Raw genomic sequence first — 56,564 nt, 5'->3', positions numbered from 1 at the left:
CGGTGACGTGGCCGCGGTGACTCGCGTGTGCCTGAAGCTGGCGATGCGGATGCTCGACGGCGGCGAGGACATCGCCTCGGAAATCGGGCGGGTCGAGGCGGCCGCCGCGCAGTGGGCGCGCGAGGGCATCCCGATCGATACCATCCAGCACGCGATACACGAGGGTTTCAAGCTGGGTTTCGATCTCGTCCTGGCGAAGGCGACGACCAGCGATCAGGAGAGCCTGGTGAATGTCGCGCGCAGGCTGATGGACATCCTGGACACCATCAGCTCGACCGTGTCGGTCGCCTACGTGCGAGAGCTGAAATCGGTGGTCGGCGAGCACCACACCGCGGTGCACACGCTCACCTCGGCGCTGCTCGGCGGCAACAGCACCTCCACCATGGCGCGTGAGTGCGGTATCCCGATCGCAGACGCGTATCACGTTCTTGCGGTACACATTCCGCCGCACCCGGACGAATCGAATCCCCAGCTGGACCCGAAGGTGGTGGCGCGGCGCAAGTTACGTCGCGTGCAGGCCGAGCTGGCCACCCGGTGCGGGGAGCGTGCGCTGTCGCTGTTGAGCATCGACGGCGGAACGATCCTGTTGCCCGTCGCCGACTTCGACGACACCGCACTGGAACTCCTGGTGAAGTGGCTGACCGACGCGGCGCAGGCGCCGGTCAGAGCGACCGTGGTGGAGGCGGGAGTGCGGCGCATTCCGGAGGCCGCCGACGAGGCGCACGAGCTGCTGGACATGGTGCAGCGGTTGCCGTTCGACTCCGGGCTGTACCGGTTCAACGACATGGCGCTGGAGTATCAGCTGACCCGGCCCGGTCCGGCGCGCGACTTCCTGGCGTCGCTGCTGGATCCGTTGGAGGAGTACCCCGAGTTCCTCGAGACACTTCGGACATACATCGGCACCAACTTGAACCGCCAGCGCACTGCACGGTTGATGAACGTGCACACCAACACCGTCGACTACCGCCTGAAACGGATCGGTCAACTCATCGACTTCGACCCGACCCAGGCATCCGGGCTGTGGTACCTGCGCTCGGCGATGGTGGCCCGCAGCCACCGTGACGCCGACACCATCCTGCGACGGGCCGCGCGGTAGGGAGCGTCACGCGTCGATGTTCAGGCCATGCAGCGTTCCGTTCCAGGCGAACGGTGGCCGGTATCGGTTGCCGACATGGAGCCCGCAGTCGTAGCCCACCGACAGAACCGTGGGCTCGTGCGGGCTCGCGAGCGGGAGCCGGTGGTTGCCGCGACCGCCTCCGACCACCGTGCCGTCCACTATCGCGCCGACGTGCAAGCGCTCGCCCGCGGGGCGCAGGACACAGCCGACGCGGTGTCGCCCCGGGGGCAGTGTCCGGTCGGCTCGCACGTACAGGGTTCCGGCGGCGGTGGTGACGGCGACTCGAAGCGTCGAATCGCTGACATAGACGGCCAAGCCGCCGCCCCGATTGCCCAGCGCGAACAGCAGTCCGCCGGGGTCGTCTTCCGGAGCCTCGATGTCGGCGGTAATGCTGCCGCCGCCGAACAGCGTGGGCAGTGTCTTCTCGACGACGTGTTCTCCGCCGGAGGAGAACACGATCGCGTCGGTGAATCCTGAGACCGTGAACGATCTTCGCGCGAGTGCACCGGATACCAGCGGTACTTCCCGGCCGAAACTCGCGGTATCCCAGCGGTACTCGATATCCTGTGTCACTCTGGCCGGAGTCTCCGACAGTGCGTGGACCAGCGTGTCGTCCACCGTTGTTGCCGAGGTAGCGATATCGACCTTCGCTGCGCGCCTTTGCGAACCGGGCACGTCGAATCCTCGGAACGCGTTTCTCACCTGCACACCCTTGACGATAGGGTGCAACCACCCGCGCCGATCGAGGAAATCCGCCATTCGTGGGACCCACATGAACACGCCGAGAGCCATTGTCTCCGAAAACATGTGTCCCAAAACAGAAATCCCCCCAGCGGCACCGTGCCCCACCCCACCCCGGTTCTTCGCAGAGGCTGTACACGCTTCGCAGCGCCTAGAGACTCTGCGAGGCGAACGAAAGATCTGCGAAGCCGCGCGTTGGGAAGTGGGGTGGGGTGAGCTGTCGGCATGCGCAGCTAATCTGCCGACATGGTCAGATCGGAAGTGGCACTGCGCCGCCTGATACGCAATACGGGCAAGCTGGTTCAGGCGTATGGGTTTCACGGGGCCGATCCGATCTGGGTGCGAATCGAGCCGGGTGGTGTGGCGTCCGTGGGGCGCACCAGGACATTTCGCACATGGACCGAGGGACAGCAGGTGCTGAGGTTCGGCCTGTGGTCGAGCGCCACTCCGACCGCCTGGTGGGAGTTCTGCAACTGGCGCAACGCGCGATCGAGCCTGCCGCCCACGCCGCTCGAGCAGGCCATCGGGCCCGGTCTGATCGCCGACGACGGCATGTCGGACGACCCGGCCGCCTTGTGGTCGATCCGGATCGACCCGGCGCAACCGGGGCAGCAGGCGCTGCAGGCGGACGTCGACGCCATCCGGGCGGAGCTGCCCCGGCGTGTGCACACGTGCGCGCGCCGGGCGCTACGGCTGGTGGAATCGGGACGCTACCTCGATGAGTTGCTGGCGGATTCGGACCCGCGGATCGGGACCTGGGAGGCGATCGCCGTCCTGCTCGCCGACCGCGGGCCGGGAGCGCAACTCGACGACGCGGTCGCCCGCCTGAGGGCGTGCCCCGCGGAAGGGGATGCCTCGGACTACGCGGAAGACGTCATCGCCTACGCGCAAGCCCGAGCCGCCCTGGTGTGAGCAAGCCCCTGACGGGCTTCGGGCGAGATCGTCACCAACTTTCGCCTTGTCGAGCATCGCCATCAGATCTCGTGACAAGACACCGGACAAGGTATCGAGGTGCCGTCGCCTGCTTCTGGTCTGTGGCCTGCGAGTGCGCGAGCGATCAGCCCGTTCGACGTCGGATCCACGACAGGACTGGTCAGTTGAACGAGAAGACCACCGAATCCGATGTAGGCAAGGTTGTTTCGATTCTGCAAACACTCATGGCGATGTTCGGTGGGTTGGTGGTGCGGGGTGGGTACAGTTGGTGTCCGCTTCGGTCTGGCCGTAGGCCCGTCGGCGAGTGGCGGGGGTGGACGTTTTCGTCCTCGAGAGGGGTGGTTCGTGGTGACCGGTGGGCCCACGCCGACAACACGACTCGACCGTGACCGTTGACGCGCCTCCCGGCGGCCGGGATGGGCGGGTGCCGGGATATCTGGGCCGCGTCCTGTATGCGACCGACGATCCGGCGGGGACCTGTTTCCAGGTGGCGCCGGGGGTGTTGGTGACCGCGGCACATGTGTGCGACGAGGTCGGCGCCGGGTATCCGGGTGCGGCGGTCCGGGTGGACGCGCTGGCCGGTGGGGCGCCCGCGTTCGAGGCGAGCGTGGCCCGCCTGGATGCCGTGCACGATCTGGCCGTGCTGACCAGCACCACCGCGCTGGCGGGGTCGGTGGCGGGATGGGTGGCCACCGATCGGGTCGCGTTGGGTACCGCGACGGTGATCACCGGGGCGGTGGATGTCCCCGACCCGCGCCACTCCTACCGCTACCTCGATGCGGATGGGCACTGGGCAGGCGGTACGACCCGTGACGAGCAGGTTCCGCTGGGACGTTTGCAGGCGTCGTCGGTGATGAAGGGGATGAGTGGGGGACCGGTCCGACGTGCGAGCGATGACTTCGTCGTCGGGGTGGTCTCCGAGCGCTACAACGCTGCCGATGGCTGGATGCGCGACAGCGTCCTGGTCGCCCGGATCGAAGACCTGCAACCGCTGCTCGACGGGCTCGCCGGCATCGAACTCACCGGGCTGCCGCCGTTGACGGCTGCGGTCGATATCACGCTCACCGTCACGGACGCCGAAGTGCGTCTGCGCGGCGCCGGAATCGACATCACCGGTGCTCATTCCGGCATTCGGCCCGGTCTGGCGGGCGCATTGCACGACGTGCTGCGCGAGCGCGCCCGCCGCAGCAGAACCGCTGTCGTGCGCACCGGTACCGGGGAGCAGGCCCGGGAATCGGTGCTGGAGACGGTGTCGCTGCGGCGAGCGGGCAGGCTCGCCTCGGAATCGTTTCTGCCACCGCCTGTTTCGGAGGCGCTGGGCGAGTTGCTTGCGCGGGTGACGGCGGTGCACGTGCCACTTCGGATCGGCGTCGAGCCAAGAGGATTCGCGGTGGTGCCGTGGGAGGCGTTGCCGGATCCGGTGACGAGCAAGCCGTTGGCGTTGCATCCGTTGATCACCGTCTATCGGCGGCTGCCTGCGGTGCCGGTGCGTCCGATCCCGGGGCCGTTGCGGATCCTGGTCGCGATCGCCGCCCCCGACGAGGGCGACGGGATGGTCCTGGACTACGAACGTGAACTGCGCAACGTGCTCTCGGCGGTGAAGGGCGCCCGCCACGGTGACGCCGAGGTTCGGATCGTCGAGTTCGCGACCACTACCGCGATCCGTGCGGAGTTGGAGCAGTTCCCCGCCCACGTCTTGCACCTGTCCGGTCACGGCACTCCCGGCCATCTGCATCTCGAAACCGGCACCGGCGCTGCGCGTCCGATGACCGCCGCGGAGTTGCTGTCCGAGGCGATCCCGGCGGGGGCGATGCCACCGGTGATCGGTCTGGCCGCCTGCTACACCGATGTCGCCGACGAAGCCGGCGCCCCGTCCTTCGCCGCAGCGCTCCTGGCGGAGGGAGCGAGTGTGGTGATCGCGACCGAGACCTCGGTGACCGACCGCTACGCCACCGCCTTGTTCGCCCGCGTCTACCAGCATCTGGCCAACCACCCGGTCCCGGATGTGGTGGCCGCGGTCGCCGAAGCCCGCCGCGTCGTCCACCACCAGTGGTCGACCTCCCCCGACCCCCGCGACAACCACCTCGCCGCCCTGGACGAATGGAGCGTCGTCACCGTTCTGGCCGCCCACCCCGGCGTCGAGGTCTACCCACCGGCCACCGGCAACGAATCCGCCACCCCGAGAACCCGTGCGGCGGCGGTCGCGGGGGACGGGCTGGTCCAGCGGGAAACGGGAGATTTCGTCGGGCGTCGCCGCGAATTGCGCACCCTCCCCGATGTTCTGGAAGGCAACCAGTACTCCGGGATCGTGATACACGGGCTCGGTGGGATCGGCAAGACCACCCTGGCCACCCAACTCCTGCACCGCCAGCAGTGGGCGAGACTCGTTGTCGTCTTCACCGGCGAGCTCACCATCGACAGCCTGCTGTCCACCCTCGCCCACCGCATCGGCCGCTATTACCTCATGGACAGCGACAACTCGCCGGACCGCACCATCACCCAGGCACTGCAATACCTCACCCACGTCGACCAACCCTGGGAAGATCGGCAGCAGGTGTTGCGGGAGTACGTGCTCGACCAGCTCCCGATACTGGTGGTGCTGGACAACTTCGAAGACAACCTCACCGGCACGTACACCGTCACCGACGACGCTCTGGCGAGACTGCTCGCGAAATGGATCATCGACCCCGGCCGCAGCCGGCTGCTGGTGACTTGCCGGTACCGGTTCGCACTACCCGAGCGGGCGCACACGCTGCTCCTGGCGCACCCGTTGGGGCCGATGTCGCGGGCGGAGACGTTCAAGCTGATCTGGGCCCTGCCCGCCTTGGATCGCCTCGACGACAGCGAGCTCGACCGGGTGTGGCGGTTGGTCGGCGGGCATCCCCGCAGCCTGGAGTACCTCGATGCCCTGCTCGACCACCGCGTCGGCCGATACCGCGACATCACCGCCCGCCTGGAGAACGCGCTCGCCGCCTACCCCGGCACGCGCCCCGTCCTGACCGCAGGCGCCGACCTGGACGCCGCCCTGGCCACCACCATCACCGTCATCGCCGACGACATCCTGCTCACCGAACTCCTCGACCGCCTCACCCCCGACGCGCGACGACTGCTGATCGGCGCCTCGGTCTATCGCGAACCCGTCGACTACAACGCCCTGCTCTTCCAGATCGGCGCCGATGATCCCGGCGCCGCGTGGACACCCGACCGAGAGAAGGCCGAACAGAGTATCGTCTCGATCCTCACCGGGCACGGCATCGACCCGACCGCCGAGGAGTTCGGCCTCGATCGGCTTCCGCCGGAGATTCTCACCGCGATCACACCCGCGCTCACCGAATTCAACGCCGCCCCTCGGCCGCCGGTATCCACCGACCTCGACACGACCGGACTGGTGCAGGAGCTGTGGTCACACAGTCTGATCAGCATCGACGCCCAACGCGAGCAAGTGTTCGTGCACCGCGCCACCGCCACCGCGCTCCACGAAAGCCTCCACCGCCAGCGTCGCGAGGCCGAGGTCACCGCCGCGCACTCGCGCGCCGCCCGCTACTGGTGGTGGCGGGAACAAGTGTGGCCCCAAGACCGTGACGCCGATCTGCACGACCTCCTCGAAGCCCGCCAACACCTTCAGCAAGCCGGCCAGGTTTCCGCCGCGATCGCGGTCACCGCGATCATCACGACCCGGCTGCGCACGATCGGCGCCCGGGACCGGGAAGCCGCCCTCATCCATCACACCCTCACCCAACTTCCCGCCGACTCCCCGGACCGCAGCCCCTGGCTCGAACAGCTGGGCAACCTGGCCCATCTGCGAGGGGACTACGGTGCGGCCGAGCGCCTGTACCGGCAGGCGCTGGCCATCAACGAAGAGGTCGGCGACCGCTTGGGTATTGCAGGCATTTCGCATCAGCTGGGGATGCTCGCCGCGGGCCGAAGGGATTTCACTGAGGCCGAGCGTCTGTACCGGCAATCGCTCGCGATCAAGCAGGAACTCGGTGACAGCGAAACCATCGCCGTCACCTTGCATCAGCTGGGAATTCTCGCCGGGGATCGGGGAGATTTCGAGGAGGCCGAGCGTCTGTACCGCCAATCGCTCACGGTCAGTGAAGAACTCGGTGATGCCGCCACCATCGCCATAACCCTGCATCAGTTGGGGATTCTCGCTGGGAACCTCGGGGATTTCGACGAGGCCGAGCGCCTCTACCGGCGATCGCTGGCGATCAAGGAAGAACTCGGCAACCTGTCCGGTATCGCTGCCTCCTTGCATCAGTTGGGAATGCTCGCGGCGGGCCGGGGGGAGCTGGGTGCGGCCGAGCGCCTGTATCGGCGGTCGCTGGAGATCAGGGAAGAACTCGGCGACCTGTCCGGTATCGCTGCGTCCTTGCATCAGTTGGGAATGCTTGCCGAGGGTCGGGGCGACTACGGTGAGGGTGAGCGTCTGTACCGCCAAACACTGGCGATGAGTAAGGAACTCGGCGACGACGCCACGGTGGCCATTGCGGCGACCAGTCTGGGGTTTCTCGAGTCGGCGCGCAACCAGTTCGCCGAAGCGGTTCATTGGCAGCTGGTTGCTTTGCTGCTGCGGGTAGAGCTGGAGCGCGCAGGGATGGCTATGGTCGACCTCGGACGTAATGTGCGCGCCCTGCTCGAATTGCGCAGGCGGATGGGGCGTGCGGAGTTTCTCGCCAAGGTGACCGATCTGCTGTCGTCCGAGGAGGCACGACGCCTGGAGGAGCAGTTGGACTCGGTCTCCGGCGAGTAGCCGAACCTCGCGGGGGTGAGATCGGTCTCGGTGTCACCGCCTTGCCTCGCAGGCACTCTCGCCTCTACGCTTTTGCCGCGAGCAATCGCCGTAAGCGTTCACGTCAATCAACGCACCGATTCCACCGTTCGGCGGGATCGCTGCCATTGACGACCTTACGGAGACTCCTGTGTCCACCAGCAAGACCACTGCTCGGCCAGTTCGCAAACTCCCCGCACGGTACGCACCGGTGCTGCTGCCCATGCTCCTGTCGATTCTGATGACCTGCGTGGTCTCGCTCATCAGCACGCTGATCAGCGACGGCCTCGCCATCGGCCAGTGGCTGCGCGCGTGGGCGGTGTCCTGGCCGATCGCCTTTCCCACCCTGCTGCTCGTGCTTCCACTGGTCCGCAGGCTCACCGCGGCGATGGTGCAGACGCCGTCGTAACGGGTGGATTCCTCGACTCGTCCGCAGCGGCCCCGAGTGGCAAAGTTGTCGAAATCCGGGCGGCCACAACAAGACTGCCCGACACGACTGCTTGGAGACGCATTGAACATCCAGTACTCACCCGTCGAGGAACTCAACCTGCTGAAGGAATTGCAGGATGGGCTCGGCTTCGAGAGTTACGCCGATGGATTCGGTCTGACGGACTTCGGGGACATCTCCGGCCTGGTGGCAGGCTGGTCGAAGGATCCGGAGTTCACCGACCGGCTGATTCCCTTCGCGCAGGCCAACGGTTCCGGTTCGTTCTACGCGCTGTGGCGTCTCGACGACCGGGACGATCTGTCGAGCCTGCCCGTGGTCGTCTTCGGAGACGAAGGCGGGCAGCACGTCGTCGCCCGCCACGTGCGGGAGTTGTTTCAGCTCCTCGGCTTCGACTCGGAGATACGAGTCGATTGGGAAGAGGTGTACTTCTATCGCGACGAGGACGACGCGTACAGCGACAGCCACGACGAGTTCGTGGCATGGCTCGACGAGAACTTCGGTCTCCCGGTGGCGGAGGACCCCGCGGCCGTCCTCGCGGCAGCGCAGGCGGAGCTGGGGCAGCGGTTCACCGACTGGGTAGGGCCGTTCCTCCCCTGAGGCCCCTGTAACGACAGGGGGATCATCCGATGACTCTCGCAGGGGATGTCCCCCGGCCATCCGGAACCCTTGCACGCCTGGCCCATTCGGGCCAGGCGGCGTCTGGTCACCGAGAAGGGCGATCCCGGCGGGAGCGATAGCCTCCGGGCTGCCTGCATTTCGTCGGCAAGGATCGTTCTGGGCGCGACGCGTCCGAGGCGGCGCCCGATCGGCCCGCGCAGCGCCGGGCGGACGTCGACACCGATGTAGGTCACCGCCTCGAACTCTGGAACTACTTGACAAGTTATACATACATGCTTACATGTATCCCATGAAGCGGTCGGTGGTTGAAGCGCGGGAGACGCGGACGAGCATTCTGGCAGCGGGGTTGGCGTCTTTCGCCGAGCTTGGCTGGGAGAGAACGACATTCGTGGGCGTGGGGGCGCGGGCGGGCGTGACGCGCGGCGCTGTTCATCACCACTTTCCCGACAAGGTGTCGTTGCTGACGGCAGGTCTGGACGAGGGATGGGCCGATGCCGCTGCGCCGCTGCTGGAAGCTCTCGCGGCCCGTGACGTACCCGGCGGGCAGCGGCTGGTCGAGTTCGTGGCGGGCTATGTGCTCGCGTTGACCGGTGACGACCGGTTCCGGCGGCTCGCGATCGTATCCACCATCGTGGCGCCCCAGGCGGTCGCGCTCGAAGCCGGGCTGGCCGCCAAGCGACGCGGCATGTCGGCATGGGAGGACGGGATCCGGGAAGCGCTGACCGACACCGCATTTCGTCCAGGCGTCACCGCGGATATCGCGGTGCTCGCGATCGTGACTCTCATCCATGGACTGACGATGACCGCCGCGACCCAACCCGAGCTGCTGCCCGCCGATACCGCGGGCGCACACGGGTTGGCCACCGGTTGCGTCCACGGTCTGGTGGCCTGAATCGACCAGACCTCATCCCCTCGGCCGGTCGCATCCGCGCGCCGAGATCCAGCGACCTGCCAGACGCGGGTCGCATTGCAGAGAGGCAATTTTCGTGTCCGCTCGTATGAGCAATAGTTCCTCGACCGCGGCGGTGATCGTCGCGTGCCTGGCCTTGTTCACCGACATGTTCATTTACGGATTGGCGATCCCGGTACTGCCGCTGCTATCGGCGACCGTTGACGCGGGCCCGGCCGCGACCGGGTTGCTGTTCGCCGGCTACGCCGCCACGATGCTGTTGGCCACACCGGTGGCGGGCGCCCTCGTGGACCGGCACGGACCGCGCATGCCCCTGTTGATCGGTTTGCTCGGTCTGGCCGCTGCCACTGTCCTTTTCGCGCTCGGCGGGCCGTTCTGGCTGCTGCTCGTCGGTCGCACCCTGCAGGGGTTCGCCGCGGGCATGGCGTGGGTGGCGAGCCTTTCGCTGATCGCTGCCACGGTGCCGTTCGCCAAGCGCGGACCGGTGATGGGTGTTGCGATGAGCATGATCAGCGTCGGTATCCTCGCCGGGCCCCCGGTCGGCGGGCTGCTGGTCGAGCACTTCGGCACCGTTGTTCCGTTCCTGCTCGCCGCCGGACTCGCGGTCGTCGACGGTCTCGCTCGCGTGGTGTTCGTCCGCGTCGATCACGCCGCGACCGACGACCCCACGGGGCCCTTGGCGGTGCTGCGAGTGCCCGGTACGGTCCCGGTCGTCGTGGTGGTGCTCCTCGGCGCCGCGATGATCGCCTCGATCGAGCCGGTGCTCCCGCTGCACTTGGCCCTGTCCTTCGACACCGGCCCGGTGGGCATCGGTCTGCTGTTCGGCCTGACCGTCATCGTCGGCGCCGTCCTCAATCCGATCGTCGGTGCGCTGATCGGCAAGGTCGATGCTCGCCTGCTCGTCACCCTCGGCATCCTCGTCGCCGCCGTGGGCCTTGCCCTGATGGCGGTCAGCGCCCAGCTGTGGCAGGTGATCATCGCGATGATCCTGCTCGGAGCGGCGATGGCTTTGCTCTCGGCGCCCGGCACGACGCTGATCGGGTTTCAAGGCCAGCGCACCCGGCCACCGGCCCTCGGCGGCGCCTACACCCTGTTCAACCTCGCCTACGGCGCGGGCCTGATGACCGGTCCGGCGATCGCAGGCGCACTGACCGACGCCTTCGACCTGCGGGTCGCGCTCCTCGTCGTCGGTGCCGCGATCCTCATCGCAGGTCTCGCCGTCATCGCCAAACTTCCGGCGGCGCTGGGCATTTCGTTCCAAGCAGCCGAACGCGAAGAACCCGCACAGCGACCGGACCGGTCCGCGACACCACGTCCCTGACTCCGGTAGCCGGCGTTCGCGATCCTGCGGTGGGGGGTTGCCTCCAGGCGGTGGATGCTCGCCGGCTCACTCGTCGGCCCGGCGGTCTTCGACGAAGCGGCGTTGGTCGGCCAGAAACCCCTCGGCGAACAGGCTGCGCGGGGCGGCGAGTGCGGTGAGGTAGGACTTCACCGCGCTGTCCTCGATGCTTTTGCGTACCAGCGAGTGTCGTGCGTCGCTGTAGCTTTGCACCTGAAGCTGACCCGGTCGGGCGAGTTGCGCCCGATAGGTCCGTTCGGTGTCGGCGATGTCGACGTTGAGGTCGTGTTCGGCCAGTATCAGCAGCACCGGGATCCGCACTTGCGCCAGGTCGGCGGTGGCATCGGCGGTGTAGTTCTTCTGGATGAACCGCCAGCGGTCGGCCGTGAGTCCGGTGACGCCCGCGGCTTCGGCCTCCGGGAAGGTCGCGGCCCGCTCGAGCAAGGCCAGCGTGTTCTCCCGCCGGGCGAGTGCGTCGTCGACCTCCGCTCGGGTGGCGCCACGCTCGCGGAGTTCGGCGAGCGTGTGGTACCGGCCCTGTTGCAGCCAGTTGACCGCGGGGGAGACCGCGATCACGAACCGCAACCGGGAATCCTGTGCGGCGACCTTGGGCAGTACCCAGCCGGCTTGGCTGGCGCCCCACAGTCCGATCCGGTCCGGATCGATCTGCGTTCGCGTGCGTGCCCACTCGATGGCCGCGAGCGTTTCCGCGGACCGGTCGGTCATGCTCTGGTCGAGCCAATTGCCCGGCGCCCCATTGATTCCCGCCTTGTCCCAGGACAGCGAGGCGTATCCGGCGGCGGCGAACGACTCCCATATCGGCCGATAGAACGTCTCGCCGGTGGCATCCTTGGGTCCGTCACCGTGCACGAATACCACCAGCCCGAAGGGGCCCTCGCCGTGCTCGGGGAGAGCGAGCACGCCCTGCAGTGGTTGGCTCGCACCCGGGATGGTGACCCGCTCCTCGCGCAGGTCGTACGTGTGCTGATACACCACCCACCCGCCTGCCGCCGCGCACACCGCGACGACGGCCAGTATCGACATCAGGATGCGGAGGGACTTCCGCCGGTGCGGCTGCATCACCCCACCATAACGTTCAGACTGGAAACTGTCGTTGTAGAATCGAACGAATAGTCGGGGATTGCTGCTGCGAGAGGAGAGAACGTGGACGTCAAGGTCGATATCCCGACCCGGGTGCTGGTCGAAAGCATGATCCGGGAGGATGCGACGATCGACGCGGCCGAGCTCTACGCGGTGGCGAACGCTCTGGGCATGACCGATCAGCAAGTGCGCCTGCACATTCGGCGACTCGTCGCCGAGGGCCAGCTCGTGCAGGAAGGCCGCGGCCGTCGCGCGTCGCTGCGGGTCGACGCGGAGATCCGGGGCGCGATCGAGCCGAACGTCGAGTTCATCCGCTTCATGTACGACCAGGATCGTGGCGCCGCGCCCTGGGACGGGAACTGGCATCTGGTCGCGTTCGCCATTCCCGAGGTCGAGCGGCAGGCGCGGGACGCCATGCGCGATGGCATCGTCCACCTCGGCGGCGCGGCCATTCAAGGCGGGCTCTACGTCTCGCCGAATCCGTGGGAACCCTACATCGAGGCTTTGGCCGGCAAGCTGGGCGTCGGTGGTTACATGACCCGCCTCACCACCACGAATCTCCTTGTGGGCGAGCTCGATTCGCCGCGAGAGATCGCCGCCCGGCTGTGGCCGCTGGAGGAGATCGCCGCGCGCCACGACCGGCTGCTCGATGTCGCCAGGGCCCGGCTCGATCGACTCGCCGGTCCGCGGGAGCTGTCCCAACCGGAAATCCTCACCGTAGCCATCGAACTCGCCGCCGAGTTCACCAGAGCCACCGACCCCGACCCGCTACTGCCGCCGGAGTTGGTGCCGCAGCCGTGGCCCGGCGCGCACGCTCGCGCGGTGGTAGCCGAATGCTGGGCACAGCTGATGAGCGGGCAATCATTGCGGGACCGGCTGCGCATATTCCGGCTCTACGCCGAGGTCATCGGAGACGTGGTCGAGGACGCGGGCCGAGCGCCCGGCGGTGCGCAACCGTAGTCGTCTCCCACTGCTGGGCGACCAGCGACATCACCGCCAGGGCAACGGTCGCGAGCCCGAGTGCGAACCAGAACCTCACCCAGGTGGGTGGAATCGGCAGCAGTGCCACGGTTGCACCTCCGACCGCGAAAGTGCCGAGGCGAACCAGGCGTTCGCCTCGCACCTGCTCGTGCAGCCGGACCGAAGCCGGTATTCCCGACCGCCTCAGTCCCTGTGCGATCAGCTCACGCCAGCAGCGCAGCCTCAGTATCAGTGCGCCCAGCAGCGTGGCCAGCCCGAGCAGCTGCACCCAGTCCGGTACCGCCGCGGCGGCCGGGGTCGTGAAGGGCAGCGTCACCGAACCGATGACGATGCCGCCCCACGCTTCCCGTGCGACAAGCCTGCGGATCGGCTGCGACGGGCCGGGATCGTGTGCGCCGCAGGGATCTTCGAACCGACCGGCCGCGAGACGGGCACCCATATGTTCCTCCGTGGGGCGAGACCGAATGCGATCATGCTACATTCGTTCGTATTAAAGACGAGCGTTTGCATTCTGATCGAAGGAGGCGCCATGCGAGTTCTCGCACTGGGCGGGTCCGGGGCAATGGGAGCGGCGGCCGTCCGAGCTGCCGTCACCCTGCCCGCCGTGACCGAAGTCGTGGTGGCCGATCGCGACCTCGCCGCGGCGCACGCGCTGGCCGAGGCTTCGGCCGGACACGGTGCTGTAGTCCGCGCGCGCCGAGTGGACGTGACCGAGTCCGATGATCTGCGCGGCGCGCTGCGCGATGCCGACGTGGTGCTCAATACGGTCGGGCCGTATTACCGCTTCGGCTTGTCGATACTGGCGGCGGCGATCCGGACGCGGACGCACTATCTCGACATCTGTGACGACTGGGAGCCGACGGTGCGGATGCTCGAACTCGACGCCGCCGCCCGCGACGCCGGGGTGTGCGCGATCATCGGCATGGGCGCCAGCCCAGGGGTGAGCAACCTGCTCGCGGCCCGAGCCGCCCGCGACCTCGATCGCGTCGAAAACGCTTACACCGCATGGCCCGTCGACGTCCCCGAGGCGCTCGACGCCGCCGAAACACTGGGCGCGGGAGGCGAACCATCGGCTGCCGCGGTGCACTGGATGCAGCAGATCAGCGGCGCCATCACCGTCGTCCGCGACGGCCGCCTGACCGAGGAAGCGCCCTTGCGTGCGGTCACCTTGGCCTTACCCGGCCGGCGCCGCGGCACCGCCTACACCGTGGGGCACCCCGAACCGGTCACCCTGCACCGATCCCTCGCGCCCTCCGGGGACGCCGCGAACCTCATGGTCGTCACGCCGGGCACCGCGGCCTACCTGGATGTGCTGCGCACCGACATCGACAAGGGCAGACTCACCAACGAATCCGCGGCGAGGGAGCTGGCCGAACCCAGCTTGCGGCGGACGCTCCGAGCCATGCCACGCGCTACGACGTTAGGCTCCCACGGCACCTTGCCGCCGTTCTTCGCCGCGGTCACCGGCAGCGCAGGCGACGAACACCGCACGGTCCTCGCCCATCTCACCGACACCGCCGAAATCGCCCGATTCACCGCCGATATGGCCCGGTTCACCGGCGTCCCCCTGGCGCTGGGCTTGGCCCAGCTCCTCGACGCCACGGCACGCAGGCCGGGGGTCCATCCACCGGAAGCGATCATCGACCCCGACCGCTTCTTCACCGACCTCGGCATCCGCATCGGTCTGGAGCCTTCCCAGCATGTGGTCAGCGTCGAACAAGCGCCCAGCGCCGCCCTCGTCGACAACGGCAAACGCGACCGAAGGGTGCACCGTGGATGATCCGAGCCCCGCGTCCTCTGTGGCTGCCGAATACCGCCAACCCGAACGAACCGCCACTTAGACTAGGTCCATGACCGCCTTCACCGGGAAGGTCGTACTCATCACCGGCGGCGCGCGCGGCATCGGCGCTGAAGTCGCCCGGCGGCTGCGCGCGCAAGGTGCGTATTTAGTGCTCATCGATGTCGACCCGCCCCCGCTGCGGGAACTCGCAATGGAACTGGGCGGCGACGAATACGTTGTCGCGGTCCCAGCCGACGTGCGCGATCTCGCCGCGATCCAGGCCGCGGTCGCACAAGGGGTCGAGAGGTTCGGCGGCATCGATATCGTCGTGGCCAACGCGGGCATCGCCAGCTACGGGTCGGTCCTGGGGGTGGACCCCGCCGCCTTCCGGCGGGTGATCGATGTCAACCTCGTCGGTTGCTTCCACACCGTCCGCGCCGCCCTGCCCTCGGTCATCGAGCGTCGCGGGTACGTGCTGATCGTCTCCTCCCTCGCGGCCTACCTGGCGATGCCGGGGATGGCGGCCTACGACGCCACCAAGGCCGGGGTCGAGCACTTCGCGAACGCGCTGCGGCTCGAGGTCGCGCACCACGGCGTCGACGTCGGGTCCGCGCACATGTCGTGGATCGACACCCCGCTCGTGCAGGAGAGCTTCACCGACCTGCCCGCGGTCGCGCGAGGCCTCGCCGCACTGCCGGGCCCGATCCGAAAGACGACCTCGGTGCAGAAGTGCGGCGCCAAGTTCGAGCGGGGAATCGCGCGGCGCGCCAGGCGGATCAACGTGCCCGCTTGGGTCGGCATGCTGCGCTGGCTGCGGCCACTGCTCCAGACGCCGCTCGCCGAACGCGCGAGCGGCAAGACCACCCCGGCATGGCTGCCGGAGATGGACGCCGAGGTGGCCGGGCTCGGTCGTTCGTTCAGCGCCCGGACACAGGCACTCGGCGAAGACTAGGGACTGCGTCTGCCCTCACTGCACGGCTTGCTTCGAGCACTCTCGGGCAGGACGAGAACGACCACTCCGCGCGCTGAACTCACCTACCCAACCTAAGTGCGACCAACTCCGGCGACGCGGTCTTCCACGGCTGCACAGCGGACAGAGATCAGGCCAGGAGTACTCGAGGATGTCGGTGGAGGTCACTTGCAGGCCCAGCAGTGCGACACCGATGCGCATGAAGCAGAACTGCAATCCGCTGGACGCGCTGCGGTAGCGGGATGATGCTCGCCGCGACTGCGCCGCCGATGATCGCCGCCACGAGTGCCTCATCGCGGGGAGCCATCGCCCCAGTGTCGAGGCGGCAAGGACCGCGACGGCGCCAGCGCGAGCCCGGGCCCATACACGCCGACCCACGACGCGGTGCGCGGGCCGCGCGCCCGGATGCGGGTAGCCCCCGGGCGCGCGGTATCGGTAGCGGCTACTTCGCGGGCGGGTTGCCCCGGGCGCGCGTGCCCTGTCGGCTATTTCGCGGGTGGGGCGGGTTGTGCGGGGTCTTTGCAGGAGGGGAGTTCGGGTGGGCAGGGGGTGAGGATGGTGGAGAAGTATTGGATGGCGGAGAACAGGGTGATGGGTCCTCCGGCGAGGACGACTCCGGCCATGGTTCCGACCGCGCCGAGGGTGGCCATGCCGAGTACGCAGCCTGCGACGGTGGCGCCGACGAAGGGCAGCAGCAGTGCGATGACGGGGCTGGAGACGACGGCTCCGGCGGCGCCGCCGACCAGGCAGCCGATTCCGGCGCCGATGACCGCGCCGAGTACGGCGCTGACCGCGGCGCCGATGGCGGCGCGTTGGGCGAAGACGCCCAGTGCTTGGGCGTCGCGGGGGGTGAAGGATTCGGCGACCTGGGTGGCGGCTTGTTCGACGGTGACGATGTCGGTGGCGGCCACGGGTGTGACGGGTTGTCCGTGGTCGCGCGAGGGTGTCAGGGTCGCGGTGGTGCCGTCGATTTCGGCGGTGATGGGGTAGGCGGTGTCGTCGACTCGGTAGGTCAGCGGGATCGCGGCGACCGGCTTGTCGGTGTGGTCGAACAGCACGAGTTGCTGGTCGTCGTGGCGCAGCGTGCCACCACTGACCGCCACGACGGCGGAGTCCCCTTGCCGGGTGACTTCGTAGTGCACGCCACCGGGTTCCTCGCCGGTCGCGGGTGCGGCCTGCGCGGTCGCCGCCGCGACCGTCACGGCAGTGGCGGCCAGCGCCGCCGTCACTGCCGTTGTCCTCATCTTCATGGATTTCCTCATCTCCGTTGGTGAGTGTGGGTCAGGTTGGTGAATCGACTTGTGCGAGTTCACGTTTGAGGACCTTGCCGCTGGCGGTCATGGGCAGCGCGAACTGCTGGATTCGTCAGTGCGCCAAGGTGAGCGGGGCCGCGGTGGCCGCCCGGACGTGGTGCTCGGCGACACCGGGTGCGCATTCGCGCAGCACCAGGCCGGCGGGTGTGACGTCGATGACGGCGAGATTCGTGATGACGCGATGCACGACGCGCTCACCGGTGAGCGGAAGTGTGCAGCGGGGCACGATCTTCGACGCGCCGTTCTTGTCGGTGTGTTCCATGAGCACGAGGACGCGGCGGGCTCCGTGCACGAGATCCATGGCGCCGCCCATGCCTTTGACCATGTGCCCGGGCACCATCCAGTTCGCGAGGTCGCCGGTGGCCGAGACCTGCATGCCGCCGAGGACGGCGGTGTCGATGTGCCCGCCGCGGATCATGCCGAAACTGGTTGCGGAATCGAAGAACGAGGCGCCCGCGACGGTGGTCACGGTCTCCTTGCCCGCGTTGATCAGGTCGGCGTCGACCTCGTCCGGTGCCGGATAGGGGCCGGTGCCGAGGATTCCGTTCTCGGAATGCAGGGTGACGCGCACGTCCTCGGGCAGGTGGTTGGGGATCAGGGTCGGCAGGCCGATGCCCAGGTTGACGTATTCCCCGTCGCGCAGCTCCCGCGCGGCTCGGATGGCCATGTCGGTGCGGGTCCAGCCGAGACCGGTCGTTGCGGTCGTCATGTCAGTTCTCCTGGGCGACGGTGTACTTCTCGATCTGTTTGATCTGTGTCCCGGTGTGCACGATGCGATCGACGAAGATGCCGGGCAGGTGGATCTGCGCGGCGTCGAGATCGCCTGCGGGGACGAGATTTTCGACCTGTGCGATACAGATGCGACCGGCCGTGGCCGCCAGCGGATTGAAGTTGCGTGCCGACTTGTCGAACACCAGGTTGCCGTCGGTATCGCCGACGACCGCGTGCACCAGCGCGAAATCGGTCGCAATGGCTTCCTCGAGTACGAAGCGCCGGTGGCCCCAGCCGCCGCCGAAGGTGCGGACCTCCTTGGGTGGCGAGGCGATCAGCACCGCACCACCCGGACCGTAACGCCAGGGCAGCCCGCCTTCGGCGACGGGCGTACCGACCCCGGCAGGTGTGAAGAAGGCCGGGATTCCCGCTCCTCCCGCGCGCAGTTTCTCGGCGAGGGTGCCCTGCGGCGTCAGCTCGACCTCGAGCTCGCCTGCGAGGTATTGACGGGCGAATTCGCTGTTCTCGCCCACATAGGAGGCGGTGATGCGGCGAATTCGCTTGGCTGCGAGCAGGATTCCCAGGCCGTGCCCGTCCGTGCCGCAGTTGTTGGAGAACACCTCCAGATCGGTGGCGGCGCCCGCGGCGACAGCGGCGACGAGCGCGTCCGGGATGCCACACAATCCGAATCCCCCGACGGCCAGCGACGCGCCGGACGCGATATCGGCGACGGCGTCGGCCGCCGAATCGAAGATCTTGCTCATCGGCAGGCCTCTGCTCCGGTCGCCGTCCGGGCGGTCATGTCGAGCAGTTCTCGCAGGAGTTCCTCCGCACGCGGCCAGTAGCCGTACCCGGAGGCGGGATTGAGGTGGCCGACATCGCCGAGGTCGACCAGGCGGCTGCCCCATGCCTCGGCCATCGCCGCCGCGCGCCGGAACCCGGCGAGCGGGTCGGTGGTGCTGGCGGCCACGATGCTCGGGAACGGCAGCCGCCGCCATGGAATGGGAGTCCAGCCGTGCGTGTCGAGTTCTTCGATCGACGGATAGTCTTGCGGCAGGGGCGTTTCGAAGTCGGGTGGGGTGACCAGCAGTGCTCCCCGCACCGGCCCGCCCGCCTGCTGGGCCCAGTGCACGGTGGTCATGACGCCCGCGCTGTGTGCGACGAGCACCGCGGGGCCGTCGATGCCGCCGAGCACGGCATCGAGTGCGGCGACCTGCGCCGTCCGGCTGAGCCGGTTGTGTTCCAGCGCCGGTACCGTGCGCACCCGATCGAGCCGGTCGGCGAGCAGGGTCTGCCAATGCTCGGCCACGTGGTCGCGCATGCCGGGCACGATGACGACAGTGGGTTCGATGATGCTGCTCATGGTGTTGCGGCGCATCCTTTCGAGAACTGTTATGAGGCGGCGGGATTCAGTGCAGCGAGCTTCCGCAACCCGGACGGGTAGCAGCGCTTGCCGAGAATCAGCGCCGCGATGGCGACGAGGTAGGTCAGCGGCGCCAGCCGCAGCGCCCCGCTGAGTCCGATGTGGTCGGCGAGCACGCCGACGACGAACGGGCCGAGGGCCAGGCCGAGCAGGCTGTTGGCCAGGGTGAGCGTCCCGAAGGCCGAGGCGCGCACGGAGGAGTGGGTGAGACTGGCGACCATGGCCGCGGCAGGCCCGGACGATCCGCCGGAGAAGAATGCCCCGATGCCGATCAGAACCAGTTGCGACGCACCGTTGTCCAGGCCGAAGCCGACGGTCAGGCACAGGAGCGAGACCAGGCAGAACACGATCGCGGTCGTCCATTTGCGGGACATATCGGCGCGGCCGGCGCGGTCGGTGATCATCCCGCAGACGACCATGCCCACGCCGACGAGAAGCACGAATATCGAGGCGAATGCGCCCGCTTTGTCCGGCGCCAGATCGTAGTAGCGATGGAAGAAACTCGGCATCCACGACAGCAGCACCGCGGCGGTGAAGATCTGCAAGGCGCTGCCGAGGTAGGCGCAGAGCACCGCCGGGTTCGTGAACAGCGTCGAGACCGGCGCGCGAAACCCGCCACCGTCCTCGCGCCTCGCCGGTGCCGGGTCGGTGGCGTGCCGAGCCAGCTTCGCGTCGCTGATGACGGTGCGGAAGAGCACGGCCAGGATCAGGCCGAATACGGCCATGGCGGCGAAGGCCCACCGCCAGCCGAACTGGACGGCGATGACGCCACCGGCGGCGACGCCGAGGACCGAACCGAATGAGCCGCCCGCCATGAACGCCCCGCTCAGCGCGGCGTGCACGTGGGGCGCGAAGACGCTGAGCACCACCGCGATGCCGACGCTGCCGTAGGCGGCCTCACCGACCCCGACCAGGAACCGAGCGCCGAGCATCTGTTCGTAACCGGTGGCGGTCGCGCACACCAGGGTGGCTGCGCTCCAGAGGACTGCCATCAGAACCAGGCTGCGTACCCGGCCCCACCGATCGGCCAGCAGCGAGAGCGGCAGCGTCAGCAGACCGACCATGAGCGCCACGATGCTGCTCAGCGAGGCCAGCTTCGAATCCGACAGTGCCCATTCGATTTTCAGGAAGGGGAAGACCGCGCTGAGGACCTGTCGTGACATGTAGTCGGCCAGCAGCAGACCGAACGCCAGGGCGAAGACGACCCACGGAAAAATCCGGCGGATTGTCGGCGTGCGGGTGGCCGCCATGGCCGGGACGGCGGCGGGCGAGCCGCCCGTCCCGGTGGCGGTAGTGTGCAACTCCATTGGTGCTCCTACGAATCCGGTGCGCGAGACGGTGTGCGCGCACCGGAGCTGTGAAAGGAATCGAGGGCGCGAGGCCTACCGCGCCGGGGCCCGCGAGGCCCACCGGGCCGGGGCCCAGGGCGGGCGATGCCCGTCGTGGCATCGCCCGGAGTGCTCAGGCGTGGTGGGTGAATCCGAGTTGGCCGGGCTTACGGTTGGGAGCGAATCCGATCTTGGCCAGGGTTTCGTCGGCGTCGGCGTAGCGCTCGTCGAGCCGGTAGATCTCGCGCGCCTCCTTGCCGGTGGCGACCGCACGGCCCAGCTCGCCCGCGACGCGGACCAGCTGCTCGACCTGTTGCACCGAGGTCATCTTCTCGCCCTTGCGGCCCCACAGGGTGTCCTCGTTGCCGCAGCGCGCGTGCAGTCCCATGGCGATGGCCATGGTGTTGACCGGCAGGCAGCTCCGCATGAGCGTCTCGAGGGTCAAGACGGCGCCGTCGGGGACGCGGCGGATGAACTCCATCATGTTGTAGGGGTTCGGCCCGTCGAAGCCGCCCCCGATGCCGACCCAGGTCACCATGAGCGGCCCCGTGTACACGCCGCGGCGGATCAACCGTTCCACCGTCTCCAGCTGCGCAATGTTGGCCAGCTGGAAGTGCGGCTGAATCCCATTGGCCTGCAGTCGCTTCAGATGTTCCTCGACCCAAGCCGGTCCGGCGGGGACAACCATCTCCCGGTACGCCTCGTATACCTCCGGCCGCGTGAACGACGTGCCCGCGATGTCGTCGTCGGTCATCAGCTCGACGATGTTCATCTGGTTGGTGTTGATGGCGATGGTGACCTGATCCGGTTTCGGGTCGAGTTCGGCGAGCAGGTGCCGGGCGTCATCGGAAAGCCACTTGGCGTCCGCGCCTTCGCCTTCCGGAGCGAAGGAGATGGAGCCACCGACCTGCAGGATCATGTCCGGCACCGCTTCGCGCAGGCGGCCGAGCAGCTCGTTGAACTTCGACAGCCGCTTGGAGCCCTTGCCGTCGAGTTCACGCACATGGATGTGCAGCACCGTGGCCCCTGCGTCGTAGCAGTCCACCGCGGCCTGGACGTGCTCGTCCATGGTCAGCGGCAGGTCCTCGCGAAAGTCGTCGAGTTCCCACTCGGGGCCGTAGGGGGCGGCGGTGATGACCAGCTTCTCCTGGTTCTCCGGGAACAGCGAGTCGTCGTGGAAATACATGAGAGTGCTCCGTTCGGATTCGAATCATGGTGGGGGAGAGGGAGTTCAGAACGTCGCGTCGCCGACGATCCCGGCGCGCTCCATCTTCCGGACCGCGGGCCAGTAATCCTGGACCGCGTAGTGCTGGGTGGATCGGTTGTCCCAGATGGCGAAGCTGTTCTCGGTCCACCGCCACCGCACTTGGTATTCGGGGATGGTGGCCTGCCGCATCAGGTAGTGCAGCAGCTCGGCGGCTCCGGGGGCGTAGTCGGCGCCGAAGCGCACGTTCTCCGGGGTGTGGAAGTTGACCAGGTGCGTCGTGAAGGAGTTGACGAACAGGATCTGCTCGCCGGTCTCGGGGTGGGTGCGCACCACCGGGTGCTCGGCATCGGGGAACCGTCGCGCGAGTTCGCGGCGCTCGTCCTCGGGCATGGCGGCGCCGAAGCTGGCCTCGATGCTGTGCCGCGCTCGCAAGCCCTGGATGCGTTCTTTCACCTGCTCGGGCAGTCGCCGGTAGGCCTCGGCCATGTTCACCCAGATCGTGTCGCCGCCGACGGGGGGCGTCTCGACGCAGCGCAGTACGCAGCCCATCGGCGGGTTCTCCCGCCAGGTGGCATCACAGTGGTAGGCGTTCTCGTAGTGCTCCGGAGGACTGTCGAGGTCTTTGTAGATGCGGACGAGGCCGGGATGGTCCGGGTCGCTGCCCGCGACCGGATGGTCCTCGAGATCGCCGAAACGTCTTGCGAGAGCGACATGATCGGCGCGGCTGATGTCCTGATCGCGCACGAACAGCACCTTGTATTCGAGCAGGAGGGCGTGCAGCTCGGCGAACAGCGCGTCGTCGTGCGCTGCCCTCGACAGGTCCACCTCGTCCAGCTCCGCTCCGATCGTGCAGGTCAACGGCCTGACGCCGATCGACGTGGGAGTCTTCGAATCCCTCGGCGGGGTGATAGTTGTCATGTCGAGTCCTTCGTTGATGCGGGAATCCGGCTCGGGGGCCGGGCGGGTCAGAGAACGAAGACCGAGGAGCCGATGCTGCTCCCCGACTCCAGATCGTGGTGCGCCGCGGCGGCCTCGGAGAGGGCGTGGCGCTGATTGATGTCGATGCGGATGCGGCCCGCGGCGACGTGGTCGAACAGTTCGCCCGCCAGCGCGGCCCGCTCGGCGGGGTCGGCAATGTAGTCCGCCAACGCGGGCCGGGTGACGAAGAGCGAGCCCTTGACCGCCAATTCCATGGCGTCGATGGGCGGTACCGGACCCGAGGCGGTGCCGAAACACACCAGCAGGCCGCGGCGGGCCAGCGAGTCCAGCGAGGACCGGTAGGTGGTCTTGCCGATGCTGTCGTACACCACCGGAACACCTGTCCCGCTGGTTATTTCGCGCACCCGGGCCGCCACATCCTCGCGGGTGTAGATGATTACGTGATCGCAGCCGTGCGCCTTGGCGGTCTCGGCCTTCTCCTCGCTCGACACCGTTCCGATCACGGTGACGCCCAGCAGTTTCGCCCATTGGGTGAAGAGCAGGCCGACGCCGCCCGCGGCCGCGTGCAGGAGGACGGTGTCGCCTGCGCGCAGGGGATGGATGCGGCGCAGGAGGTAGGCCGCGGTCAGGCCGCGCATGGTCATGGCTGCTGCGGTCTCGAACGCGATCTCCTCCGGCAGCGCGATGAGATGTTCCGCGCCCATGACCCGTTCGGTGCTGTATGCGCCCAACGGGCTACCGGTGTAGGTGACGCGGTCGCCCGTCCGGAACCCGGTGACGCCCGGCCCGACGGCCTCGATCACGCCCGCCGCCTCCACGCCCATACCCGCGGGCAGTGCCGCCGGATACAGGCCGGTGCGGAAGTAGGTGTCGGCGAAATTGAGCCCGACCGCCTCGTGCCGGATGCGGACTTCGCCGGGTCCCGGCTCGCCGACTTCGGCGTCTTCCCAGCGCAGGACCTCCGGGCCACCGGTCTCGTAGAAGCGAACAGCTTGTGCCACAGTGCATCTCCTTCTAGCCGTACACCGGCCCGGGGGCCGGTCGGCGGTCATGGCTGACGGATGGGTCCGGTGATCCGCCGTGCCGTGCCGTGCCCGCGAGCGGGCGTCGAAGGCTGCCGGACCACTTAGTGCGAGATGTCGGCGGAAGACCGTGCCGGGTGCGCTCACCGATCACGGTGTCTTCCTTATGTCACCGACCAACTCGCTGTGATGTAACCCACCGTAAGCCAGATCGCGCGGCAATGCTTATCATTGTGGGACGGGAATCTATTCATCTCGGGACACGGCAGGAGGATGAGTGAAGTCCCTCGCGCGCTACGCCGCATTGAACGGCTATGTGGAACTCGGAAGGTCTCTCGGTCTCGATCCGGTCCGTCTGGTCCGCGACGCCGGCCTGGATCCGGCCAGCCTGAGCCTGCAAGACCGCTGGGTTCCCGCCGCCGCGATCGCAGGCCTGCTCGAACGCTCCGCGCTCGAAGCGCGCTGCGAGGACTTCGGGCTCCGGCTCGCCGAGCGCCGCCGCTTCGCCAATCTCGGCCCGCTGAGTCTGGTCCTCCGGGAAGAGCCGGACGTCCGCAGCGCGCTGCGCGTCATGTCCCGGCACGAGCACATGTACAACGAGGCCCTGCACACCCGTCTGACCGAACGCAACGGCATCGCCACCCTCCGCCTCACGCTGGATACCGGGGAGCCCGGTGCGACTCGCCAAGCCATCGAACTAGCCGTCGGCGTGCTGCACGGGGTCCTGCGCGAATTCCTCGGAACCGGCTGGCAGCCTGTGGAAGTCCGGTTCACCCACCCCGCGCCGCAAGATCTCCGCGACCATCACCGCATCCTCGGGCCGAATGTGACATTCGAGCAGGAGTTCAATGGAATAGTCACTTACACAACAGATCTCGACACGAACAACGCGATGTCGGATCCGCAGCTGCGAGCCTACGCCCAGCAGTTTCTCGATGCCGCCCGCGCCGACCATGCGGCAACCACATCGACATCGGACCGGGTGCGCGAACTCATCGAGCTCCTGCTACCCACCGGGCGCTGTTCGATCGAACAGGTTGCGCGCAGTCTCGGCGTCGACCGTCGCACCGTCCATCGGCAACTGGCCGCGGAGGGGCAGACCTTCACCTCCCTGCTCGATGCCACACGCACCGAGCTGGCGCAGCACCTCGTGGCGCATCGCCGCCACTCGCTGACCGAAATTGCCCAATTGCTCGCATTCTCCTCGCAGAGCAACTTCTCACGCTGGTTCCGCAGCAGACACGGCTGCAGCCCCAAGCAGTGGCGCGATGGCCGTTCCCGGTCCGCGACGTAAGCGGCCGGGTCGAACACCGAATATTGACGCCGCTAACATCTAGGGTAATGTAAGCGATGTGTACATCGTCGGCGATCGAAAGGGAATCACATGTATGCGGTGACGCTCGACGGCTTCGGTGAACCGGAGGTCATGAAGTGGGCCCAGGTGGATGACCTGCCTGCTCCCGGCCCGGGGGAGGTGGCCATCGAGGTGGTGGCCGCGGGGGTGAATCGCGCCGATGTCATGCAGCGATACGGTCTCTACCCACCGCCGCCGGGAGCCAGCGAGATTCTCGGTCTGGAGGTTTCCGGTGTCGTCGCCGAGGTCGGCGCCGGTGTGCGGGAGTGGGCGCCCGGTGATGCGGTGTGCGCGCTGTTGTCCGGCGGCGGCTACGCCGAGCGGGTGAACGTGCCCGCCACCCAGGTGCTGCCGGTACCCGACGGGGTGAGCCTGACTGCCGCGGCGGCATTGCCCGAAGCGGCCGCCACCGTCTGGTCGAATCTGGTGATGACCGCGGGGCTGAGCAGTGGGCAGGTCCTGCTGATCCACGGCGGTGGAAGCGGGATCGGCACGCACGCGATTCAGGTGGGCCGGGCGCTGGGCGCTCGCGTCGCGGTGACCGCGGGATCGCGGTTCAAGCTGGAGCGCTGCCGGGAGCTGGGGGCGAACACGCTGATCAACTACCGCGAAGAGGACTTCGTCTCCGTCATGACCACCGAGTATCCCGGTGCGGACGTCATTCTCGACATCATGGGCGCGGGCTACCTGCAGAGGAATGTGGAAGCCCTCGCCGAGGACGGCGACCTGACGATCATCGGACTGCAGGACGGGGCCGTCGCCGAGGTGAATCTCGGTGTGCTGCTGGGCAAACGGGGCTCGATCCACGTGACCAACCTGCGCCGCCGTCCCGAGCGCGGGCCGGGCTCCAAGGCCGACATCATCGCGGAGCTACGCACACAGCTGTGGCCGTTGATCTCCGAGGGAACCATCGCGCCGGTCGTCGCCGCCGAGGTTCCGATCGCCGATGTCGCCGAGGCCCACCCGCTGCTGGACTCCGCCGAGACCATCGGCAAGGTGCTGCTCACCGTTCGCGAGCCCTGACGCGGCCCTCTGTGACCCCCTCACCGCTTCCGACGGCCGAGTGACCGGCGAGACCCGCAAGCTTGCGGGCTCCGAGGACTTCCTCGATCGCTTCGGGTGTGAGCAAGCCGAGTTCGATCGCGATGTCGGCGACGGATTGGCCGGTGTGCAGTGCTTGTTTGGCGATGCGGGCGCTGGCCGCGTATCCGATGTAGGGGGTCAGTGCTGTGACGATGCCGACGGAGCGCCGAACGCCCTGCTCGAGATGGTCGCGATTGGGGGTGATGCCCGCGACGCACTTGGTCGCCAAGGTGTCGACCGCGGCGGTCAGATGTGTGGTGGTGCGCAGCATGCTGTAGGCGATGATCGGTTCGAACGCGTTGAGTTGGAGCTGCCCGGCCTCAGCGGCCATGGTCACGGTCAGGTCGTTGCCGATGGCCTCGAAAGCGACCTGATTGACGATCTCCGGAATGACCGGATTGACCTTTCCCGGCATGATCGATGACCCGGCCTGGACCGGCGGCAGATTGATCTCGCCGAAACCCGTTGTGGGGCCGGACGACATCAACCGGAGGTCGTTGCACGTTTTGGAGAGCTTGACCGCGACCCGCTTGAGAATGCCGGAGACCTGAACGAAGGCGCCGCAATCCTGCGTGGCCTCGATCAGATTGGCCGCTGGCGTGATCCGTTCGCCGGTGAGCTCGGCCAAGTGCGCACAGGCCAGCGCGGGGTAGCTCGGATGGCCGTTGATTCCGGTGCCGATCGCGGTGCCACCGAGGTTGCTCTCGCACAGCAGGGCGATGCCTTCCTCGAGCCGGTCGCAGTCCTCGCCGACCATCACCGCGAAGGTGCCGAATTCCTGTCCGAGCGTCATGGGCACAGCGTCCTGCAGCTGGGTGCGGCCCATTTTGATGACGTCGGCGAATTCCTCCGCCTTGGCGTCGAACGCGTCCGCGAGGCGGCGCAGTGCGGCGACGAGTTCCCTGATGTGCCGCACGAAGGCGATGCGAACTGCGGTCGGGTACACGTCGTTGGTGGATTGGCCGAGGTTGACGTGGTCGAGCGGATCCAGTTCGGGGTAGCTCCCGCGGTCGTAGCCGAGCAACTCCAGCGCTCGGTTGGCGATGACTTCGTTGGCGTTCATGTTCGTCGAGGTACCCGCGCCGCCCTGGATCGGGTCGATCGGAAACTGGTCGTGCAGCGCGCCGCCCCTGATCTCGTCGCAGGCCGATTCGATCGCGTCGGCGCGGCGAGCGTCGAGGATGCCGAGTGCTCGGTTGGCGCGACAGGCCGCCTGCTTGACCGCGGCGAGAGCGGCGACGAGCGCGGGGTACCGCCCGATGCTGTCGCCGGTGATGGCGAAATTGTCCAGCGCGCGTGCGGTGTGGATACCCCAGTAGGCCTCGCCTGGCACGGTGCGGGTGCCGAGCGAGTCTCGTTCGGTTCGGGTGCTGTCGGTCATCATCGGCTCCGGACGGTCAGGGCGTCCTCGCGGACAGTTGCTGGAAGCGGCGTGGTCGTCGCGGGATTCGACAGCTCGCCGAGCATGTTGGTCGTCATCCAGTCCCGCAGCTGCTCGCCGGAGAACCCGAGATCGACGAGGTAGGCCAGCTTGGCGAGCGCCGCCTCTCTGGTCATATCGCCTCCGCTGATCACACCCGCGTCGAGTAGGGCCCGTCCGGGCAGGTATCGCGCGAGATCGACCGAACCGCTGTCACACTGGGTGATCACGACGACCGGGGTTCCGCGCCGAGTCGCCGTCCGGATCGTCTCGACGACTTCGGCTCCGTGCGGCATCGTGCCGGAGCCATAGCATTCGAGGACGATGCCGCCCGGATACTGCCGAATCGCGGCCATGAGCAAGTCGGCGTGCAGGCCGGGAAAGACAGTGAGCAGGCCCACCGGGAGGCGGGTAGCCGTGCTGTTTCCTCGCGGGAGGAGTGCGGGAGGGGACAAGGGTGGGGTGAGTTCCCGGATGGTGGCGAAGCCGTCGTAGTCGTCGCAGGCGCGTTTGCGGGCCCGCACAGCGGGATGCAAAGACGAGCCGAACGCGATGTAGGTCCCCGGGCCCGGTTGGGTCGCAATCGAATCCAGTGCCAGACACAGGTTGTGTTGCGCGTCGCTGCCGGGGTGGCCGAGGGGTATCTGAGCGCCGGTGAACACCACGGAGACATCGAGATCGCGCAGTTCGAACGCTACGCGGGCGCCGACATAGGCCATGGTGTCGGTGCCGTGAATGACGATGACACCATCCGGGCGCTCCGGCTCGGTGCTGTCTCGCACCCACTCGGCTATCCGGAAGGCCGTGTCCGGGTCGGCGTCGGCGCTGTCGATGACGCGGTCGAATTCGGCGTACCGGAACTCGACCGCTCGGCCCATCGCCTTGTCGTATCGGGTGATGGCGTCCGCGATCTCGGCACCGATTCCCGAACGCGGTCCCATGCCCGCGCCCCGATCGGCCATGCCGAAAGTGCCGCCGGTGTAGAGGACGTCGACCCGCAATGCCGCGTGGGAACGTGCAGTTCCGCGAGTGATCATGCGCCGGGTGCTCCCTCGGGGGTCGCGTCAGGACGGTCCGTCGAGGCGAGCACATCCGGATCCAGCCGCCCCCTGATCCGGAACCATCCCGCGACCATGGCCGCGACGACGACGGCGAACACCACAAGGGTGATCCGCCCGATCTCGTCGTCGAAGAACATCAGTGCGACGACGCCGGCCAGGAAGCCGAGAGTCAGGATGTTGAGCACCGGCGCGAACGGGAGCTGGAAGGCGGGGCGACGGTACTCGCCGAGCTGGGACTTCCGCACGAAGATCCAGTGACAGATCATGATCGAAGCCCAGGTTCCGACGATGCCGAGCCCGGCGAGGTTCAGCACGATCTCGAATGCCTTCTGAGGCACGAGGAGGTTCAGCACCACACCGGCGATGCCGACCGAACTGGTGATCAGGATTCCGCCGTACGGAACGCCATGGCGATTCATCCGCGCGGCGAAGCGTGGCGCCGCCCCGGACACGGCCATCGACCGCAGGGTGCGACCGGTCGCGTACAGACCGGCGTTCAGGCTCGACATCGCGGCGGTGAGCACGACCAGGTTCATGACGTCGCCCGCGTGCGGGATCCCGATCGAGCTCATCACGGTGACGAACGGGCTCTCGCTGGGGGAGTACGCCGTCCACGGCAGCAACAGCGTGAACAGGACCACCGAGCCGGCGTAGAACAGGATGATCCGCCACATGATGGAGTTGACCGCCTTCGGAACCACGGCACCGGGGTTGTCGGATTCGCCCGCGGCGACGCCGATCATCTCCGTCCCGCCGAACGCGAACACGACGCCGAGCGCGATGGTGAGCATCGGAGCCAGACCGTTGGGGAAGAAGCCGCCGTTGTCGGCGATCGTCGAGAAGCCGGGGACGTTCCCGTCGACCGGAGTGCCGGTGACGATGAACACCACGGCCAGCAGCATGAAGGCGACGATGGTGCCGACCTTGACCAGCGCGAACCAGAACTCCAGCTCGCCGAACAGGCGTACCGACACGACATTGAGTCCGACGACGACCGCAAGCGCGATCAGCGCGAGGACCCACTGCGGTATCGGTACGAACAGCGACCAGAAATGCGCATAGAGCGCCACGGCGGTGATGTCGGCGACCAGGGTGGTCGACCAATTCAGGAAGTACAGCCAGCCGACCGTATACGCCCCGCGCTCGCCGAGGAATTCGCGGGCGTAGGAGACGAACGCTCCGGACGAGGGCCGGTACATGACCAGCTCGCCGAGTGCACGCACGACCATGAACGTGAAGACGCCGCACACGATGTAGACGATGGCCAGCGACGGCCCGGCGAGCGCCATACGACCGCTGGCCCCGAGGAACAACCCGGTGCCGATGGAACCGCCGATCGCGATCATCTGCATATGGCGCTTGCGTAGCTGTTTCTGATAGCCGACATCGCCGATGTCGAGCTTCGCTGCTGGTGTTTTGGTGGCTGGCCGGGCCGACAGTCCGTCGTGATGCGTCATGAAACCTTCCTTGGGCCGAATCCAGCCTGCGGGCAGCGCGCTGCTCTACCCCGAACGTCAAGCAGGTATAGCTGCCATGCGGTCAGGCTGTAAGACAGGTTGACCGTAATGCAGGTCACATCGGCTGTCAACGCGCATGCCGACACGAAACCCGCCGGACCGAGCGTTTTGACGCCCCATCGGCAGATCTCCATACTTGGTCACGTGACAGTCGAAGAAGGCCGGGTGCAGCGCATCGGTGCAACGGAAGCGGTCTTTCGTCGGCTGAAGGGCCTGATCCAGAGCGGCGAATACGCGGTAGGCGACCGCTTGCCCGCCGAGCTCGCCTTGGCCCAACAGTTCGGCGTCAGCCGTCCGGTGGTCCGTGAGGCGCTACATGCCTGCGCGACCTTGGGTCTCACCGAAACTCTCACGGGCCGAGGCACTTTCGTCGTCTCCAAGAAGGAGAGCCCGCAACTGACGTTCGCCGGTGTCGACGCGGGAGACCTGATCGAGGCTCGCCAGCTGATCGAGATCCCTACCGCGGGGTTCGCGGCTCGGCGCCACACGGCGGACCAACTGCGGCGCCTTTTCGAGTTGCTCGACAAACTCGCCGCAGCCACCGACACGCGCGAGTGGGTCCGCTACGACGGCGAGTTGCACACCGCCATCGCGGCGGCCAGCGGAAACAAAATGCTGACCGCGGTGGTGGCCGATACCCGCCATGCGCTGGACCCGCAGTCGGAATTCCTCAATCTGACCCAAGACCGCCGCGCCGATTCCGATCGGGAACACGAGGCCATCGTCCGGGCCATCGAAGCGGGCTCGCCCGAGGCCGCCGAGCAAGCGATGGCGGAACATCTGGAGCGGGTGGCGGAGACGATCGCCCGCATCGGCGGGTAACCGCCGCCTGCGCTGGCCGCAGACCCCTCGGAACCGTCGCTCGTCACGCGTGTGGGCATTGTCAGGGCTGCCGTCGAAATCAGTGGCTCAGGGAGCCAACCTCTTCAGAGGAAGACGCGAGCGATCTCCAGCCACTTCTGTGCGTCCTCGCCGACCGCGGTGAGGTCGGTCTCGGCTCGGGGCCTGCGTTGGGTGACTCGAAGGCAGAAGTCGAGGGCACTGCCCTGGACCCGTTGCTCCGCATCTTCTGGGCCCCATACCCAGCTTCCGCCGTCGGGACCGGTCAGCTCGACACGGAAAGGCTCTGTCGGAGTAGGCAATTGGGCAGCGTAGAACGACAGCTCTCGCCCTACGACTCCCAAGGAAGCCACATGCCGGAGCCGACCCGTCGGACGGCGGGAGACACCCAGTGCGTCGAAAACGTCCTGCCCGTGAGCCCATGTTTCCATCAGTCGAAGCGGCACCATGAGCGCGGCGGTCAATTGCGAGCTGTACCACGGAAACCCATGGTCCAGTGGAATGTCTCGCAGCGCCGCCGCTACCTCGGCTCGACCAGCGCGCCATTGTTCCAGCAGCGCAGATCGTGGTTTGGCGGCTCCCGCGGCGGCGTCGAGATCGGCGTATCGGCTGCCTGCGGCTTCCGCCTGCTTCAGCACGGCGTCGAACGCCTCCGGGGTCCGTATGGCGATGAGAACGTTCGCATCAGCCGCAGCAAGATGAGCGATCTGGTGGGCGATCGTCCACCCCACTGCCGGCGTGGCCTTGGACCAGTCGGCCTCGGCTGATACCAGGGCGTCGAGCTCATCTCCTTCGGCCACCAGATCGGGCAGAGCGAGATCGCGCTCCACATCGGACATGTCGAGGCCGTAATCCAACATCCAGTATCACCTTCACGCGCATGGTCGAACATGACCATCACCAAGGTAGACGCCGACCGTGCCGCACAGCAGATACATTCCGGAAAGACCGATGAGCGTGCGATTGCCGTCATATGACTCCGCTTGCGCCGCACTGACCGAAACGCGATGGCACCGCGGCCGAGGCCAGCCAGTCTCAGCACTCGAGGGGTTCCGTCGAGGCAGCGGACGTACCCGACACGTGTTCGGCGAGGCAGGTGTTTCGTCCGGTTCGGGCGAAGTCTCCGTTATCGGAACCGGTGGTGGAAAGCCCCCTTACGCACCGGCATTCGGGCCGTCCGGATCGGCGGAACACGTCCTAGCTGCATGGTTGCGGATGTGCGGAGGGTAGGCGGACACAGGTTGCAGCAGAGGGAACGCAATATTGCGTTTTCTGTTGTGTTCTTGCATCTGTAAGAGCATGATCCAGCTAGCCTAGGTGTGAACAACCGATCCGATGAGCGGGATTTACCGAATCGAGAGCCAATGATGTTGGTATATAGAGCGTTGGTGTCGGGTGAATCAGGGGTGTGGCGATGAGCGAACGCAGTGAGCGAATCATGTGCCAGCGCGCATCGCGCATGCCGGAGCCGAGCGTCAGCGAGGCGAAGGCATGAGCGCGCCGACGGTGGGGGTGCTGCCGACGGCTCCGCAAATTCTGTGTGCGTTTCAGGGACGGCGCTTCCAAGACCGTGAGTTGCTGCGGTCCGCGCACGCGCTCGCCGAGTTGCACGCTCGGCGCGCGGAGGTGCGTAACGCCCACCTGATCGCCGAAATAGATTGTCGACGTAGCGAACTCGTCGACGACATCAACGACTGGATCGCGCAGGAGGTGCCGCAGCACCGCAACGGCGCCTCGCTGCACACCGAGAGCCTGGGTGCCGTGGTGGACCGTATGGCGCGCAGCTGGGTGAACGCGAACCAGGCCATCGATGTCGACGGGCCGCGCAGTGACAACACCCATAAACGCTGGTACCACTTGGCCGAACTCGTCGACGGCTACACTGATCTGGTAACCGACGTGGCCGGAGGCCGCCGTCGACTGCCAGAGCAGTAGCTGCTCGCGGCGGGCAACGGGCTACCGCGCCACCGCCACGACGGCGACGTCCCGGGTGGAATGTCATCCGACCAATGCGTCCACCCGGATGTGAACGTCGCCGCATGTAGTGACGGCGGGCGCAACGGGGCGCCCCGCCCGGCGTGCCGCGTGGTCGACTGGCGCGGCACGCCCGCTGGTTGCCCGTGATCCGGGTGAGAGTTCGGTAAGTGAGAGTTCAGCAGGGTTGCGCGGCTGCTTGCCGCCGCTCCCGCCGCCGACGGCGATAGCGGCGAATCCGGCTCGCCAGCAGCATGATCGAGGTCAGGCCGATCAGCAGGAACGCTCCCGCCACGATCGCCGCGGCCACCGGATGGAAGATCGCGAGCGTGATGACGCCCGCGACGCAGAGATCCTCCAGGGTGCTGGTCACGATATTGCTGGCCGGCTCCGGCGAGGTATTGATCGCCATCCGCAGCCCGGCCTTCACGAGGTGACTGACCAGCGCGGCGGTGCCGCCCACCGCCGCCGCGGCCAGCTGCGGCAGCGACTCGTCGGAACCCGCGATGAGCGCCGCCACCACGGCCCCGGCGGCCGGGCGCACCACGGTGTGCAGTGTGTCCCAGAACGTATCGAGGTAGGGGATCTTGTCGGCCACCGCCTCGACGAGGAACAGCACCGCCGCCGCGATCAGCACGTCGGTGCGTTGCAGGCCCTCCGGCACCTCGGCGGAAAGTCCTGTGACGCCGAACAACCCGAAGAGCAGCACCACGGCATAGGCGTTGATACCGCTGGCCCAGCCCGCGGTGAAGATCAAGGGGAGCAGGGACACCCTGTGATCCTATGCGGCGGCACGCGTCTGCCTCGAGCTCAGCACCTGTGGCGCCTTTATCGCAGCGCCGCACGGCCTTTCAGCCTGCCGAGCAGCACCAGTGCCACCAGGGTGACCACCACCAGCAGCGTGGTGCCCGCCGCCGCGTCGAACACGTCCCCTCGATCGGTCTGACCGAAGATGGTGACCGGCAGCGTCCGCCAGGTGGCCGGGTAGACCATGATGGTCGCGCCCAGCTCGCCCATCGACAGCGCGATCGCGAGCCCCGCCGCCGCTCCGAGTGCGGGCAGCAGCAACGGCAGCGTTACCTGGCAGAGCACCCGGACCGGTCCCGCGCCAAGGGATTCGGCGGCCTGACGATATGCCGGATCGAGTCGGTCAAGTGCAGCCGACACCGCGCTGAAGGCATAGGCGAGCACCAGCACCGCGTGCGCCACGATGACGATCCACTTGGAACCGCCCATCAGCAGCGGCCGCTCGTTGAAGGCGATCAGCATGCCGAGACCGATGGCAACCGAGGGCACCGCCACGGGCAGGTGGAACATCACGTCGGTCAACCTGCGACACCACGCGGGCGCCTCCCGAGCCGCCAGCGCGGCCCAGGTGCCGACGACCAAGGCGAAGGCGCCCGCCAGCAGCGCGGTCTGCAAGCTCACCGACAGGCTCGCCGCCTCCTCGCCCGAGAGCGCCTGCCGGAAGTTGGCGAGGCCGAGATCCGAAGGGAGCGGACCGGTCCAGCTACCGGCCAGCGACGCGGCGACGACGGTGGCGATCGGAGCGACGAACACGATCGTGACCACCAGACCGAACACCGTCAGCAGCACCGCCCGGCCGGTTCGCGTCCACACCAGCATGGTCACTGTCCTTTCCGCGCCGTCACGCGCGCGAAGACGAAACGGTAGGCGGCGTACAGCGTGAGCGACAGGGCCACCTGCACCGATGCGAGCACCGCCGCGCCCGGTAGGTCGAAGGTGACGATGCCACGCGTGTAGATCAGCGCGGGCAGCGTCAGAACCCCCTTGGCGCCGGTGAACAGCACGATGCCGAACTCGTTGAGCGTCAACAAGAGAACGAGGCTGCCTCCCGCGGCCATGGCGGGCCAGGCTTCCGGCAGGACGATCTGGCGCAGCACCCGCCACGGCGAGGCGCCGAGGCTGGCCGCCACGTCGAGCTGTTCGCGGGGTAGCTGGGCGAAGGCGGCGAGCAGCGGCCGCACCACGAACGGCGTGAAAAAGCTGATCTCCGCGGCGATCACGCCGAGCGGGGTGTTGAGGAAGTTCAACAGGGGAGTGTCGCGTCCGGTGAGTTCGGCGATCAGCGCGTTGACCGCGCCCGCGGTGCCGTAGAGGAAGGTGAACGCGAGCGTCACGAGGAACGACGGCAGGGTGAGCACGGTGTCGATCAGCCTGCCGACCACCGCCGAGCCCGGAAACGGGACGAACGCCAGCACTATGGCGAGGAAGGCGCCGAGTACCAGGCACCCCGCTGTCGAGGCGAGTGCGATGGAAACGGTGCGCCACAGCGCGTTTCGGAACGACTCCGAACTCAGCACCGAGGACCACACCTCGGTCCCGCGCCCGTCCGAGGTGACCGTCGACTCGGTGAGCACCCGCAGGATCGGGTATACGGCGACGAGGAGAACAAGGAGCATCGGAGGCAGCGTCCACAGCACTGCGCGCCACCGCCGCCGCGTAGCGTCCGTTGGCGGGGGCTCGGCGCTGTCCACCGGACGTTCGAGGAGCATCGCGCTCATGCTCGTTCCTCCCGCTGGCGGTCGTTCGCTCCGGAGGAGACCGCGCGGCCCCGCGCTCCCGCATCGCCGGAAAGTGCTGTGACGAACGACGATTCGACACCGACCGGCCGTGGGACGAGCACGCCCGCCGGATCGGGGAACCGGACGCCGACCACCGAGCCCGGCGCGGCCGCCGCATGTCCGGGTACGTCCACCGCGAGCGGATCCGGCAATCCGTCCACGCTGACCTCGAGCCGCGTCGACGCCCCGCGCCACACGCTCGCGATCACGCTGCCGCGCAACGCGTTGCGCTCCGTGGTCGATGTGAGCGTGACCGTGTGCGGCCGGATACACAGCAGCGCGGGCGAATCCGGGTCCCACGCGAGCTTGCCGATGCCGGGCTCCGGCGCATGGGCGCGCAGGGTGTGCGAGCCCGCGGTGACCAGCGCGGAACCACCGGATACACGATTCACCGTGCACGGCACCAGGTTCGCCCCGCCGAGGAAGGCGGCGGTGAAATCGCTGGGCGGCCGCTGCCAGAGGTTTTCGGCGGTGTCGACGTCGACGAGCCGGGCATCGCGCATGACGGCGATCCGGTCGGCGAGGGCCAGCGCCTCGGCCTGATCGTGCGTGATGTACAGCATCGCGGTGTCCGGCAACGCCTCCCGCAGCTGTCGCAATTCGCCGAGCATGGACTGGCGCAGCTGAGCGTCGAGCGCCGCGAGCGGCTCGTCGAGCAGCAGCACCTTGGGCCGGATGGCCAGCGCCCTGGCGATGGCGACGCGCTGTTGCTGGCCGCCGGACAACTCACGCGGCAGCCGCTTGGCGTAGTCGGCCATGCCCACCATCGTCAGCGCCTCGATCACCCGTTCGGCAATGTCCTTGCGCGGCACGCGATGCGCCTTCAGCCCGAAGGCCACGTTGCCGTGCACGGTCATGTGCGGGAACAGCGCGTAGGACTGCACCACCACGCCGATGCCGCGCTTGGCCGGGGACAGATGCGTGACGTCGCGCCCGGCCAGCCGGACCGCGCCCGAGGTCGGCCGGACGAATCCGGCCAGCGCTTTGAGCGCGGTCGACTTGCCGGAGCCGCTCGGCCCGAGCAGCGCGACGGTCTCGCCCGCGGCGATGCGCAAGGTGAAATCGGCCAGGGCGACGGTGGTCTTGCGGCCCGTGCCGTACCGGACGCCGACGCGGTCGAACACGATGGCGGGTACGTCGTCGGTCGCGGTCCGCGAAGTCCTGGTGGCGGTGGACGATTCGGTGAGCGTGTCGCCGGGGGTCATGTCAGCCTCCGATGGCTTTCTCGTAGGCGGCTACGTCGTCGTTCAGGTCGGCGAGGACCCTGGTCCAGTCGGGGCGCACGATCTGGACGCCCTGCAACAGCGCGGTGGGGTTCGGGCCGGAGCCGGTGGCGGGCGCGTCGGCCAGGTCGGTGCGGGCCGAGACGGCGAACGCGTCCGGGCCGAGCGTCTGCTGCACCTCCTTGCTGAGCAGGTAGTCCATCAGCCTCTTGGCGGCCTCGCTGTGCTGGGCGCCTTTGGCCAAGCCCATGAAGTAGGGCAACGCGACGGTGTGCCTGACGCCGTCGGCCGAGGCCGGGAAGAAGATGCCGAACTTCGAGCCCTTCGAGGTGATCGACTCCATGTTCATCTGGATGTCGCCGTTCGCGATCAGCAGCTCGCCCTTGTCGACCTTGGGCTGGAGCTTGCCGGTGGAGGCGGACGGCCCGACGTTGTTGACCTGCAACCGCTTCAGGTACTCCAGCGCGCCGTCTTTGCCGCGCAGCTGTTGCAGCAGGATCAGCACGGCGGTGCCGTCACCGGCCTGGCCCGGTGTCGAATATTGCAACTTGCCTTTGTATTCCGGCCTCAGTAGGTCGTCCCAGGTGAGCTTCGAGGCATCGACGGAGTCGTTCGCGATGAAGTTCAGATAGTTGCCCGCGAGACTGACGAATCTGCCGTCCGTGTCCTTCTCGGCGGCGGGATAGGCCGAGGTGTCCACGCCCAGCGGCTGTAAAAGCCCTGCGGCGTCTGCCTTCTGGATGAACGGCGGCAGCGTGACCACCACGTCGGCCTGCGGGTTGGACTGCTCTTTTTCGAGGCGGTTGACCACCTCGCCGGAGCCCGCCGCGACGACGTTCACCGCGATGCCGGTCTCGGACCGGAACTTCTCGAAGTGAGTCTTGTACCAGGCGTCGAGGCCGTCGGCGGAGTAGACGGTGACCGTCTGCCCGTCGGAGCCGCCGGAACCCGTGCCGCCGCAGGCCGCCGTCACGGCGACCGCGGTGGCGGTGACGACCAGCAGAGCGGTCCTGGACAGGACCCTGGACAGGCGCGTGGGGGAAGTACGCACGGTGAGAGCAACTTTCGCTTGGTGGTGTCGATGGTCGGAGGGGCGGGGGTCAGTGGCGCTCGGCGCGGATCAGCTCGGCGAACTCGGCCACCGAGGGCACCACGTGGGTGGCGCCCGCGGCGCGCAGCCGCGGTTCGTCGTGTGCGCCGGTCGACACGCCCGCGACGATGCGGGCGCCCGCGGCACGGCCGGTGGCGATATCGCTGGTGGTGTCACCGAGCACGGCGACGCGATCGACGGCATCGATGCGCAGGCGCAGCACTGCGGCGAGCACCAGGTCGGGGTAGGGGCGGCCGCGACCGGCGTCGGAGGGCGCCAGCGTGAGATCGGCGATGCCGTGCCAGCCGAGAGCGTGCAGCAGCCGATCCTGGGTGTCGCGGCTGAAACCCGTGGTCAGCGCCACCCGCACGCCCGCATCCCGCAGCGCCGAGATGGCCTCGGCCGCACCGGGAATCGGTGTGACACCGACCTCGTCGATCATGGCGTCGTAGGCGGACTCGAAGGCGCGATTGGCGGTCTGCACGCGGTCCTCGTCGCCGAGCAGCGCCCGGAACACGGCGATCTTGGACTGGCCCATGGTGTCCAGCACGTACCGGCGGGCTCGTTCTCGCTGCGGCCCTTCGGCCTCCAGGCCCGCGGCAGTCGCAGCCGCTTCGAATGCGCGCAGCACCAGGCCGCCGTCGGCGACGGTGGTCCCCGCCATGTCGAGCACGGCGAGCTGGATCGTGTTGTCCGGCATCATGTCTCCTTCAGAGGCCGAGCAGCTCGGCGGTTTCCTCGCCGAGGACGGGGCCGAGGGTCATGCCGCGCCCGCCGGGGCCGGTGATCACCCAGACGTGCTCGTCGGCCTTCGCCCGGGTGACGATCGCGGCGGGGTCGACGCTCTGGCTGTACACCCCGGCCCAGCGGCGCACGATCGGCGGCAGCTTGCGGCCGAGCAATTCCTCGGTGACGGAGGTGAGGTGCTCGTAGGGCGCCTCGTCCACGTCGAAGGCGAACGGTTCGGTGTATTCGTGGGTGTCGCCGAGGGTGAGGCCGCCGTGCAGGCGCTGCACGCACAGCAGCTGCATCTTGTGCTCGGCCGCGGTGGCGGTCTGGGACTGTTCGCGTTCGAGCGCGTCCACTTCGGGACCCGCGAAGCCGGGGTAGTAGCGGAAGCTGTCGCCGTCGGCGACGGCGGTGGTCAGCGGTTCGCCGAGCGGCGCGGTCTGCATCATCTGGAGCCGGACCCGGCGCACCGGAATGGCGCCGACCAGCTCCCTGGTCAAGCCGGTGTGCGCGGCGCCGGGGCAGACCAGTGCGAGGTCGGCCGCGAAGCTGCGGCCGTGGTCGTCGAGAACCGTTGCACCGGAACCGGTATCGGTGACCGACCGGGCCTCGGTGGCGGCGTGGAAGGTGTAGCGGCCGGTGCCCGCGAGGTAGGCGCGCAGTGCGGGGAGTGCCTGGCGCGACTCGACCGCGGCGTCGGTCGTGCAGTGCAAACCGGCAAGGTACTTGCCGCGCAACGCGGGGTTGATCGCGCGCACCCGTTCGGGTTCGAGCAGGTCGAAGCCGCGCGCCTCGGCGCTGTCGCTGGCCGCCGCGGCAGCGGCTACGGCCAGCTCCTCGGGGGTGCGCACCAGCGTGATGGACCCGGCCGGACGGAAGCCGACGCCGGGGACCTTGCCGCCGATCTCCTCCCAGAGCTCGCGGGAACGCAACGTCAGGTCGAGCTCCGCCGCCGAACGGCCCGACACCCACACCAGCCCGAAGTTGCGCACCGTCGCGCCACGGGCCTCGGGTTCGCGCTCGAGCTGCACGACCTCGTGCCCGCGCCGGACCGCGGCCCAGGCGTGGGCGGTGCCGAGGATTCCACCTCCGATGATGACCACTCGCATGGAACCCATGGTGAGCAATGGTCTAGACCGATGGGTGTTGCGCATGCGAACGCCGGGTTAATAATTGGTATAGACCAATTGCGGGTAGGCTGTCGGGCATGGAAGCAACGGAGGTGACGCGCGGCCGGCGTGGCGAGACATCCGGCGGGAGCGCCGAATTGGCCCTTCCGGAGCGCTTGCCGAAGTCGTATCGGGTGCGCACCGAGCTGGAGGGGATGATCGGCGAACTGGCCGAGGGCGATCCGGTGCCCTCGGAGCGCGAGCTTGCCGTGCGGTTCGAGGTCGCCCGCGAAACCGTCCGGCAGGCGCTGCGGGATCTCTTGGTGGAGGGCCGGATTCGGCGGCAGGGCCGTGGCACGGTGGTCTCGCGGCCGAAGATGGTGCAGCCGCTGTCGCTGCGCTCCTACACCGAGGGCGCGCTGAGCCTGGGCCGGGTGCCCGGTCGCATCCTGGTCACCTGGGAGGACGTCCCCGCCGACGCGGACACCGCCCGCGATCTCGGGCTCGCCGCGGGCACGCCGGTCATGCACCTGGAACGGCTGCTGCTCGCCGACGGCGAGCGCATCGGACTGGAGAGCACCTTCCTGCCGCTGGCGCGCTTCGCCGGATTGCGCGACGACTACGACCCGACGACCTCGCTCTACGCCGCGGTGCGCGCCTCGGGCGTGGAATTCGGCGCCGCCACCGAACGCATCGAGACGGTGCTGGCCTCCCCGCGTGAGGCCGCCCTGCTGGAATGCACCACGGCGCTGCCGCTGCTGTTGCTGCACCGGCGCAGCGTCGACGACGACGGTGCGCCGATCGAACGGGTGCGCGCCCTGTACCGCGGCGACCGGATCGCGTTCGAGGCGTGCCTGTCGACATAGCCGCTCACCGGAGTTGCGATTGCCCTCATCTGGTCACCTGCGGGTGCGGAGCAATGAAATTGGTCCAGTAGTCGTGGCGCACGGCGTCCCACAGCTTCGTCAGCTCCGGCAGCAGCTCTCGTGCTCGCGCGAGATCCGACAACATATCGGGGCCGAACGCTACGACCGGCGAGGCGTCGGATGCGTTGTGCACGGCGACGATCGAGATCAGATGATGCTGAACCAAGCGCCACGTCACGTACAGGCCGTCTGCTTCGGTTCGACGCGCATCATCCATCTCCGGCCTCCTGCCGCCGCTCGGTGTCGCGCCGCCGTGTCGGCCGGTGATCTTTGTCAACAGCTATCAACGTCAACCTCCTGCTTATTCCGGTTGCATGAGCATCACAGGACCGGCACTACGTAGAAACGGGCGAAAATACCCATTCCTATACCTATATCTGCAGCTCGTAGAGCTAGCTGGTGCGCGGCGTATTCTGCAGCTATGGGTGGTGCGGTAGGGGATGCACGCACCTTGCCGGTGGAAATGACCAGCTTTGTCGGCCGACGGACCGAGGTTTCGAGGGTGAGGCAGCTGCTCACATCGGGCCGGTTGGTGACGTTGACCGGTGCGGGCGGCATCGGCAAGACCCGGTTGGCGCTGCGTGTCGCCAGCGAGGTGCGTCGTTCTTTCCCGGGTGGGGTCTGGTTTGTGGAGCTGGCGTCGCTGGAGGATGGGAGCCTGCTGGCGCAAGCGATTGCCGCCAAGCTGAGGTTGGGAAACGAGTCGGGGCGCGAACCGGTCGAGGTATTGACGGATTACCTGAAAGGCCAACGGCTGCTGCTCGTTTTGGACAATTGCGAGCATCTGCTGGAGTCGTGCGCCGCCCTTGTGACCACATTGCTGCGCGCGATTACAGATCTGCAGGTTCTGGCGACCAGCCGGCAAATCATGAGGATACAGGGCGAATATGCCATGCCGGTGCCGCCGTTGTCTCTTCCGGAACCGGATGCGGTGGGCGCGACGGAAGCGATGACGCAGTGCGAAGCAGTACGTTTGTTCACCGACCGTGCGATAGCCATACGCCCGGATTTCGCGCTCACGCCCGAGAAAATCAGGGCGATCGGTCGCATCTGCCACCGCTTGGATGGGATTCCGCTGGCGATCGAGCTGGCCGCCGCGAGAGCGAATGTGCTGTCGGTGGATGAGCTCTTACACAGGCTCGATGACCGCTTCGCCTTGCTGACCGGCGGATCGCGCGCCGGGCTGCCGCGCCATCGCACGCTGCGTGCCGCTGTCGACTGGAGCTTCGAACTGTGTTCGCCGGCCGAGCGACTGCTGTGGTCGCGGCTGTCGGTGTTCTCCGACGGCTTCGATCTTCACGCGGCCGAAGCCGTCTGCTCTGGAGAGGGTATCGAGCAGGCTGAGGTGCTCGAGCTCATCGCAGGTTTGGTGGACAAGTCGGTCATCGCCTGCGAGGAGCGCGGCACCCGGCTTCGTTACTGGATGCTGGAGACCCTGCGCCGGTATGGACAGGACCAGTTGGTGGCCTCGGGTGAAGAGGGGGCGCTCCGCGCACGTCATCGTGACTACTACCAGCACCTTGCCGAGCAGGCCGAGGCGGAGTGGTTCGGTCCCCGGCAGTTCGAATGGTTCGCCATGCTGCGCGCGGAACACCCGAATCTGCGTGCCGCATTGGAATTCTGTATGACCGAGCCCGGGCAGGCCCGTGCCGGGCTTGGGCTGGCTGCATCGATGTGGAACCACCGCTTGGGCTTCGGTTCCCTCGGTGAAGGGCGGCGTTGGATTGCCCGGGGGCTCGAGCTGGATTCGGCGCCGACCCCTGTCAAGGCGAAGGCACTGTGCGTCGATGGGCTGCTCGCTCTCCTGCAGGGCAACAACGACGGTGCGAAGGCGCGGATGGAGCAGTTCCGCACTCTGCCGGATGGTGTGCAGAAAGATCCGGATCTAGCGCGCGCCGCCGTGACCATCGCAGGCCTCACCGCCTTGTTCCGTGCCGACTTCGCCGTCGCTGTGCCCCTGCTGGAGGATGCGCTCCTACGCCACGACATCAGGGAGGACCCCGGCTCGGCCGCGGTCACCTGCTTCATGCTCAGCACCGCCTACTTCAATCTCCACAACCCGCGCGCCGCCGACCGCGCCGAGCGGTGCCTGTCCCTGTGCGAGGCACAGGAAGCGCACTGGTCCCGTACGCACGCGCGCTGGGCAGTGGCCCTGGAGCAGTACCGACAAGGCCGAACAGGACGCGCAGCCACACTGGTCCGGAACGCACTTCGGGAGAAGCCGCTCTCCCACGATCAGTACGGTATCGCCCAGTGTCTGGAGGTGCTGGGCTGGTGCGCCCTTGCAGAAAATGCCGGCGAACGGGCCGCCACACTGTTGGGCGCGGCCCAGGCAACCTGGGAGCTGTCCGGGTCCGCTCTGTCCGGGTTCGGCCACCTACGCGCCGACCATCAGCAGTGTGAGGCCAGGCTCCGGCACGACATGGGCGACGACCCGTTCACCACTGCCTTTCGAACCGGCGCGCAACTGTCCCTGGAGCAAGCAGTCGACTATGCACTGGCAGAGAACCGCGCTCCTGCACCCTCACCGCCCGCGGAGGAGGTATCGGCGCCACTGACGCGCCGGGAGCGCGAGGTCGCCGACCTTGTGGCGCAGGGGTGGACCAACAAGCAAATCGCCGCCCAACTGGTCATCTCCCGCCGAACCGCCGAAGGGCACGTCGAGCACATCCTCACCAAACTCGGCTTCACTTCTCGCGCGCAGATTGCCGCGTGGGCAGTGACGCACGGATCTGGTTGACCCACTGTCGGATTCCGTGGGGATGGGTCACTGGTTGGCAGTGTCGAGGACTGCCCGGGTCGCCGGGGCGAGAGGCGCCCTGGTCGAGATGACGATCTTCCCGCGCAGGTGGCCGGTGTCGAGGCGGCGGTAGGCGTCGCCCGCCTCCTGTAGGGAGAAGACCGCCTCGATGGGCATGCTCAGGCGGCCGTCCTCGATCAGGGGCAGGACGTCCGCCCAGACCTGCGGGAGGGGCAGGCTCCCCCGGGAGAAGCGCACGCCGTGCCGGGCGGCGTCGAGGTCGGCGATGGTGATGACGTTGTCCGGGCTCCCGGTGAGTTCGACGGACAGGGGCAGGACGCCGCGTCCGGAGGCGTCGAGGACGGCGTCGACGCCTTGCGGGGCCGCGGCGCGTACCCGTTCGGCCAGGCCGTCGCCGTAGGTGACCGGGATGGCGCCGAGCTCGTGGAGGAAGGGGTGGTTGGCTTCGCCGGCGGTGCCGATGACGGTGGCGCCCCAGGCGCGGGCGAGCTGGACGGCTATGAGGCCGACGCCGCCGGCGGCGGCGTGGACCAGCAGGGTCTGGCCGGCGGCCAGGCCGAGTTCGCGCAGGGTGCGATAGGCGGTCTCCGCTGCGACCGGCAGTGCGGCGGCTTGCTCGAAGGTGAGGGTGTCGGGCTTGGCGACGATGTGGTCGATATCGGCCAGGGCGTGGGTGGCGACGGCGTCCATTCGGGTGGTGCTTCCCAGCACCGGCTGGCCGATCTTCCACTGCGTGACGCCGGGACCGAGGGCGTCGATGACACCGGCCATCTCCAAGCCCAGCGGCTGGGGATCGGCGGGGGCCTTCTGGCCGGGAGCGAACAGGCCCCGGCGCTTCTTGGAGTCCAGGGCGTTGGCGCCTGCGGCGTGGATGCGGACGCGGACCTGGCCGGGGCCGGGCTCGGGCAGCGGCACCTCGGTCACTTCGAGTACCTCAGGGCCGCCGTAGGCGGCGTGCTGGAGTCTGCGGGTAATGGCGGTCATGGTGAGTCCTTCGCGTGAGTGGTGCAGGTTTCGAAAAGGGGGATAGGGGTTCGGCGGGAGCGCGCCAGGGGTCGGCGCCGGTCCTCGATCGGTTGTGGTGGCTGATCAGGCGGGTAGGGCCGGGTAGTCGGTGTAGCCGCGCTCGTCGCCGCCGTAGAAGGTGGCCCGGTCGGGCGCGTTGTAGGGACCGTCGGTCGCCAGGCGGCGGGGCAGGTCCGGGTTGGCCAGGAACAGCGCGCCGAAGGCGATCACGTCCGCCGCGCCGTCCTCGATCAGGCCGAGGGAGCCGTGACCAGTGGGTTCGGGGTGCGTGAACGGGTTGAGGACGAACGTGCCGGGCCAGTCCTTGCGGAGGCGCTCGGTCAGACTCTGGTCGGGGCCTTCGAGCACGTGCAGATAGGCCAGGTCCAGTGCGGCGAGACCGGCCACCAGGGCGGTGTAGGTCTCCTCCAGATCCACCGTGTCCGTCTCGGAGATGTCGTTGAAGGGGGCGCCGGGGGAAATGCGGATACCGGTTCGGTGGGCGCCGATCGCCTCCGCGACGGCCGCGGCGACCTCTACAGCGAAACGCACCCGGCCCGCGGCATCTCCTCCCCAGGTGTCTGTGCGCTGATTGGCGTTGGGGGAGAGGAACTGGTGGATCAGGTAGCCGTTCGCCCCGTGGAGCTCCACCCCGTCGAATCCCGCGGCGATCGCGTTGCGCGCCGCGGCGGCGAAGTCGGCGATCGTCCGCACGATCTCGTCGTGCTCCAGTTCCGTCGGCGTGACGAAGTCCTGAGGGCCCTGGTGGGTGTACACCTGGCCCTTCGCGGCGACGGCGGAGGGACCCACCGGGATCAGGCCGTCGGGCAGCAGGCTGGGGTGGCCGATACGGCCCGTGTGCATCAGCTGCGCGAAGATCACCCCGCCCTCGCGGTGGACCGCGTCGGTCACCTGCCGCCAGGCAGCGACCTGCTCGGCGGAGTGCAGGCCCGGGGTGTCGGGGTAGCCCTGACCGACCACCGACGGCTGGATGCCCTCGGTGATGATCAGACCGGCGCTTGCCCGCTGGGCGTAGTAGGTCGCCATCAGCTCCGTCGCGGTGGCGCCCGGTCCGTAGGCGCGGCTACGGGTCATCGGTGCCATCGCTATGCGGTTGGCCAGGCGCTTGCCGCCCAGGTCGATCGGATCGAACACGGTCGTCATGATCATTCCCTTCGTCAGAGTTGGGAGGCAGCGCGGTCCGGGGGTCTCCAGCGCCGCCCTGCCAGAATTACCTGTCCGAACAAGTAAATCACTCACTAGCTTCCCCGCCGCAACGTGATCCGCACCACAACTCGGTCAATTTTGCCAAAAACCACCTGTTCACAGTGGTGGTACGTCAGGGGGTGGGTTCGGGTATGCTGATTACTGTCCGGACAGCGTCCGGCGGAAAGGATGGGATCGATGAGCCGGGCAGCACGCCGGGACACGCAAGACCAGACGTTCGAAGCGACGGCGCCCACCACGACGGTTCCCGTGCCCGCCGCCGCCCACGCCGGCCCCGTCAGCCACGCGATCTTCCGCGTCGCCCGCCTGCACCGCATGATCGCCGGACAGCTCCTGCGCCGCGTCGGCCTCCATCTCGGTCAGGAGATCGTCATGATGCACCTGTGGGAAACCGGTCCCCAGCGACAGACCGACCTCGTCCGCATGCTCGACTCCGACGCCGCCACCATGGCCCGCAGCATCAAACGTCTGGAAAACGCCGGCTTCGTCCGCCGCCGCCCCTGCCCTGACGACAAACGTGCTGCCATCGTCGAACCCACCACGGCCAGCCACGCACTACGCCGACAGGTCGAACGCATCTGGGCCGAACTCGAAGACGCCACGACCGGCGACCTCACCCCCCAACAGCAAGCCGAGGCCCTACGGATCCTGCAAAACATCGAGGACAGCCTTGCCCGCACCGCCGCACACGCTCCTCCGGCGGACGCCCCCGCATAGGCACGCCTGCGAAGCAGCCGCAGGCAGCGGAAACCCCGGCGCGGGCGGGCGGGTACCACCGACCGGGTACGGATACTCTGGTCCCATGTCCGTGCGTACCCGCAAACCACTCGTTCCCGGCACGCTCTCGCCCACCCGCGAGGTGCCGCGCTCCATCGAGCGACCGGAGTACGCGTGGAAGAAGACCGTCAACGAGGGGCGTGAGCCCTGGGTGCAGACGCCGGAAACCATCGAGCAGATGCGTATCGCGGGCAAGATCGCGGCGCAGGCGCTCGAAGAGGCGGGCAAGGCGGTCGCCCCCGGCGTCACCACCGACGAACTGGACCGCATCGCCCACGAATTCCTCTGCGACCACGGCGCCTACCCGTCGACGCTGGGCTACAAGGGTTTTCCGAAGTCCTGCTGCACCTCGCTGAACGAGGTGATCTGCCACGGCATTCCGGACTCCACCGTGATCGAGGACGGCGACATCGTCAATATCGACGTCACCGCCTACATCCACGGCGTGCACGGCGACACCAACAAGACCTTCCTCGCCGGTGACGTGGACGAGGAGGTCCGGCTGCTGGTGGAGCGGACCGAGGAGGCCACCATGCGGGCCATCAAGGCGGTCCGCCCCGGCCGGGCGCTCAACGTGATCGGCCGCGTCATCGAGTCCTACGCCAACCGATTCGGTTACGGCGTGGTGCGCGACTTCACCGGCCACGGCGTCGGTCCCACCTTCCACAGCGGCCTGGTGATCCTGCACTACGACCAGCCCGCCGTGGAATCGGTCATCGAGCCGGGCATGACCTTCACCATCGAGCCGATGATCAACCTCGGCGGCATCGACTACGAGATCTGGGACGACGGCTGGACCGTGGTCACCAAGGACCGCAAGTGGACCGCGCAGTTCGAGCACACCCTGGTCGTCACCGAGACCGGCGCGGACATCCTCACCCTGCCGTGAGCGCCCGCCGCGGCCCCGCTCTCCGTGGTCGGGAGCGGGCGCGATGAAAGGCGCGCTGCTCGTCGCCGGCACCACCTCCGACGCGGGGAAAAGCGTTGTGGTGGCCGGTATCTGCCGCATGCTGGCCAGGAAGGGTGTGCGGGTGGCGCCGTTCAAGGCGCAGAACATGTCCAACAACTCCGTCGTCACGCTGGACGGCGGCGAGATCGGGCGCGCACAGGCGCTCCAGGCGCAGGCCTGCGGTCTGGAGCCGAGCGTGCGGTTCAACCCCGTGCTGTTGAAACCGGGCAGTGACCGTCGCTCGCAGCTCGTGGTGCGCGGCAAGGCCGTCGGCACCGTGGGCGCCGCGGACTATTTCCGGCACCGGCAGGAGTTGCGGGCGGTCGTCGCGGCCGAACTCGACTCGCTACGAACCGAATTCGACGTAGTGATCTGCGAGGGTGCCGGATCGCCCGCCGAGATCAACCTGCGCGCCACCGATCTGGCGAACATGGGGCTGGCCGAGGCGGCGCGGCTGCCGGTGCTCGTCGTCGGCGACATCGATCGCGGCGGGGTGCTCGCGCATTTGTTCGGCACGCTGGCCGTACTGGAACCCGCCGATCAGCGGCTCATCGCGGGCTTCGTGATCAACAAGTTTCGCGGTGACGTGGAGCTGCTGCGACCGGGTCTGGATCGGCTGACCGAGCTGACCGGGCGGCCGACCCTCGGTGTGGTCCCGTTCTCCGAGGATCTGTGGATCGATGCCGAGGACTCGCTCGGCACGGTCGCCGACGCCCCGGTCGGTCGCCCGGCCGCGCCCGCCGGAACGGAATGGCTGACGGTCGCCGCCATCCGGCTGCCCCGCATCTCGAACTCCACCGACGTGGAAGCGTTGGCCTGCGAACCCGGCGTCGCGGTGCGCTGGGTGCGCGATCCCTCCCGTCTGACGGATGCCGACCTGGTGGTGCTGCCCGGCAGCAAGTCGACGGTGTCGGATCTGGAATGGTTGCGCCGCAGCGGAATCGCCGCCGCCCTGATCGAACGCGCCGCGGCCGGGCGACCCATCCTCGGCATCTGCGGCGGCTACCAGATGCTCGGCCGCCGCATCGTCGACACCGTGGAATCGGCTGCGGGCACGGTCGACGGGCTCGGCCTGCTCGATCTCGACATCGAGTTCGCCGAGCCGAAGGTATTGCGCCGCACCGACGGTCACGGCAAAGCGGTGACCGCCGAAGGTATCCCCCTGCACGGCTACGAAATTCACCACGGACGCGTGACACGCAGTGGTGACCCGACCTGGCTCACGGCGGCGGGGGAGCCGGAGGGCAGCGTCCGCGGCGCGATCTGGGGAACGCACCTGCACGGACTGATGGAATCCGACGACTTCCGCCGCGCCTGGCTGGATGAAGTCGCCCAGCGGGCGGGCCGCACGGGTTTCGTTGCCGCCGAAGCGACTTCGGTTGCGGCCGTGCGGACCGCCCAACTGGATCTGCTCGCGGATCTGATGGAGAACCACCTCGACACGAACCTGCTGGAAACGCTCATCACCGCGGGCGCGCCCGAGGGCATGCCTACGCTCCGTTCGGATCTCGTCGTGCCAAACCTGGATTCCCGGCGCTAGTTCCACCGCGTTCGCCTGGTTGCTCGGTCCGGATCTCGAGGCCGGTCAGGAGGTCTTGTGGGCCGGCGATCCCCGGCGTCGGCACGAACTCTTCTCGACGCTATCGGTGCGGCTGGGTGACCTCCTTCGGCAGGGGATCACTCATGGCGACACCCGAACCGGTCCACGTGTAGGTGATCGTGACCGGACCGCCCTGCGGCGCGGCGAACGGCTCGTCGGCGACCAGCCACCGGTATCCCACATTGACCGAGTTGCCGTTCGAGCCCGCCACGTGCGTGAACGCGTAGGGCTCGGAAGTTGCCGTGCCCAAGTACTTTCCGTCGTGGAAGAACATCACGTGGATCGGCGCGCCCGCCGAATTTCCGCCTACGGCTCGCACCCACAGCAATTGCCCGCAGCTACCGGGCTGGTCGGCTGAGGCCTGCGTGGCAGCCCAGCCTTCGCCCAGTCCGGCCAGCGCGGTGCGCACACCCGCCGACGCGGGATCGATGCAGCGCCCGGGGCCGCCGATGTCGTCGGTCGGTGCGAGTGTGGTGACGACAGGGGTGGACGGGCCGGGCTGCTGCGGCGCTTCGGTCACGGCGGGCGGCGGGTTCGTCCCGGGTGCGGGTGTGGCCGCTTCGCCGGGCGTCTGTGGCCCGGGCGCCGCGGGCGCGGTCGTTGCGCCGGGCGTGGACGCGGCCCCCACCGTCGTCCGTTGCGAACTCGGCGTGGGTTGAGCCGAGTCGTCGCTGCTACAGCCTGCCGCCAGTGCGGCCGCGGTGGCTATCAGCGCGGCCATGCGAACCATGTGGTTCATCGTCCCCTCGATTCTGTCGAGACCGTGCCATCGCACGCTCGTTTGTTCCATCGGGGTTCCCGATCGGCGCGTTAGGCGCAGAAATTCGGGGCATCGCTACCCTTGGCAGGATGAATGCGCCCGCTGACTTGTTGGTGACGGTTGCCGCGGATCTGGAGTCGGTGACGACGGCAGGACCCGAAGACGATCCGGCCGATGCCGGGGTGAGCCGCGCCGCGATCGACGCCGTGTGGGAGTCGGTGCGCGCGTGGTACCGGTTGGGTACCACACCGGCGATTCAGGTGTGCCTGCGGCGCAACGGGAAAATCCTGCTGAACCGCGCGATCGGGCACGGGTGGGGGAACCGGCCGGGAGACGGGCCGGAGGTGGCGCGGGTGCTCGCCACGCCGGATCTGCCGTTCTGCGGATTCTCCACCGCCAAGGGCGTCTCGGCGGCGCTGATGATGATGCTCGTCGAGCAGGGCGCGTTCGCACTGAACGACCCGGTGTGCGAATACATTCCGGAATTCGCCGCCAACGGCAAACAGCGCATCACGATCGGCGACGTGCTGTCGCATTCGGCGGGCGTGCCGTTCGTGACTCCGCCGTATCGGGGCTACCAACTGGTGGTCGACGAGGAGCTGGCGGTGCGGGCGCTCACCGATCTCCGGCCCAGCTGGCCGCCCGGTCGTTTCCGCGTCTACCACGCGCTGACCAGCGGTTTGATCCAGCGGCTCCTGGTGCAACGGGCGACGGGCAAGCGAATGCGGGAGCACCTGCACGAGCAGGTACTCGCGCCGCTCGGCTTCCGCTGGACCAACTTCGGCGTGCGACCCGAGGAGGTGGACCTGGTGGTGCCGAGCGTGCCGGTCGGCCCTGGTCCGTCCCGGGTGTGGAAGTTCTTGGCGCACAAGGCACTCGGCGGCGGAATGGGCGGCGGGATGAACGACGAGGGGACCCGCGCGTTCCTCACCGCGGAACTGCCGTCGGGCAATCTCGTCACCACCGCCTGCGAACTGTCGCGCTTCTACGAAATCCTCGCGCGCGGAGGGGAACTGGACAGTGTCCGGATCATGCGGCCGGAGACGCTTCGTGCGGCCGTGCGTCCCGCGAGCCGGATACCCGGGGCGGCTGGTCGGGTCAGCGTGGCAGGCTACGAACTCGGCGGCAGTCGTTCGAAATTCGGCCGCCACACCGAAACCCATTTCGGCCGTAGCGGACTGACCACCCAGTACGGCTGGGCCGATCCCGCACGCGGACTCTCTGGCGCCATCCTCACCAGCGGCAAGGCGACCGGCGACACCGACCGGCCCTGGCGGCTGGTCGCCCAGATCTCGACGGCGATCGCCCGCCAGGAGCCCTGAACCGCACGGCTCCTCCTCGATGCTCGACTCGGCTGATCCATCGGGCGCTGCGGCGCCGCTACGGTCTGGACGCCGAGACCGTCACCGAGATCATGCTCGGCCTGCTCGCCTCCGCCGAGATCGTGGTCGAGCGGGCCGACACCGTCCGGCAAGCCCTGCGCCGCTGCACCGAGGGCGCCGACTTCGAGGACGCGCTCGTCGAACAGCTCGGGCGGGCTGCGACCTTACCGTCACCCTGAGCCCGACGGCGGCCACCACCACCGGGATGCGATTGCTGGTGTGAGCCGGTCCCAGAGACTCGCCGCGGGGGCGGGTAGCGGCGGTGTAGCGTACTCGGGCATGGAGTCTCGGCGGATCGCGGTCGGTGACCGTGCCTGGACGGTGCGGGTCGACGGCCCGGAATCGCGGCACACGGTATTGCTCTTGCCCGACGCGGGTGATCCGGTGGATGTGTACGACCAGGTCGCCGCGCGGCTGCACACCTCCGACCTGCGCACCCTCGCCGTGGAGTCCGTCGAAGGACTCGACCCGCCCGCGGTGCACGCGATCCTCGATCAGCTCGGCGTCCCCTACACGCACGTCGCGGGGCGCGGAGCGGGCGCCGCGGTGGCCTGGCAGACCTGCTCCGGCCCGTTCGGGCGGTTCATCAGCCTGGTGGTCGCCGACCGCGGCCATCCCGCATCGCCCGATGCCGACGGCGCCGTCGACGACCCCGGCTGCCGTCCGCTGGAACTTCCGGTGACCGTGCTGGTCACCAAGCGGTTGCCGCGCACGGTCGCCGACGGCTCCGGGCGCTTCGTCTACGGCGAATTCCGCGTGGTGCAGGTCGACGTCGACAACGTGGCCGCCGAGGCCGCCCACGAACTGGCCACCGAGATCGTGCTACGCACCAGCCTCTGGTGATTCGGCCTTGCGCCGATACACCGCCAGCCAGTCCAGCCAGTTGTCCATCTCCTCGAAGGCCTTGGCGCGCGGCTCGGCCGCGGACAGGAACACGTCGTGGCGGGCACCATCGATCGGCACGATGTTGGTGCGATCCCCGAGGCAGCCGGCCCAGCGCTGAATCTGGCGGACGTCGAGCACCGTGTCGGCCACGTCGGCGGCCGGACCGTACTTGCTCAGGAACTTGGTCAACCGGGACCGCAGGATCAGTGCGGGCACCCCGATGTCCAGACCTTGGTGCAGCCGGAAGTGGCCACGGCGGATCGCGCGCAGCCAGCCGAAGCGCACCGGCGCACCCGCCAGCGGCTTCCAGTCCAGGTTGTAATCCCACTCGCCCGCCGCGCTCTTGTGCAGGCTGTCGCCGTAGGTGCTGATCGAGGCGCCCGGCATCTCCAGCATGGCGCGGAACCGGCCGAGCGCGCCGATGATCGGTGTGCCGATGGTCCGGTAGTAGGACGGACCCTGCAGGTCGAACCACGGGCTGTTGAGCACGATCCCGACGATGCCCGAGGCGGCGACGCCCGCGGCCCGGTTGAGCCGGTCCAGCCACAGCGACATGATCAGGCCGCCGGTGGAATGCGCGACGAGCAACACCTCCGAGCCGGTCTCCTCCTTGACGATGCGCAGCGCCTCGTCCAGCTCCTCGTCGTAGAAGGCGAGGTCGGTGACGTAGTGCGGGCTCTGCCCGTCGCGCAGCGAGCGGCCGCACTTGCGCAGATCGAGGGCGTAGAAGCGGTGACCGCGCGCGGCGAAATGCTCGGCGAGATGCTGCTGGAAGAAGTAGTCGGTGAAGCCGTGCACGTAGATCACGGCGCACTCGGTGGCAGCCGCGCCGGAATCCGGGAGGTAGCGCACGAGGGTGGCCGAGATCTGGCCCTCCCCGTCGGGGTCGGCGCCCAGCGGAATGGACCGCTGTTCGTACCCCGCTCCCAGGACATCCGGCTGCCAACTGCCTCCGGTCCGATCCGTGATCTCGGACACGTCTAGCGAGGTTTCGTTCGTCACGAGACTCAATGTAGGCGAGGTCCGGCCCGGAAAGAAGATCGCTCGCGACCTGGAGCGGGGGAGGAATCTATGTCACATTCACCGGGTTCGTTGCCGGAATGCGGCGGCGCGAGGTGCACAATTGGCGATAGGTGAACGGCGGGTAACCTTATCGACCGCCGAGTCACGCCAGGCTCGTAACAACCATGCGCCCGTCGCAACAACCACATAGCGCCCGTCGCAAAACCACATAGCGCCCGTGCCCAGGCGAACCACCACGCCGGTGGCCGCGCCAGAAGTGACAAGGAAGTCGATCTACCCGTGCCGAACGCTGCCATGACTGAAAAGACCGATGTAGTACTCATCGGTGCCGGGATCATGAGTGCCACCCTCGGTGCGCTGCTTCGTCAGCTGCAGCCGGAGTGGTCGATCTCGTTGTTCGAGCGGTTGGACGCCGCGGCGGCGGAGAGCAGCGACCCCTGGAACAACGCGGGCACCGGGCACTCGGCCCTCTGCGAGCTGAACTACAGCCCGCAGAACGCGGACGGCTCGGTCGACGTGACCAAGGCCGTCGACATCAACGAGCGCTTCCAGGTGTCGCGCCAGTTCTGGGCCCACGCGGTGGAGAACGGCATCCTCGGCGACCCGTCCCGCTTCATCAACCCGATCCCGCACGTCAGCTTCGTGCACGGCGCCGACGACGTGCAGTACCTGCGCAAGCGCTACGAGGCGCTGGCCGGGCACCCGCTGTTCGAGGGCATGGAGTACGTCGACACCCCCGACGAGTTCGCGCGCAGGCTGCCGCTGATGGCCAAGGGCCGCGACTTCTCCGACCCGGTCGCGCTGAACTGGACCGACGGCGGCACCGACATCGACTTCGGTTCGCTCACCAAGGAACTGCTCGGCTACCTCGGCGCCACCGGCGCGAACCTGGCCTTCGGCCACGAGGTGTGCGACCTCGACAAGCAGCGCGACGGCAGCTGGAAGATCCGGGTCCGCAACCTGCGCACCCGCCAGACCCGCACCGTCGAGGCCAAGTTCGTGTTCGTCGGCGCGGGCGGCGGCGCGCTGCCGCTGCTGCAGAAGTCCGGCATCAAGGAGATCAAGGGCTTCGCGGGCTTCCCGGTCAGCGGCCAGTTCCTGCGCTGCACCAACCCGGCCCTGATCCAGAAGCACGAGGCCAAGGTGTACGGCAAGGCCGCCGTCGGCGCCCCGCCGATGTCCGTGCCGCACTTGGACACTCGCGTCATCAACGGCAAGCCGGGCCTGCTGTTCGGCCCGTACGCGGGCTGGACCCCGAAGTTCCTCAAGGACGGCAGCAACACCGACCTGTTCAAGTCGATCAACGCCGGTAACCTCGCGCCGATGCTCGGCGTCGGCCTCACCGAGATGTCGCTGGTCAAGTACCTGGTCTCGGAGCTGCTCAAGTCGCAGGCGGGCAAGGTCTACACCATGGAGGAGTTCATCCCGCGCGCCGACGGCCGCGACTGGGAACTCATCACCGCGGGCCAGCGCGTGCAGATCATCCGCCGCAAGGGCGTTGGCGGCGTGCTGGAACTGGGCACCGCCGTCATCGCCGCCAAGGACGGCTCCATCGCGGGTCTGCTCGGCGCCTCGCCGGGCGCGTCCACCTGCGTCACCGCCATGCTCGACGTGCTGCAGCGCTGCTTCCCGCGCGAATACGCCGACTGGACCCCGCGCCTGCGCCAGATGATCCCGTCGCTCGGCGTGAAGCTCTCCGACGACAAAGCCCTGTTCCACGACGTGTGGGACTGGACGAACAAGGCGCTGAACCTCAACAACGCGAACACGCCGAAGCACGCAGGGGTCGCGCTGACGCCGTAGGTGTGATAGCAAGGCGCGATGATGTCCACGGTTGCTCTCAAACGGTCATGGGCGCAGGATCTCGATACCGCGACCCTGTATCAGCTGTTGAAACTTCGCGTCGAAGTCTTTGTCGTCGAACAGAAGTGCGCCTACCCGGAATTGGACGGACTCGATCTGCTGCCGGAAACCCGTCACTTCTGGCTCGACGACGAGGGTGAGGTCATCTGCACCCTGCGCCTGCTCGAGGAACACGAGAACGGCGTCAAGTCGTTCCGCATCGGCCGCCTCTGCACCGCCGTCCCGGCTCGCGGCCACGGCTACACCACCCGCCTGCTGCAAGCCGCGCTCGCCGAGGTCGGCTCCGCCACCGTGCGGTTGAACGCGCAGACCTACCTCGTCGACATGTACACCAAGCACGGCTTCCAGCGTGACGGTGAGGAATTCGACGACGACGGGATCATGCACGTCCCGATGCGCCGGGGTTAGTTGCCCAAGAGTTGAAGGTGCGCTGACCCAGCTTTGATGCTGTGGCGTGTGCCACCTTTCGAACACGGGAGACGGGCCGCGGACGGGCTCATAAGACGCGCTCCGACGGTGGTTGGGGGTCTGCGCGGGGCTCGTTCGGGTTCGGCCGTCTGCCAAGCGCTCGGTCGGGGTGGTTCGTGGACGAGACAGGTGCGCGCCTAGGCTGGGGGCGTGCCTTTGTCCCGTGTAGAAGCTGCACCCTCGTACCGTTCGCCTCGTGTCGACGCCGAGGCGGGGTTTCCGTTCTCCGCGGTGGTCGGGCAGGAGCGGCTGCAGCTGGCGTTGATCTTGTGCGCGGTGCATCCCGGTATCGGCGGGGTGCTGGTGCGCGGCGAGAAGGGGACCGCGAAGTCGACCGTGGTGCGCGCGCTGGCGCAGCTGCTGCCGCCGGTGGTGGACGAGACGGGCGCGCGGCCCGCGCGGCTGGTCGAGCTGCCGGTCGGCGCCACCGAGGACCGCGTGGTCGGATCGCTGGACCTGGAGCGGGTGCTGCGCGACGGCGAGCAGGCGTTCCGGCCCGGTCTGCTGGCGGCCGCGCACCACGGTGTGCTGTACGTCGACGAGGTGAATCTGCTGCACGACCACCTGGTGGACGTGTTGCTCGACGCCGCGGCCATGGGCCGCGTGCACATCGAACGCGACGGCGTTTCGCATTCGCATCCCGCGCGCTTCGTGCTGGTCGGCACCATGAACCCGGAAGAGGGCGAACTGCGCCCGCAGCTGCTGGACCGGTTCGGTCTCACCGTCGACGTGGCCGCCTCCCGCGAGGTGGACGTGCGCATGGCGGTGGTGCGCCGCAGGCTCGACTACGAGGCCGATCCGGCCGGGTTCGCCGCCGGCTACGCCGCCGCCGACCTGGAGATCGCCGAGCGCATTCTGGCGGCCCGCGACCGGCTGCCGGAGGTCGCGCTCGACGATGTGGAGCTGCGGCGGATCGCGGCCCTGTGCGCGTCCTTCGACGTCGACGGCATGCGTGCCGACCTCGTGGTCGCCCGCACCGCGACCGCGCACGCGGCCTGGCGCGGCAGCGATGTCGTCACCGCGGAGGACGTGCGGATCGCCGCGGAACTCGCTTTGCCACACCGGCGTCGGCGCGACCCGTTCGACGAGCCGGGCATCAGCGAGGAACAACTCGACGAAGCCATGGAGAACGCCGCCGCGGAGGCCGACCGCGCGGAAGAGTCCACGCCGCCAACGGAATTCGACGGCGAACGCCAGGATGCCGAGGGCTCGGACGGCGATCGCGGTCCCGAGGACCCCGACGACGGACCCGACGCGCCGCCCGAAGGCCCCGGCGGCGGTCCCGCCCCGCGCGAAGGCCG

General features: G+C 68.1%; 52 protein-coding genes (1 of these 52 running past the window's edge). 25 read left to right on the top strand and 27 right to left on the bottom strand.

The annotated features are described in order from the left end of the window. Positions 1–1,096, top strand: partial view of a PucR family transcriptional regulator gene (locus NL1_RS19345; RefSeq protein ID WP_067841286.1) — the 3' portion only. 152 nt of this gene lie to the left of the window's left edge; only the last 1,096 of its 1,248 coding nucleotides appear in the window; the start codon falls outside the window, past its left edge; the stop codon is at positions 1,094–1,096. A gap of 6 nt (positions 1,097–1,102) precedes the next feature. Here NL1_RS19345 and NL1_RS19340 read toward each other — a convergent pair whose 3' ends face one another. Next, positions 1,103–1,792: a hypothetical protein gene (locus NL1_RS19340; protein WP_156094943.1), complete on the bottom strand. Its 690-nt coding sequence runs from the start codon at positions 1,790–1,792 to the stop codon at positions 1,103–1,105. A 312-nt stretch (positions 1,793–2,104) separates the two neighbouring features. On the opposite strand from NL1_RS19340, the gene NL1_RS19335 reads away from it, so the two are divergent. The 6 genes from NL1_RS19335 to NL1_RS19310 all read left to right on the top strand — a co-directional run bounded on the left by NL1_RS19335 (position 2,105) and on the right by NL1_RS19310 (position 10,859). Then, positions 2,105–2,770, top strand: a complete 666-nt coding sequence (locus NL1_RS19335) for a hypothetical protein (protein WP_067841282.1) — start codon at positions 2,105–2,107, stop codon at positions 2,768–2,770. Between the two features lie 406 nt (positions 2,771–3,176). Next, positions 3,177–7,544: a tetratricopeptide repeat protein gene (locus NL1_RS19330; RefSeq protein ID WP_156094942.1), complete on the top strand. Its 4,368-nt coding sequence runs from the start codon at positions 3,177–3,179 to the stop codon at positions 7,542–7,544. 169 nt (positions 7,545–7,713) lie between these two features. Beyond that, positions 7,714–7,971 carry a DUF2798 domain-containing protein gene (locus NL1_RS19325; protein WP_067841278.1) on the top strand — a complete coding sequence of 86 codons (258 nt, stop codon included), beginning with the start codon at positions 7,714–7,716 and terminating at the stop codon, positions 7,969–7,971. Positions 7,972–8,073: 102 nt separating this feature from the next. Further along, complete coding sequence (locus NL1_RS19320) at positions 8,074–8,607, top strand: hypothetical protein (protein ID WP_067841277.1); 534 nt, start codon at positions 8,074–8,076, stop codon at positions 8,605–8,607. Between the two features lie 301 nt (positions 8,608–8,908). Then, positions 8,909–9,520, top strand: a complete 612-nt coding sequence (locus NL1_RS19315) for a TetR/AcrR family transcriptional regulator (RefSeq protein ID WP_084510754.1) — start codon at positions 8,909–8,911, stop codon at positions 9,518–9,520. 106 nt (positions 9,521–9,626) lie between these two features. Next, on the top strand, positions 9,627–10,859 hold the full coding sequence (locus tag NL1_RS19310) for an MFS transporter (protein ID WP_067841273.1): 1,233 nt from the start codon (positions 9,627–9,629) through the stop codon (positions 10,857–10,859). A gap of 66 nt (positions 10,860–10,925) precedes the next feature. Here NL1_RS19310 and NL1_RS19305 read toward each other — a convergent pair whose 3' ends face one another. Then, entirely contained in the window at positions 10,926–11,927 is a 1,002-nt protein-coding gene (locus NL1_RS19305; RefSeq protein WP_218024453.1) for an alpha/beta hydrolase family protein, read from the bottom strand. A gap of 114 nt (positions 11,928–12,041) precedes the next feature. Here NL1_RS19305 and NL1_RS19300 point away from each other — a divergent pair, with 114 nt between their 5' ends. Beyond that, positions 12,042–12,938, top strand: coding sequence for a DNA-binding transcriptional regulator (locus tag NL1_RS19300; protein ID WP_067841269.1), 897 nt, complete (start codon positions 12,042–12,044; stop codon positions 12,936–12,938). Here NL1_RS19300 and NL1_RS19295 read toward each other — a convergent pair. Further along, complete coding sequence (locus NL1_RS19295) at positions 12,883–13,398, bottom strand: hypothetical protein (protein ID WP_067841267.1); 516 nt, start codon at positions 13,396–13,398, stop codon at positions 12,883–12,885. The two genes, NL1_RS19300 and NL1_RS19295, sit on opposite strands and share 56 nt — an antisense overlap. Before the next feature lie 90 nt (positions 13,399–13,488). On the opposite strand from NL1_RS19295, the gene NL1_RS19290 reads away from it, so the two are divergent. Next, on the top strand, positions 13,489–14,739 hold the full coding sequence (locus NL1_RS19290) for a saccharopine dehydrogenase family protein (protein ID WP_084510753.1): 1,251 nt from the start codon (positions 13,489–13,491) through the stop codon (positions 14,737–14,739). A gap of 70 nt (positions 14,740–14,809) precedes the next feature. Beyond that, positions 14,810–15,691: an SDR family oxidoreductase gene (locus tag NL1_RS19285; protein ID WP_067841263.1), complete on the top strand. Its 882-nt coding sequence runs from the start codon at positions 14,810–14,812 to the stop codon at positions 15,689–15,691. A 503-nt stretch (positions 15,692–16,194) separates the two neighbouring features. Here NL1_RS19285 and NL1_RS19280 read toward each other — a convergent pair. From NL1_RS19280 to NL1_RS19245, 8 genes are all read right to left on the bottom strand, one after another. Further along, a complete protein-coding gene (locus NL1_RS19280; RefSeq protein WP_156094941.1) occupies positions 16,195–16,953 on the bottom strand; it encodes a DUF8020 domain-containing protein in 759 nt (252 codons plus the stop codon). Between the two features lie 121 nt (positions 16,954–17,074). Beyond that, positions 17,075–17,731: a CoA transferase subunit B gene (locus tag NL1_RS19275; RefSeq protein ID WP_067841260.1), complete on the bottom strand. Its 657-nt coding sequence runs from the start codon at positions 17,729–17,731 to the stop codon at positions 17,075–17,077. A gap of 1 nt (position 17,732) precedes the next feature. Beyond that, positions 17,733–18,497 carry a CoA transferase subunit A gene (locus tag NL1_RS19270; RefSeq protein WP_067841258.1) on the bottom strand — a complete coding sequence of 255 codons (765 nt, stop codon included), beginning with the start codon at positions 18,495–18,497 and terminating at the stop codon, positions 17,733–17,735. Next, positions 18,494–19,096 carry an RBBP9/YdeN family alpha/beta hydrolase gene (locus NL1_RS19265; protein WP_067841326.1) on the bottom strand — a complete coding sequence of 201 codons (603 nt, stop codon included), beginning with the start codon at positions 19,094–19,096 and terminating at the stop codon, positions 18,494–18,496. The genes NL1_RS19270 and NL1_RS19265 overlap by 4 nt, the downstream gene beginning before the upstream one ends. Positions 19,097–19,125: 29 nt before the next feature. After that, positions 19,126–20,406 carry an MFS transporter gene (locus tag NL1_RS19260; protein WP_067841324.1) on the bottom strand — a complete coding sequence of 427 codons (1,281 nt, stop codon included), beginning with the start codon at positions 20,404–20,406 and terminating at the stop codon, positions 19,126–19,128. A gap of 211 nt (positions 20,407–20,617) precedes the next feature. Next, positions 20,618–21,670 (bottom strand): beta-keto acid cleavage family enzyme, encoded by a 1,053-nt coding sequence (locus tag NL1_RS19255; RefSeq protein ID WP_067841256.1) that lies wholly within the window; start codon positions 21,668–21,670, stop codon positions 20,618–20,620. 45 nt (positions 21,671–21,715) lie between these two features. Further along, a complete protein-coding gene (locus NL1_RS19250; protein ID WP_067841254.1) occupies positions 21,716–22,609 on the bottom strand; it encodes a TauD/TfdA dioxygenase family protein in 894 nt (297 codons plus the stop codon). 47 nt (positions 22,610–22,656) lie between these two features. Then, positions 22,657–23,631: a quinone oxidoreductase family protein gene (locus tag NL1_RS19245; protein ID WP_067841252.1), complete on the bottom strand. Its 975-nt coding sequence runs from the start codon at positions 23,629–23,631 to the stop codon at positions 22,657–22,659. Between the two features lie 298 nt (positions 23,632–23,929). Here NL1_RS19245 and NL1_RS19240 point away from each other — a divergent pair, with 298 nt between their 5' ends. Both NL1_RS19240 and NL1_RS19235 read left to right on the top strand, forming a co-directional pair. Then, positions 23,930–24,946: an AraC family transcriptional regulator gene (locus NL1_RS19240; protein WP_067841250.1), complete on the top strand. Its 1,017-nt coding sequence runs from the start codon at positions 23,930–23,932 to the stop codon at positions 24,944–24,946. Positions 24,947–25,036: 90 nt separating this feature from the next. Continuing rightward, a complete protein-coding gene (locus NL1_RS19235) occupies positions 25,037–26,029 on the top strand; it encodes an NAD(P)H-quinone oxidoreductase (RefSeq protein ID WP_067841248.1) in 993 nt (330 codons plus the stop codon). Here NL1_RS19235 and NL1_RS19230 read toward each other — a convergent pair. The 3 genes from NL1_RS19230 to NL1_RS19220 are packed head-to-tail and all read right to left on the bottom strand — an operon-like array spanning position 26,010 to position 30,027. Next, entirely contained in the window at positions 26,010–27,470 is a 1,461-nt protein-coding gene (locus tag NL1_RS19230; RefSeq protein ID WP_067841247.1) for an aspartate ammonia-lyase, read from the bottom strand. The two genes, NL1_RS19235 and NL1_RS19230, sit on opposite strands and share 20 nt — an antisense overlap. Further along, positions 27,470–28,546, bottom strand: a complete 1,077-nt coding sequence (locus tag NL1_RS19225) for an asparaginase domain-containing protein (protein WP_067841245.1) — start codon at positions 28,544–28,546, stop codon at positions 27,470–27,472. The genes NL1_RS19230 and NL1_RS19225 overlap by 1 nt, the downstream gene beginning before the upstream one ends. Then, the gene (locus tag NL1_RS19220; protein ID WP_067841243.1) at positions 28,543–30,027 is read right to left on the bottom strand and encodes an amino acid permease; all 1,485 of its coding nucleotides are present in this window, start codon (positions 30,025–30,027) and stop codon (positions 28,543–28,545) included. The genes NL1_RS19225 and NL1_RS19220 overlap by 4 nt, the downstream gene beginning before the upstream one ends. Positions 30,028–30,231: 204 nt before the next feature. Between NL1_RS19220 and NL1_RS19215 the strand changes: the two genes are divergently transcribed. Next, positions 30,232–30,909, top strand: a complete 678-nt coding sequence (locus NL1_RS19215; RefSeq protein ID WP_218024451.1) for a FadR/GntR family transcriptional regulator — start codon at positions 30,232–30,234, stop codon at positions 30,907–30,909. Positions 30,910–31,013: 104 nt separating this feature from the next. On the opposite strand, the gene NL1_RS19210 is transcribed toward NL1_RS19215, so the two are convergent. Then, entirely contained in the window at positions 31,014–31,787 is a 774-nt protein-coding gene (locus NL1_RS19210; protein WP_067841241.1) for a TIGR03084 family metal-binding protein, read from the bottom strand. Between the two features lie 715 nt (positions 31,788–32,502). Here NL1_RS19210 and NL1_RS19205 point away from each other — a divergent pair. Continuing rightward, entirely contained in the window at positions 32,503–32,862 is a 360-nt protein-coding gene (locus tag NL1_RS19205) for a DUF4254 domain-containing protein (RefSeq protein ID WP_067841320.1), read from the top strand. 217 nt (positions 32,863–33,079) lie between these two features. On the opposite strand, the gene NL1_RS19200 is transcribed toward NL1_RS19205, so the two are convergent. Genes NL1_RS19200 through NL1_RS19170 form a run of 7 tightly spaced genes read right to left on the bottom strand, consistent with a single transcriptional unit; the run spans position 33,080 to position 39,637 of the window. Next, positions 33,080–33,673 (bottom strand): DUF4126 domain-containing protein, encoded by a 594-nt coding sequence (locus NL1_RS19200; protein WP_067841239.1) that lies wholly within the window; start codon positions 33,671–33,673, stop codon positions 33,080–33,082. Positions 33,674–33,729: 56 nt separating this feature from the next. Then, entirely contained in the window at positions 33,730–34,527 is a 798-nt protein-coding gene (locus NL1_RS19195) for an ABC transporter permease (protein ID WP_067841318.1), read from the bottom strand. 2 nt (positions 34,528–34,529) lie between these two features. Next, positions 34,530–35,426, bottom strand: a complete 897-nt coding sequence (locus NL1_RS19190) for a 2-aminoethylphosphonate ABC transporter permease subunit (RefSeq protein WP_067841237.1) — start codon at positions 35,424–35,426, stop codon at positions 34,530–34,532. Continuing rightward, complete coding sequence (locus NL1_RS19185; protein ID WP_084510749.1) at positions 35,423–36,691, bottom strand: ABC transporter ATP-binding protein; 1,269 nt, start codon at positions 36,689–36,691, stop codon at positions 35,423–35,425. Before NL1_RS19185 ends, NL1_RS19190 begins: the two co-directional genes overlap by 4 nt. A gap of 1 nt (position 36,692) precedes the next feature. Next, the gene (locus tag NL1_RS19180; protein WP_174553435.1) at positions 36,693–37,760 is read right to left on the bottom strand and encodes a 2-aminoethylphosphonate ABC transporter substrate-binding protein; all 1,068 of its coding nucleotides are present in this window, start codon (positions 37,758–37,760) and stop codon (positions 36,693–36,695) included. A gap of 49 nt (positions 37,761–37,809) precedes the next feature. Continuing rightward, a complete protein-coding gene (locus NL1_RS19175; RefSeq protein WP_067841315.1) occupies positions 37,810–38,499 on the bottom strand; it encodes a phosphonatase-like hydrolase in 690 nt (229 codons plus the stop codon). 10 nt (positions 38,500–38,509) lie between these two features. Further along, positions 38,510–39,637: a TIGR03364 family FAD-dependent oxidoreductase gene (locus NL1_RS19170; RefSeq protein WP_067841313.1), complete on the bottom strand. Its 1,128-nt coding sequence runs from the start codon at positions 39,635–39,637 to the stop codon at positions 38,510–38,512. 215 nt (positions 39,638–39,852) lie between these two features. Here NL1_RS19170 and NL1_RS19165 point away from each other — a divergent pair, with 215 nt between their 5' ends. After that, a complete protein-coding gene (locus NL1_RS19165) occupies positions 39,853–40,503 on the top strand; it encodes a GntR family transcriptional regulator (RefSeq protein ID WP_067841312.1) in 651 nt (216 codons plus the stop codon). 25 nt (positions 40,504–40,528) lie between these two features. Here NL1_RS19165 and NL1_RS19160 read toward each other — a convergent pair whose 3' ends face one another. Next, positions 40,529–40,780, bottom strand: coding sequence for a hypothetical protein (locus tag NL1_RS19160; protein WP_067841235.1), 252 nt, complete (start codon positions 40,778–40,780; stop codon positions 40,529–40,531). A 204-nt stretch (positions 40,781–40,984) separates the two neighbouring features. Between NL1_RS19160 and NL1_RS19155 the strand changes: the two genes are divergently transcribed. Further along, on the top strand, positions 40,985–43,303 hold the full coding sequence (locus tag NL1_RS19155) for an ATP-binding protein (RefSeq protein ID WP_067841233.1): 2,319 nt from the start codon (positions 40,985–40,987) through the stop codon (positions 43,301–43,303). A 27-nt stretch (positions 43,304–43,330) separates the two neighbouring features. Here the strand turns inward: NL1_RS19155 and NL1_RS19150 are convergent, their stop codons facing one another. Both NL1_RS19150 and NL1_RS19145 read right to left on the bottom strand, forming a co-directional pair. Beyond that, complete coding sequence (locus NL1_RS19150) at positions 43,331–44,308, bottom strand: NADP-dependent oxidoreductase (protein ID WP_067841231.1); 978 nt, start codon at positions 44,306–44,308, stop codon at positions 43,331–43,333. A gap of 105 nt (positions 44,309–44,413) precedes the next feature. Further along, on the bottom strand, positions 44,414–45,493 hold the full coding sequence (locus NL1_RS19145) for an alkene reductase (protein ID WP_084510759.1): 1,080 nt from the start codon (positions 45,491–45,493) through the stop codon (positions 44,414–44,416). A gap of 240 nt (positions 45,494–45,733) precedes the next feature. Here NL1_RS19145 and NL1_RS19140 point away from each other — a divergent pair, with 240 nt between their 5' ends. From NL1_RS19140 to NL1_RS19130, 3 genes are all read left to right on the top strand, one after another. After that, positions 45,734–46,273 (top strand): MarR family winged helix-turn-helix transcriptional regulator, encoded by a 540-nt coding sequence (locus tag NL1_RS19140; RefSeq protein ID WP_084510758.1) that lies wholly within the window; start codon positions 45,734–45,736, stop codon positions 46,271–46,273. An 85-nt stretch (positions 46,274–46,358) separates the two neighbouring features. Continuing rightward, complete coding sequence (gene map, locus NL1_RS19135; RefSeq protein WP_067841226.1) at positions 46,359–47,222, top strand: type I methionyl aminopeptidase; 864 nt, start codon at positions 46,359–46,361, stop codon at positions 47,220–47,222. 43 nt (positions 47,223–47,265) lie between these two features. Beyond that, the gene (locus NL1_RS19130; protein ID WP_067841224.1) at positions 47,266–48,822 is read left to right on the top strand and encodes a cobyric acid synthase; all 1,557 of its coding nucleotides are present in this window, start codon (positions 47,266–47,268) and stop codon (positions 48,820–48,822) included. A 100-nt stretch (positions 48,823–48,922) separates the two neighbouring features. Here the strand turns inward: NL1_RS19130 and NL1_RS36705 are convergent, their stop codons facing one another. Then, complete coding sequence (locus tag NL1_RS36705) at positions 48,923–49,621, bottom strand: LppP/LprE family lipoprotein (RefSeq protein WP_156094940.1); 699 nt, start codon at positions 49,619–49,621, stop codon at positions 48,923–48,925. Positions 49,622–49,731: 110 nt separating this feature from the next. Between NL1_RS36705 and NL1_RS19120 the strand changes: the two genes are divergently transcribed. The 3 genes from NL1_RS19120 (at position 49,732) to NL1_RS19115 (ending at position 51,867) form a co-directional block, all read left to right on the top strand. Further along, a complete protein-coding gene (locus NL1_RS19120) occupies positions 49,732–50,964 on the top strand; it encodes a serine hydrolase (protein ID WP_067841220.1) in 1,233 nt (410 codons plus the stop codon). 92 nt (positions 50,965–51,056) lie between these two features. Continuing rightward, positions 51,057–51,203: a PIN domain-containing protein gene (locus NL1_RS37720; RefSeq protein ID WP_156094939.1), complete on the top strand. Its 147-nt coding sequence runs from the start codon at positions 51,057–51,059 to the stop codon at positions 51,201–51,203. Positions 51,204–51,303: 100 nt separating this feature from the next. Then, a complete protein-coding gene (locus tag NL1_RS19115; RefSeq protein ID WP_067841218.1) occupies positions 51,304–51,867 on the top strand; it encodes a hypothetical protein in 564 nt (187 codons plus the stop codon). On the opposite strand, the gene NL1_RS19110 is transcribed toward NL1_RS19115, so the two are convergent. Continuing rightward, positions 51,847–52,911, bottom strand: a complete 1,065-nt coding sequence (locus NL1_RS19110; protein ID WP_174553434.1) for an alpha/beta hydrolase — start codon at positions 52,909–52,911, stop codon at positions 51,847–51,849. The two genes, NL1_RS19115 and NL1_RS19110, sit on opposite strands and share 21 nt — an antisense overlap. Positions 52,912–53,226: 315 nt before the next feature. Here NL1_RS19110 and mqo point away from each other — a divergent pair, with 315 nt between their 5' ends. The 3 genes from mqo to NL1_RS19095 all read left to right on the top strand — a co-directional run. Next, a complete protein-coding gene (gene mqo / locus NL1_RS19105) occupies positions 53,227–54,735 on the top strand; it encodes a malate dehydrogenase (quinone) (RefSeq protein ID WP_067841217.1) in 1,509 nt (502 codons plus the stop codon). Positions 54,736–54,753: 18 nt separating this feature from the next. Continuing rightward, positions 54,754–55,203, top strand: coding sequence for a GNAT family N-acetyltransferase (locus NL1_RS19100; protein WP_067841215.1), 450 nt, complete (start codon positions 54,754–54,756; stop codon positions 55,201–55,203). A gap of 216 nt (positions 55,204–55,419) precedes the next feature. After that, positions 55,420–56,564 (top strand): magnesium chelatase ATPase subunit I (locus tag NL1_RS19095; RefSeq protein WP_156094947.1); only part of this gene is annotated, 1,145 nt, incomplete at its 3' end.

This window comes from Nocardia lijiangensis NBRC 108240, from assembly GCF_001613045.1.
GTDB lineage: Bacteria > Actinomycetota > Actinomycetes > Mycobacteriales > Mycobacteriaceae > Nocardia > Nocardia lijiangensis.
The sequence above is the reverse complement of the archived record's forward strand: the minus strand, read 5'-3'. Positions and strand labels throughout refer to the sequence as shown.

What these genes read in the sequence shown, in the direction of transcription:
- NL1_RS19335 (WP_067841282.1), top strand. Translation starts at nt 2,105, where the DNA reads ATGGTCAGATCGGAAGTGGCACTGCGCCGCCTGATACGCAATACGGGC.
- NL1_RS19315 (WP_084510754.1), top strand. Translation starts at nt 8,909, where the DNA reads ATGTATCCCATGAAGCGGTCGGTGGTTGAAGCGCGGGAGACGCGGACG.
- NL1_RS19310 (WP_067841273.1), top strand. Translation starts at nt 9,627, where the DNA reads ATGAGCAATAGTTCCTCGACCGCGGCGGTGATCGTCGCGTGCCTGGCC.
- NL1_RS19295 (WP_067841267.1), bottom strand. Translation starts at nt 13,398, where the DNA reads ATGGGTGCCCGTCTCGCGGCCGGTCGGTTCGAAGATCCCTGCGGCGCA.
- NL1_RS19290 (WP_084510753.1), top strand. Translation starts at nt 13,489, where the DNA reads ATGCGAGTTCTCGCACTGGGCGGGTCCGGGGCAATGGGAGCGGCGGCC.
- NL1_RS19285 (WP_067841263.1), top strand. Translation starts at nt 14,810, where the DNA reads ATGACCGCCTTCACCGGGAAGGTCGTACTCATCACCGGCGGCGCGCGC.
- NL1_RS19280 (WP_156094941.1), bottom strand. Translation starts at nt 16,953, where the DNA reads ATGAGGACAACGGCAGTGACGGCGGCGCTGGCCGCCACTGCCGTGACG.
- NL1_RS19275 (WP_067841260.1), bottom strand. Translation starts at nt 17,731, where the DNA reads ATGACGACCGCAACGACCGGTCTCGGCTGGACCCGCACCGACATGGCC.
- NL1_RS19270 (WP_067841258.1), bottom strand. Translation starts at nt 18,497, where the DNA reads ATGAGCAAGATCTTCGATTCGGCGGCCGACGCCGTCGCCGATATCGCG.
- NL1_RS19265 (WP_067841326.1), bottom strand. Translation starts at nt 19,096, where the DNA reads ATGAGCAGCATCATCGAACCCACTGTCGTCATCGTGCCCGGCATGCGC.
- NL1_RS19260 (WP_067841324.1), bottom strand. Translation starts at nt 20,406, where the DNA reads ATGGCGGCCACCCGCACGCCGACAATCCGCCGGATTTTTCCGTGGGTC.
- NL1_RS19255 (WP_067841256.1), bottom strand. Translation starts at nt 21,670, where the DNA reads ATGTATTTCCACGACGACTCGCTGTTCCCGGAGAACCAGGAGAAGCTG.
- NL1_RS19250 (WP_067841254.1), bottom strand. Translation starts at nt 22,609, where the DNA reads ATGACAACTATCACCCCGCCGAGGGATTCGAAGACTCCCACGTCGATC.
- NL1_RS19235 (WP_067841248.1), top strand. Translation starts at nt 25,037, where the DNA reads ATGTATGCGGTGACGCTCGACGGCTTCGGTGAACCGGAGGTCATGAAG.
- NL1_RS19230 (WP_067841247.1), bottom strand. Translation starts at nt 27,470, where the DNA reads ATGACCGACAGCACCCGAACCGAACGAGACTCGCTCGGCACCCGCACC.
- NL1_RS19225 (WP_067841245.1), bottom strand. Translation starts at nt 28,546, where the DNA reads ATGATCACTCGCGGAACTGCACGTTCCCACGCGGCATTGCGGGTCGAC.
- NL1_RS19220 (WP_067841243.1), bottom strand. Translation starts at nt 30,027, where the DNA reads ATGACGCATCACGACGGACTGTCGGCCCGGCCAGCCACCAAAACACCA.
- NL1_RS19210 (WP_067841241.1), bottom strand. Translation starts at nt 31,787, where the DNA reads ATGTTGGATTACGGCCTCGACATGTCCGATGTGGAGCGCGATCTCGCT.
- NL1_RS19195 (WP_067841318.1), bottom strand. Translation starts at nt 34,527, where the DNA reads ATGCTGGTGTGGACGCGAACCGGCCGGGCGGTGCTGCTGACGGTGTTC.
- NL1_RS19190 (WP_067841237.1), bottom strand. Translation starts at nt 35,426, where the DNA reads ATGAGCGCGATGCTCCTCGAACGTCCGGTGGACAGCGCCGAGCCCCCG.
- NL1_RS19185 (WP_084510749.1), bottom strand. Translation starts at nt 36,691, where the DNA reads ATGACCCCCGGCGACACGCTCACCGAATCGTCCACCGCCACCAGGACT.
- NL1_RS19175 (WP_067841315.1), bottom strand. Translation starts at nt 38,499, where the DNA reads ATGCCGGACAACACGATCCAGCTCGCCGTGCTCGACATGGCGGGGACC.
- NL1_RS19170 (WP_067841313.1), bottom strand. Translation starts at nt 39,637, where the DNA reads ATGCGAGTGGTCATCATCGGAGGTGGAATCCTCGGCACCGCCCACGCC.
- NL1_RS19165 (WP_067841312.1), top strand. Translation starts at nt 39,853, where the DNA reads ATGATCGGCGAACTGGCCGAGGGCGATCCGGTGCCCTCGGAGCGCGAG.
- NL1_RS19160 (WP_067841235.1), bottom strand. Translation starts at nt 40,780, where the DNA reads ATGGATGATGCGCGTCGAACCGAAGCAGACGGCCTGTACGTGACGTGG.
- NL1_RS19155 (WP_067841233.1), top strand. Translation starts at nt 40,985, where the DNA reads ATGGGTGGTGCGGTAGGGGATGCACGCACCTTGCCGGTGGAAATGACC.
- NL1_RS19150 (WP_067841231.1), bottom strand. Translation starts at nt 44,308, where the DNA reads ATGACCGCCATTACCCGCAGACTCCAGCACGCCGCCTACGGCGGCCCT.
- NL1_RS19145 (WP_084510759.1), bottom strand. Translation starts at nt 45,493, where the DNA reads ATGACGACCGTGTTCGATCCGATCGACCTGGGCGGCAAGCGCCTGGCC.
- NL1_RS19140 (WP_084510758.1), top strand. Translation starts at nt 45,734, where the DNA reads ATGAGCCGGGCAGCACGCCGGGACACGCAAGACCAGACGTTCGAAGCG.
- map (WP_067841226.1), top strand. Translation starts at nt 46,359, where the DNA reads ATGTCCGTGCGTACCCGCAAACCACTCGTTCCCGGCACGCTCTCGCCC.
- NL1_RS19130 (WP_067841224.1), top strand. Translation starts at nt 47,266, where the DNA reads ATGAAAGGCGCGCTGCTCGTCGCCGGCACCACCTCCGACGCGGGGAAA.
- NL1_RS36705 (WP_156094940.1), bottom strand. Translation starts at nt 49,621, where the DNA reads ATGAACCACATGGTTCGCATGGCCGCGCTGATAGCCACCGCGGCCGCA.
- NL1_RS19120 (WP_067841220.1), top strand. Translation starts at nt 49,732, where the DNA reads ATGAATGCGCCCGCTGACTTGTTGGTGACGGTTGCCGCGGATCTGGAG.
- NL1_RS37720 (WP_156094939.1), top strand. Translation starts at nt 51,057, where the DNA reads ATGCTCGGCCTGCTCGCCTCCGCCGAGATCGTGGTCGAGCGGGCCGAC.
- NL1_RS19115 (WP_067841218.1), top strand. Translation starts at nt 51,304, where the DNA reads ATGGAGTCTCGGCGGATCGCGGTCGGTGACCGTGCCTGGACGGTGCGG.
- mqo (WP_067841217.1), top strand. Translation starts at nt 53,227, where the DNA reads ATGACTGAAAAGACCGATGTAGTACTCATCGGTGCCGGGATCATGAGT.
- NL1_RS19100 (WP_067841215.1), top strand. Translation starts at nt 54,754, where the DNA reads ATGATGTCCACGGTTGCTCTCAAACGGTCATGGGCGCAGGATCTCGAT.